We start from the raw sequence: 48,063 nt of genomic DNA on the forward strand, positions 1-48,063 counted from the left end.
CGGCGTCGAGGTCGTGGGTGTCCTCGATGCCGCCGGGCACGAGGCCCACCTGGTCGCCGTCGGGGTCGGTGTCGTTCACCAGCGCCGCGACCGAGACCGTACGACCGGGCCGCACGGTGACCTCGTCGTCCACCGCGACCGGCGGCTGGTTCGTCTCGCCCGGTCGCGAGATCCCCACGCGCACCGTGCCGTTCGCCGTCGCGCCGCGCGCGTCCAGGACCGTGTACGTGAACGTGTCGAGCCCCGTCGCGTTCTTCGACGCGGTGTACTCGATCATCCCGTCGACGACCTGAGGCGTGCCCTTCGAGGCGGGCGACGCGATCCCGGTCACCTGGACCGAGTCGCCGTCGGGGTCGATCCCGTCCAGCGGCACGTCCACGCGGACCGTCGCGCCGGACAGGACGCGGGCCTCGATCTCGCGGGGCTGCGGGGGCGCGTTGTCCTCGCCGTCGCGGATGCGGATCGTGACCTGGGCGGAGTCCTCCTGCCCGTTGACGTCGCGCACCCGGTAGATCGCGTAGGCCGTGCCGGCCTCGGGGCCGGCCTTGAACCGCAGCGTGTCCTTCGAGACGAACGCCTCCCCGAGCGCGGGGTCGACGTCCTGCTCCAGCTCGGTCTGCAGGAACAGCTCGAGCCCGTCGGGGTGGGTGTCGTTCCGCAGCACCGGGATCGTCACCACGTCCCCGGCGTGCACGGTCACCTCGTCCGCCGCCGCGTTCGGCGGCTGCAGGCGCGTGGGCGCCGGCACCGGGATGACCCGCACCTCACCCGTCGCCGTCTCCGTGCCGTTGGACACCGTGTAGCCGATGCTCACGGGGCCGTCGAGCCGGCGCAGCTCCGTGATGCGGAGCATCTGGTGCGCGAGCACGGCGACGGACACCCCGGCGTCGTCCGGCACCGTGACCGACTGGACGACGAGGACGCCGCCCGCGGGGTCGGTGTCGTTGGCCAGGACGTCCACGAGGGTCTTGCCGCCTGCGGGCAGCAGCGCGGTGTCGGTCACCACGATCGGCGCGCCCTCGGCCGCCGACGGCGGCAGCACGTCCACGCGCACCAGACCCGTCGTCGCGTCCGGGCCGTCGGTCACCTGGTACGTCAGGTCGTACGAGCGCGGCTCCATCGACACGAACGTGAACGTGCCCGCGTCGTAGTTCGGCGTGATCTCGGCCGGTGCCGACTCCGACACCGACGCCAGGCGCAGCTCGTCGCCGTTCGGGTCCGTGTCGTTGCGCAACGGCTCGACCGTCACCGGCTGCCCCGCGGGCACCACCACGTGGTCGCTCACCGCGATCGGCGGCTGCGGACCCGGCACCACGTCGATCAGCAGCTTGCCCTCGCTCAGGCCGCCCTGACCGTCCGCCACGGCGAGGGTCACGATCTTGCGCCCGGTGGAGCCGCCACCGTCGCGGAAGTCCACGGTCCCGTCGGGGCGCGAGCGCACGTCGTCGCCCGCGACCGTCGCCTCGGCCGAGGCGAGGTAGAGGTCGTCGCCGTCGGGGTCCTTGAAGTACGGCAGGACCTTGATGGTCGCCGTGCCGCCCTGCGCGACGCGCAGCACCGGGTCACCCGTCTGCTCCGGCGGCGCGTTCTCGCCCCACGGCGAGACCTTGAGCGAGACGGACGCGTCGGCGGTCCCGCCCCGACCGTCGGACACCGAGTACCGGAACGAGCCCGTCCCCGTCGCGTCCTCGGGCACGACGGCCTGCAGCGCGGCGCCGCCCATGATCGCCTGCACCGTCGCGTTCGACGGCGAGTCCCCCGCGAGCGACGCCGTCATCACGTCCCCGTCCGGGTCCACGTCGTTGCCCAGCACCGGCAGGATCGTCGTGCGCCCCGGACGCACCCCGAAGCTGTCGTCCTTCGGCTGCGGCGGCCGGTTCGGCTGCGACCGGTCCGCGATGAACTGGTCCACCTGCTCCGGGTTCGTCAGCTCCGCGTCCGACTCCTCGCCCTCGGCCTCCTCCGGGATCTGCACGTCCCAGTCGTCGACCTTCTGGTACTCGTCCGCCGCCATCCACAACGTCCCCGCCGACAGGTCGTTGAGCACGATCACCTGACGGTTCACGCGGTACTCGAGCTGCGCCTGGGGGTCGATGCCCTCCAGGGTCGTGTCCAGGTCACGGCCCGTACCGTCGCAGTCGCGCACGACCTGCCCCGTGGAGCCCCACGCGCCGTACGTGCACGACCCGAGCTGCACCGGCGCGGCCGGGCGACCCTGCGCCGCCCGCCGCAGCGCGTCGCCGCCGCCCAGCGGCTGCGTGACGAGCCCGGACGCGGTCGCGACCACCACGTCGCTCGACGCCCGCGACGGCTGCTGCAGCCGTGCCTGGTCGCCGCCCTCGAGCGCGACGGTCTTCCCGCCCGGCAGCACGAGCTGGGACGCCGACCGGTCCAGCACCACCGGCTTCTCGCCGACCGCCGTCACCTCGACCTCCGCGCCCTTGCCCACGGGCAACGTCGACGACGACGGCTCGCCGTCGACGACGCCGCGCGAGGACGTCTTCACGGTCCACAGCGTCCCGGTCGAGGGCACGGCGACGAACACGGTCCCGTCCTGGGAGACGGCGACGGCCCCGGCGCCCTCGACCTCGGCGGTGGGCTCGAGCTCCTCGGCGTCGAACGACGTCGCCCCCTCGAACGGCAGGACCCACAACAGCCCCTCCTCGCCGTCCAGGACCGCCGTCGTCGCACCCCCCGAGGCCACCTGCGCACCCGCCGGCAACCGCACCTGACCCGACAGCTTCAGGTGCGCCACGTCCACCGGCGACGCCGACCCCGTGCCCGCGTCGTCCAGCAGCACCCGACCCGCGTCCTGCTGCACGTCGAACGACGCACTACCCGCGTTCAGGGTCCCGTCCAACGCCTGCGACTCGTAGTTGAACCGTCCCAGCAGGCCGGCCGACGTCTTCGTCACCCACACACCCGAGTCGTTCAGGTCGACGTCCGCCGTCGCCTCACCCTCGTAGAAGAGAGCCAGCCCCACCAGCGCCGTCGAGAACACCGACACGGTGCTCACCGACGCCACGGTACGACGGTGCTCGCGCAGGCGCGCCAGGAAACCCACTAGACCTCCGAGGAGCCGGTTCGGGGGAGACGATCGGTCCCTCGTCCGGCCCCCTCGATCTCGCACTGGTTCAGGCGGCCCCACCGATCGCGCACTCGAGGATAGCCGGAGAGCGGGTGAGATCCGACACCCGCGCGATGGGGAGAACTCCCCGGGCGAGGCCGGCCGCGCCTACCCGGGCCCTGCGCGGCGCGCGCCGAGGCGGACGTCCAGGCAGGTCACCTCGGTGTCCGAGGCAACGAATCTCGCCGCGCCCGGGCGCGCGCACCGCGCGCCGGGCGCGGGAAGTTCACCCCGCGGAGGCGGCTCAGGCGGCGCGGTCCGCGAGCGCCTCGGCGAACGAGCGCAGGGCGTCGGTCACCGGGCCCCCGGGGAGCGTGTCGAGCTCGGTCACGGCCGACCTCGCCCACCCGACCGCGAGCGCACGCGTCTCCGCGAGCACCTCGTGGCGCCGCAGCGCCGCGACGGCCTCGGCGAGCGCGTCGTCGTCGGTGAGGTCGGCGTCGAGGAGCTCGACGAGCGCGACGTCGTCCGGCGTCGCCGTCCCCTTCGCGATGCGCGCGCGCAGCAGGAGGACCGGCATGGTCGGCACCTTCTCGCGCAGGTCCGTGCCGGGCGTCTTGCCCGACTCGTCGCCCGTGGACGCGAGGTCGAGGACGTCGTCGGCGAGCTGGAACGCGACGCCGAGCTTCTCGCCGTAGGCCGCGACCGTCTCGACGACCTCGGCCGGGCACCCGGCGAACATCGCGCCGAGCCGGGCGGACGTCGACAGGAGCGACGCCGTCTTGTCGGCCAGCACCTCGAGGTAGTGCTCGACGGGGTCGGCGCCCTCCCCCGGCCCCGTCGTCTCGTGCAGCTGGCCCAGGCAGAGCCGCTCGAACGTGCGCGCCTGGATGAGCACAGCCTCGGGGCCGAGCGCCGCGACCGTCGAGGCGGCGCGCGCGAAGAGCAGGTCGCCGACCATGATCGCGACCGAGTTGCCCCACACCGCGTGCGCGGAGGGGGCGCCGCGGCGCACCGGCGCGGAGTCCATGACGTCGTCGTGGTAGAGCGACGCGAGGTGCGTGAGCTCGACGACGACCGCCGCCTCCTCGATCTCCGGGCGCGTCGCGTCGCCGAGCTCGGCGGCGAGGAGCGTCAGCAGCGGGCGCAGCCGCTTGCCCCCCGCGTTGACGAGGTGCCGGGACGCCGAGTCCGCGAGCGGGTCGGCGTGCGCGACGGCGGCCCGCAGCCGGGTCTCGACGCCCGCGAGCCGCTCGGTGAGGGCGGCCGCGAGCTCGGGGTCCGAGATCGGGATCGCGGTGGTCGTCACGGGCGCGGTCCGGTCGCGCGGGCCGCGCTGCCCGGCAGGCGCGGGGGGCACGGGAGGCACAGAGGTCACGGGACGAACTTAACCGCCTCGGCCGCCAGATCGAGAACCGGGGACGGGAACACACCGAGCAGGAGCACCCCGAGCGCGCACACGGCGATCGCCACGGTCGTCGGGCCGGCCGAGCGCACGACCGTCACGCCCGCCCCCTCGGAGGCTCCCGCGCCCTCGCCGGACCCCTCGTCCGCGCCGCCCGCGGGGGCCGTGAAGAACATCAGCACGATGATGCGGACGTAGAAGAACACGGCCACGGCCGAGGCGAGCACGCCGACCACGGCGAGGACCCACGTCGAGCCGCCGCCCTGGCCGTCCGGGCCCGCGATGGCCGCGCCGAACGCGGTGAACTTCGCGACGAAGCCCGCCGTGAGCGGGATGCCCGCCATCGAGAGCAGGAACAGCGAGAACGTGCCCGCGAGCCAGGGGCTGCGGCGTCCGAGACCCGCCCACTGGGCGAGGTGCGTGGCCTCGCCGAGCACCGCCACCGGCTGCTCGCCCGAGTCGTCGGAGGGGTTGTCCGGCGCCCCCGCCTCGCCCGCGCCCGCGCCCACGGTCGCGGGCACGCGCTCGCGCACCGGCGCCGTCTCCCGCACGAGCGTGACGACGGCGAACGCGCCGACGGTCGCGAGGCCGTACACGAGGAGGTAGAACACGGTCGCGCGCAGCGACAGCTGCGAGAACCCGACGACGCCGACGAGGATGAAGCCCGCGTGCGCGATCGACGAGTACGCGAGGAGCCGCTTGACGTCGGTCTGCACCGCGCCGACGACGGTGCCCACGACCATCGTGAGCAGCGTGACCACCCACAGCGCGACGAACAGGTCCTCGCGCGTGGCCGGGGACGACTGCGCGAGGCCGAGGCTCACGACGTACAGGACGCGCAGGAGCGCGCCGAACGCGGCGGCCTTGGTGCACGCGGCCATGAAGCCCGTGATCGGCGTCGGGGCGCCCTGGTACACGTCGGGCGTCCACGCGTGGAACGGCGCGGCGCCGATCTTGAAGAGCAGGCCCGCCAGGACGAGCAGGGCGCCCACGACGACCAGGCCCGGCATCGACGCGAGCGGGCCGCCCGGCGTCGCGAGCGACCGGTAGACCTCGACGAGGTCGACCGAGCCGGCGAACCCGTAGACGAGCGCGACGCCGAACACGAACAGCGCGGACGCGAACGCGCCGAGGAGGAAGTACTTGAACGACGCCTCCTGCGACAGCAGGCGACGGCGGCGCGCCATCGCGGAGAGCACGTACAGCGGGAGGGAGAGCACCTCGAGCGCGACGAACATCACGAGGAGGTTGCCCGTCGCGGGGAAGATCATCATGCCGCCGACGGCGAAGAGCACGAGCGGGTAGACCTCGGTCTGCTCCAGGCCCTTGCGCCGCGTGAGGTCCTCGTACGGCGAGCCGGGGACCGCGGCCGCCGACGGCGCGAACGCGTCCTGGCCGGTCGACGTCCGGTCGGCGATCACGAGGATCGCGAGGAACGCGAGCAGCACGACGATCCCCTGGACCGCGAGCCCGAACGGGTCGATCACCATCGACCCGCCGAGCACGCGCACGCCGTAGGGGGCGACGTCGCTCCCCTGGACGGCGGGGTCGCGCCACAGCACGACGACGAGCGCGAACGCCGCGGCGGTCGCGAGCAGGGCCAGGACCACCTGGACCGTGCGCCGGACGCGCGCGGGCACGAACGCCTCGATGAGCACGCCGACGACGCCGGCGCCGAGCACGACGAGGATCGGGGCGAGGTAGAGCCAGTCGACCGCGGGGGCCACGAAGGAGTCGTTCACGACTCGCTCCCTTCGTCGGTGCTACGGGTGACGTGCGACGCCTGGCCCTCGACGAGCGTGCCGTCGGCGTCCGCGAACGGGTCGGAGCGCGGCGGGTCCTCGACGCCCGCGACCGCGAGGTCGGACAGCGTGACCTCGGCGGGCTCGCGCACGAGGTCGAGCGCGGGCGCCGGGTACAGGCCGAGGACGAGGAGGATGACGACCAGCGGCGCGACGACCCACTTCTCGCGCGCGCCGAGGTCCGGGAGCTCGTCGAGGCCCTCGCGCGTGCCGCCCGTGAAGATCCGCTGGTAGGTGAGGAGCACGTAGAGCGCGGCGAGCACGACGCCGAGCACCGCGACGAGCGCGGCCCAGGGGCTGCGCGCGAACGTGCCGACGAGCACCATGATCTCGCTGACGAACGTCGACAGGCCCGGCAGCGACAGCGCCGAGAGGCCCGCCACGAGGAACGTCCCGGCGAGCACGGGGACCACCTTCTGGAGGCCGCCGTAGTCCGCGATGCGCTGCGAGCGCTCCGGGTGCCGGGCGATGAGGAAGCCCGCCAGGAGGAACAGCGCCCCGGTCGAGATGCCGTGGTTGACCATGTACAGCGACGAGCCCGAGACGCTGAGCGACGTGAACGCGAAGATGCCGAGCACGATGAACCCGAAGTGCGACACCGAGGTGTAGGCGATGAGTCGCATGAGGTCGCTCTGCCCGATCGCCATGAGCGCGCCGTACAGGATCGACACCACGGCGAGCACGACGACGACCGGTGCGGCCCACGTGCTCGCGTGCGGGAAGAGCGGAAGGCACAGCGTGAGCATCCCGAACGTGCCGACCTTGTCCAGCACGCCCACGAGGAGCGTGGAGGTGCCCGCGGGCGCGTGCTGCGCGGCGTCGGGCAGCCACGTGTGGACCGGGAAGAGCGGCGCCTTGATGGCGAACGCGAGGAAGAACCCGAGGAACAGCAGCCGCTCGGTCGTGACCGGCATCGGGTTCTCGGCGAAGTACCCCACGAGGTTCGACGTGAGGAACGCGTCCTCGGGCCGCGCGCCCGTCGCCGGGTCGATCGGCACCTGCACGTAGAGGGCGATGACCGCCGCGAGCATGATGAGCCCGCCCGCGAGCGAGAACAGCAGGAACTTCACGGCCGCGTACCGCCGCCGCGCCCCGACGCCGAACCCGCCGATCATGAAGTAGACCGGGACGAGCATCGCCTCGAACAGCACGTAGAAGAGGAACACGTCGCGCGCGACGAACACCGCGACCATGAACGCCTCGAGCAGGAGCACGAGCGCGAGGTAGTGGCGCAGGCGGCGCACGTCGCCGTCCTGCTCCTTCCACGCCGCGAGCACGACGAGCGGGACCAGCACGACGGACAGCGCGACGAGCGCGAGCGCGACGCCGTCGGCGCCGACCGCGTAGCTCGCGCCGATCTGCGGGATCCACGGGTACGTCTCGGTGAGCTGGTGCGTGCCGGCGGCGGACGTGTCGAACGCCGTGAACGCCGCGACGAGCAGAGCGACCTCGACGAGCGCCGCCGCGAGCGCGACGCCGCGCACGGCCCGCAGGGCGCCGGCGCCGACGCCGCGCGTGCGGGCGGCGGCCGTGAGCCACACCGCCGCGGCGCCGACGAGCGGCCACGCGACGAGCAGGGACAGCCAGGGGACGGAGGTGGTCACGGGTGTCTCCCTCTCAGCTCGCGGAGCCGGTGGTCAGGGCGAGGACGACGGCGGCGATGACCACGAGGCCGCCGAGCATCGTCGCGCCGTACGAGCGCACGTAGCCGTTCTGCCACCCGCGCAGCCACTCCCCCACGCGGCCGACCAGGCCGGCGAGGCCCATCCAGCCGCCGTCGACCATCTCCTTGTCGGCGTAGACGAGCGAGCGCGTGAGGTACTGGCCGGGGCGCATGAACACGGCCTCGTTGACGTCGTCCTGGTACAGGTCGCGGCGGGCGGCCCGCGTGAGCGCGGAGCCGCGCGGCGCACGGACCGGGACGCTCGCCATCGCGTACTCGCGCCACGCGAGCGCCGCACCGGCGAGCACGAGCACGAGCGTCAGCGTCATGAGCGCCCACACCGGCAGCACCGGCTCGGCGTGCTCGGCGTGGCCCGTCACGGGCTCGAGCCACGTGACGAAGCGCGAGCCCGCGGCGAGGAGGCCGCCGAGCGCGATCGACCCGACCGCGAGCACGATCATGGGCCACGTCATGAGGCGCGGGGACTCGTGCGGGTGGCGCACCGGGCCGTCCTGCGATCCGAGGCCGTCGAGGCTGCCGCTGCCGTCGTTCCAGCGACGGCGGCCCGAGAACGTCATGAAGAACAGGCGCGACATGTAGAACGCGGTGATCCCGGCTCCGAGCAGTGCCACGCCGCCGAACACCCAGGCGCGCCAGGGCTCGCCGTCCACGGGCACGAACGCGGCCTCGATGATCTTGTCCTTGCTCCAGAAGCCGGAGAAGGGCGGGATCCCGAGGATCGCGAGCCAGCCCGCCATGAACGTGATCCACGTGACCTTCATGTACCGGGCGAGCCCGCCGAACCGGCGCATGTCCACCTGGTCGTCCATGCCGTGCATGACCGAGCCCGCCCCGAGGAACATCCCGGCCTTGAAGAAGCCGTGCGTCACGAGGTGGAAGATCGCGAACGCGTACCCGATCGGGCCGAGGCCGGCGGCGAGGATCATGTACCCGATCTGGGACATGGTCGACGCGGCGAGCGCCTTCTTGATGTCGTCCTTCGCGCAGCCGACGATCGCCCCGAAGAGCAGCGTCACCGCGCCGACGACCACCACGACGAGCTGCGCGGTGGGCGCGCCCTCGAAGATCGGCGCGGACCGCACGACGAGGTAGACGCCCGCCGTGACCATGGTCGCCGCGTGGATGAGGGCCGAGACGGGCGTCGGGCCGGCCATCGCGTCCCCGAGCCACGCCTGCAGCGGGAACTGGGCCGACTTGCCGCACGCCGCGAGCAGGAGCGCGAGGCTCGTCGCGGTGAGCAGCGCCGTCGACGCCGCGGGAGCCTCGGCGAACACGGTCGTGAAGTCGACCGCGCCGAACGTCGCGAACATGAGCATGAGCGCGACGATGAGCCCGATGTCGCCCACGCGGTTCATGACGAACGCCTTCTTCGCCGCGACCGCGTAGGCCCGGTGGTGGTTCCAGAACCCGATGAGCAGGTACGACGCGAGGCCCACGCCCTCCCAGCCGACGAACAGCAGGAGGTAGGAGTCGGCCAGGACGAGCACGAGCATCGCCGCGACGAACAGGTTGAGGTAGGCGAAGAACCGGCGCCGGTCGCGGTCGTGCGCCATGTAGGCGACCGCGTACACGTGGATGAGCGTGCCGACGAACGTCACGAGGAGCACGAACGTCAGCGACAGCGGGTCGATCCGCAGCCCGACGGCGAGGTCGAGACCGCCCGCGACGATCCAGTCGAAGAGGTGGTGGTCGACCACGCGCTCGTCGACGGGCAGGCCCAGCATCCCGAGGAACAGGACCAGCCCCACGACGAACGCGGCGCCGGACATGAGGACGCCGAACCACGCGCCCCAGCGGTCGCTGCGGCGCCCGGCCAGCAGGAGGACGGCCGCGCCGAGGAGCGGGAGCAGCACGAGGAACGGCGCCGCGCGGAACACGTCGGGCACGGTCTCGGACACGGCCACGACGTCGGTCGCGGCCGGGAGCCCGCTCGCGGCGGGCAGGGCGGGAAGGAGCATCGTCATCGGTGCCGGCCCCTCAGCTCTTGAGCAGGTTGACGTCGTCGACCGAGGCGGACCGACGGGTGCGGAAGATGGACACGATGATCGCGAGGCCGACGACGACCTCCGCCGCCGCGACGACCATGACGAAGAACGCGAGCACCTGCCCGGTCACGTCGCCGTGCATGCGGGCGAACGTGACGAACGCGAGGTTGGTCGCGTTGAGCATGAGCTCGACGCCCATGAACACGATGATCGCGTTGCGTCGCAGCAGCACGGTCGCGGCCCCGATCGCGAAGAGGATCGCCGCGAGCACGAGGTAGTGGGTGAGCTCCATCAGTCCTCTCCTGCCTCGGTCGCCGCCGGCGTCCCGCCCGGGACGCGGGACCGACCCGGGTCGTCGGGCCCGGCGACGTCGCCGGCGGGCGCCTCGCCCGCGGGGCGCTCGGCGGTCGCCGCCTGCACGGTGCGCTCGTTCGCGTCCTGCGCCCGCAGGGCGGGCAGCGCGCGCTGCGGCTCGTGCTCGACGAGCACGTCGCGCTCGGCCGCGAGGATCGTGCCCGCGGAGCGCTCCTGGCCGCGGATCCGCAGGACGCGCGAGACCGACTCCTCGATGGGCCGGCCGTGCGCGTCGAGCGCCGGGGTGTCCATCGCGTTGTTCTGCGCGTACACGCCGGGCGCGGCGAGCGGCGTGAGCCGGCCGCCCGAGGGCAGCGCCGCGACCTTGGCCTCGGCCTGCTCGCGCTGGCCCACCTTCGGCGTGAGCCGCCGGCGGTGCGTGAGCACGAGCGCGGACACCGCCGCGGTGATGAGCAGGACGCCCACGACCTCCATCGCGAACACGTAGTCCGCGAAGAGCACGCGCGCGAGCGCCGTCGGGTTCGTGGCCGCGTTCGCGAGCTCGAGGCCGACCGCCGGCGGGAACGCCGCCTGCGAGACGACGCCGACCAGCACGACCCCGAGCCCCAGCCCGAGCAGCACGCCGATCCACCGCTGGCCGCGGATCGTCTCGACGAGCGAGTCGGACGCGTCGACGCCCACGAGCATGAGCACGAAGAGGAACAGCATCATCACGGCGCCCGTGTAGACGACGACCTGGACGACGCCGAGGAACGACGCCTCCTGCGCGATGTAGAGGATCGCGAGGTCGACCATGACGAACATGACCGCGATGGCGGCGTGCACCGCCTTGCGCGCGAAGAGCAGCGAGAGCGCCGCGAGCACCATGAGGGGGGCGAGGACCCAGAAGAGGACCGCCTCGCCGCCGCCCCCGGTCACCGCGCGCCCTTCCGGGCCGACGGACGGGCGGACCGCCCGGACGGCTGCGTGACGCGCCGGACCTCCGGCTGCGGGCCCGCGGGCTCGGGCGGCAGCGTCGGGTCGTCCGGGCGGTGCTCGCGCACCCACTCCACCTGCTCGGCCACCGGGCCGGTCACCTCCCCGCGGTAGTACTCGGTGTCCGACGTCCCGGGCACCATCGGGTGCGGCGCGGCGAGCATGCCCTCGCGCAGCGGCGCGAGCAGGTCCTGCTTCTCCCAGATCATGCCCTCGCGCGTCGGCCCGGCGAGCTCGTACTCGTTCGTCATCGTCAGCGCGCGCGTGGGGCACGCCTCGATGCACAGGCCGCAGAAGATGCAGCGCAGGTAGTTGATCTGGTAGACGCGGCCGTACCGCTCGCCCGGCGACATGTGGCCGCCGTCGGGCAGGTCGGCATTGTCCGCGCCCTCGACGTAGATCGCGTCCGCCGGGCACGCCCACGCGCACAGCTCGCACCCGATGCACTTCTCCAGCCCGTCCGGGTACCGGTTGAGCTGGTGCCGCCCGTGGTAGCGCGGCTTCGTCGGCACCTTCTGGCGCGGGTACTGCTCCGTGACCGTCGGCCGGAACATCGAGGAGAACGTCACGCCGAACCCTGCGACGGGTGCGAGCGCCTCGCGCAGGCCCTTGGCCTGCGGCCGCCGCTGCGTGTACTCGCCCGGCGCCGACGGCCCCGGGCGGGGCTCGTGCTTCTGGTCGTCAGCCACGGTCGACCTCCTTGTCGTGGGGGGTGCCAGGTGACCCGGCGGCCCCGGGCGTGCCGGCGTCGTCGGGCACGAGCGCCCGGCGGCGCGGGGACGGCGGGAGCGACTGGCCCGGCAGCGGCGGGACGGGGAACCCGCCCGCGAACGCGTCGAACGGCTCGGGCGCGGCGCCCGCTGCGCGCGGGGTGGTGCCGGGCGGCGCCTTCTTCTCGGGCCAGAACCAGACGACGACCACGACCACGAGGGCGAGGGCGACGGCCACGCCGACGAACACGCGCAGGTCGACGTCGAGGAACTGGCGCACCGCCTGCGCGACCGCGAGCAGCACGAGCCACGCGAGCGCGAACGGGATGAGGACCTTCCAGCCGAACCGCATGAACTGGTCGTAGCGCAGGCGCAGCAGCGTGCCGCGCACCCACACGAAGAAGAACATGACGGCCCAGACCTTGACGAGGAACCAGAGGATGGGCCACCAGCCCTCGTTGAGCATCCCGTCGTTGATCGCCGAGAGCGGCCACGGGGCGCGCCACCCGCCGAGGAACAGCGTCGTCGCGACGGCGGAGACGTTGAGCATGTTGATGTACTCCGCGAGGAAGAACCACGCGAACTTCATCGACGAGTACTCCGTCATGTACCCGGACACGAGCTCGCCCTCGGCCTCGGGGAGGTCGAACGGGAGCCGGTTCGTCTCGCCGACCATCGAGATGACGTAGATGACGAACGCCGGCAGGAGCGGCAGGAACCACCACAGCTGCGTCTGCGAGTCGACGATGCGCGACGTCGACATCGACCCCGCCATGATGAAGACGGAGACGAGGGACAGGCCCATCGCGAGCTCGTAGCTGATGACCTGCGCCGTCGAGCGGACCGAGCCGAGCAGCGGGTACGTCGAGCCGGACGACCAGCCGCCGAGCACGATGCCGTACACGCCGAGCGACGCGCACGCCAGGATGTAGAGCGTCGCGACCGGGAAGTCGGTGAGCTGCGCGGGCGTCACGTAGTCCGTGAACGGGATCTGCACCTCGGGCCCGAACGGGACGACCGCGAACACGAGGAGCGCGCAGAACACGGAGATCATCGGCGCGAGCAGGTAGACGAACTTGTCCGCCGCCTTGACGGTGATGTCCTCCTTGAGCAGGAGCTTCATCGCGTCGGCGAGCGACTGGAGCAGGCCGAACGGCCCGTGCCAGTTCGGTCCCGGGCGCACCTGCATGCGCGCCACGACCTTGCGCTCGAACCAGATCGCGAACAGCACGCTCGTCAGCAGGAACACGAGGATGAGCACGGCCTTGACGAGGTACGTCCAGCCGTTGTCCTGCGAGAAGTCCGCCGTGATGCCGGGCACGGCCGGCGTCTCGGCCGCCAGCGCGTGGAACGCGTGGACGCCGCTCATGCGCCCTCCCCTCCGTCGGTGCTCCCGGGCTCGAGCCGGACGACGTCGCCCGGCACCGCGCCGAGCGTCGCGTGCACGGACGACCCCGGGGAGCGCATCGGCAGCCAGACCACGTGGTCGACCATGTCCGTCACGACGACCGGGAGCGTGACGGCCCCGCGGTCGGTCGAGACGCGCACGAGCTCGCCGTCGAAGACGTCGACCGCGGCGGCCGTCGCGGCGGACAGCCGCGCGACCGGGCGCTTGGCCGTCCCGGCGAGGTAGCGCTCGCCGTCCTGGCCGCGCGCGTCGTCGAGCAGGAGCCGCCAGCTCGCGAGGACCGCCGTGCCCGGCGCGACGGCCGGGGGCTCCGCGGTCTCCACGGCCGGCGCGGGGACGCGCTCGCCGTCCCACGCGCCCGCGTCGAGGAGCTGGTCCAGCTCGGCGCGCACGGCCTCGACCGTCGCGAGCCCGAGCGGCACGCCCGCGGCGTCCGCGAGCGCGTCGAGCACGCGGTGGTCGGGCATCGCGGTCGACGCGAGCGCGGCGGGGAAGCGGCGCACGCGCCCCTCCCAGCTGACGAAGGCGCCCTCGCGCTCGACGGGCGGCGCGACGGGGAGCACGACGTCGGCGAGCTCGGTCACCGCGGAGCGGCGCACCTCGAGCGAGACGACGACGTCCGCCGCCTCGAGCGCGCGGCGCGCGTGCGCCGGGTCGGGCAGGTCGTCGAGCTCGAGCCCGCCGAGGAGGACGCCCGAGAGCTGGCCGACCGACAGCGCGTCGAGCATCTCGCCCGCGTCGCGCCCGACCGTCGTCGGCAGCCCGGCGTGCGGGTCGTCGGCCGCGCCCACGCCCCACACCGTCGCGACGTCCACGCGTGCCGCGGGGTCGGCGACGGGGCGCCCGCCCGGCAGCAGGTTCGGCAGCGTGCCCGCCTCGACGCCGCCGCGCTCGCCCGCGCGGCGCGGCACCCACGCGAGGCGCGCGCCCGTCGCGGCGGCGGCGCGCAGCAGCGCGGTGTACCCGCCGCGCGTCGCGGCGAGCCGCTCGCCCACGAGGATCACCGCGCCCGGCCGGCGCAGCGCGTCGCTCACGTCCGCGAGCACGTCCTCGGGCCCGCTCGCCTCGTCGAGCGTCCGCACGCGGTCGCCCGCGGCGATGCCGTCGAGCCACTCCCCCTCGGTGCCCGGCGCGGCGGGGAGCAGCGTCCCGTGCAGGCGCTGCAGACCGCGCGACGCGTACGGCGCGACGGAGAACACGCGCACGCCGTGCCGCAGCGCGCCCTTGCGCAGGCGCAGGAACGTCACGCCCGCCTCCTCCTCGGCCTCCAGGCCGACGAGGAGCACGGCGGGGGCCTTCTCGAGGTCGGAGAACGTCACGCCGAGCCCGCTGCCCGCGACGGCGTGGGCGAGGAAGTCCGCCTCCTCCGCGCTGTGGGCGCGGGCGCGGTGGTCCACGTCGTTCGTGCGCAGCCACGTGCGCGCGAGCTTCGCGTACGCGTACGCGTCCTCGACGGTGAGCCGCCCGCCCGGGAGCACGCCGACGCCGGCGGCGTCGCGCGCCCGGGTGAGCGCGTCCGCCGCGACCTCGAGCGCCTCGGCCCAGGACGCCGGGCGCAGCTCGCCGCGGGTCACCGTGCCGTCCGGCGCGACCTCGCGGTCGCGCACGAGCGGGTGCGTGAGGCGGTCCGGCGCGGACTGCCACGTGAACGCGAAGCGGTCGCGGTCGGTGATCCACTCCTCGTTGACGAGCGGGTCCTCGCCCGCGAGGCGGCGCAGCACGACGCCGCGCCGGTGGTCGACGCGGATCGCGGAGCCCGACGAGTCGTGCTCGGCCACCGACGGCGTCGAGACCAGGTCGAACGGGCGCGACCGGAACCGGTACGCGGCGCCCGTGAGCGCGCCCACGGGGCAGATCTGCACGGTGTTGCCCGAGAAGTACGACGCGAACGGGAGCCCCGACTCGTCCTCCAGGGCCAGTCCCACCGGGCGGTCGCCGGGCGTCTCGCCCGCGGGCGGCGCGAAGTCGAGCACGGCCTCGTCGAAGCGCCCGATCTGCTGCGCGGCGCCGCGCTTCTGCAGGTCGATGAACGCGTCGCCCGCGATCTCCTGCGAGAACCGCGTGCAGCGCTGGCACAGGACGCACCGCTCGCGGTCGAGCAGGATCGTCGTCGAGACCGCGATCGGCTTGGGGAACGTGCGCTTGACGTCCACGAACCGGCTCGTCGCGCGGCCGTTGCTCATCGCCTGGTTCTGCAGCGGGCACTCGCCGCCCTTGTCGCACACCGGGCAGTCGAGCGGGTGGTTGATGAGCAGGAGCTCCATGATGCCGTGCTGCGCCTTGTCGGCGACGGCGCTCGTGCGCTGCGTGCGCACGACCATCCCGGGCGTCGCCTCGAGCGTGCACGACGCCTGCGGCTTCGGCATGGGCCGCACGTTGCCCTCGCGGTCCGGCGTCGCGACCTCGACGAGGCACTGCCGGCACGCGCCCGCGGGCTCGAGCAGCGGGTGGTCGCAGAACCGCGGGATCTGGATCCCGATCTGCTCGGCGGCGCGGATCACGAGCGTGCCCTTCGGCACCGACATCTCGATGTCGTCGATCGTGAACGTCACCTGGTCCGCCGGGGCGGGGGGCGTGGCCGCGCCGCCCGAGGGCGCGACGGCCGAGGAGCCGGTGCCCGGGGCGGGGGTCGTGGTCGTCATCAGTGCACTCCTGCCGTCAGGACGCGGGCCGGGCGGGGCGTGTGGTCGAAGAGCGCTGAGGCCGCCGGGTCGAACGGGCAGCGGTGCTCCGTGATGTGCGCCTCGTACTCGTCGCGGAACAGCTCGATGCTGCTCGTCACGGGAGACGTGGCACCGTCGCCCAGCGCGCAGAACGCGCGCCCCAGGATGTTGTCGCACGTGTCGAGGAGCAGGTCGAGGTCCGCCTCGGTGCCCTGGCCCGCCTCGATGCGCGCCAGCACCTGCTTCATCCAGTACGTGCCCTCGCGGCACGGCGTGCACTTGCCGCACGACTCGTGCGCGTAGAAGTCCGTCCACCGGCTCACCGCGCGCACGACGCACGTCGTCTCATCGAAGAGCTGCAGCGCGCGCGTGCCGAGCATCGAGCCCGCCGCGGCGACCGACTCGTAGTCGAGCGGGGTGTCGAGGTGGGCGTCGGTGAACAGCGGCGTCGACGACCCGCCCGGCGTCCAGAACTTCAGCGCCTTGCCGCCGCGCATCCCGCCCGCGAGGTCGAGCAGCTCGCGCAGCGTCGTGCCGAGCGGCGCCTCGTACTGGCCGGGCCGCGTCACGTGGCCCGAGAGCGAGAACAGGCCGAACCCGGCCGAGCGCTCCGTGCCCATCGACGTGAACCAGTCCGCGCCGCGCGCCACGATCGACGGCACGCTCGCGATCGACTCCACGTTGTTGACGACCGTCGGGCGCGCGTACAGGCCCGCGACCGCCGGGAACGGCGGCTTGAGCCGCGGCTGCCCGCGGCGCCCCTCGAGCGAGTCGAGCAGCGCCGTCTCCTCGCCGCAGATGTACGCGCCGGCCCCGGCGTGGACCGTGACGTCGAGGTCGAAGCCCGACCCGAGCACGTCCGTGCCGAGGTACCCCGCCTCGTACGCCTCCTCGACCGCGCGCAGCAGGCGGCGGTACACGTGCAGCACCTCGCCGCGCACGTAGATGAACGCGTGGTGGCACCCGATCGCGTACGACGTGATCGCGACGCCCTCGACGAGCGCCTGCGGGCTCGCGAGCATGAGCGGGATGTCCTTGCACGTGCCCGGCTCGGACTCGTCCGCGTTGACGACGAGGTAGCGCGGGCCGCCGTCGGGCGCGGGCAGGAAGCCCCACTTCATGCCCGTCGGGAACCCCGCGCCGCCACGGCCGCGCAGGCCGGACGCCTTGACGGTCGCCACGACGTCGGCCGGGTCCTGGCCGAGCGCCGCGCGCAGGCCGGCGTAGCCGCCGCGGTCCAGGTACGACGCCAGGGTCCAGGACCGGTCCGCGTCCCACGTGTCCGACAGGACGGGGGTCAGCGGGTCGGGTGCCGGTCGGGCGGTCTGCTGCTCGCTCATGCGTCCGCTCCCTTCGACGGGTCGGGCTTCGTGCCGGGCGACTCGGCCTTGCCTCCCGGGTCGACGTCGGCCTCGGTGGTCGGCTTCCGGTCGGCGCTCGACTGCTCCGCGCCGGTGACCGGCTTCTCCGGTGCGCCCTCGGTGCCGCCGGTGGACGCGGCGTCGGCGGCCGACGGCGCGTCTCCCGCCTCGGCGGCCGTCTCGCCGGCGGGGGCGGTCCAGCCGTGCTCGCGCGCGAGGCGCAGGCCGGCGAGCGTGGGCTCACCCGCCCCGACGCCCTCGTCGGCGCGGCCGTCGGTGAAGCCCGCGAGGACGCGGCTCATCTGCTTGAAGGTGCACACGCTCGCGGCGCCGCGCGTCGGGGCGACGGGCTCGCCCGCGCGGAGACGGTCGACGACGTCGGTCGCGCTGGCCGGGGTCTGGTTGTCGAAGAACTCCCAGTTGACCATCATGACCGGCGCGTAGTCGCAGGCCGCGTTGCACTCGACGCGCTCGAGCGTGATCGCGCCGTCCTCGGTCGTCTCGTCGTGCCCGACGCCGAGGTGCTCCGACAGCTCGTCGAAGATCGCGTCGCCGCCCATGATCGCGCACAGCGTGTTCGTGCAGACGCCCACGGTGTAGGTGCCGTTCGGGTGCCGCTTGTACTGCGTGTAGAACGTCGCGACGGCGGACACCTCGGCCGCGGTGAGGCCGAGCTGCTCGGCGCAGAACAGGATCCCGTCGCGCGAGACGTAGCCGTCCTCGGACTGCACGAGGTGCAGCATCGGCAGCAGCGCCGAGCGCGGGTGCGGGTAGCGCGCGACGATCTGCGCCGCGTCGGCGGCGAGCCGCGCGGCCGTCTCGGCGTCGTACCCGGGGCGCTGGCGCGGCGCGCCCGCAGGCGTGCCGTTCGTCGCAGGTCCGGCGTCGATGGTCATCGGTCCACCCCTCCCAGCACGGGGTCCAGCGACGCGACGGCGACCACGACGTCGGCCACCTGGCCGCCCTCGCACATCGCCGCCACGGCCTGGAGGTTGTTGAAGGACGGGTCGCGGAAGTGCGCCCGGTAGGGGCGGGTGCCGCCGTCGGACACGAGGTGCACGCCGAGCTCGCCGCGCGGGTGCTCGACGGTCTGCCACGCCTGCCCCACCGGGACCCGGAAGCCCTCCGTGACGAGCTTGAAGTGGTGGATCAGGGCCTCCATGGAGGTGCCCATGATCTCCTTGATGTGCTCGAGCGAGTTGCCCTGGCCGTCGCTCCCGATCGCGAGCTGCGCGGGCCACGCGATCTTGCGGTCGCCCACCATGACGGGCTGGCCCGCGGTCGCCTCGAGGCGCTCGAGGCACTGCTCGACGATGTGCAGCGACTGGTAGCACTCCTCGAGCCGCAGCACGACGCGGTCGTAGCAGTCCGCACCGGTCGCGGTCGGGACGTCGAAGTCGTACGTCTCGTAGCCGCAGTACGGGTCGGCCTTGCGCACGTCGTACGGGTGGCCGGTCGAGCGCAGCACCGGCCCGGTCACCCCGAGCGCCATGCAGCCCGCGAGGTTGAGGTGCCCGACCCCGACGAGGCGACCCTTGAAGATGGGGTTCGCGAGCATGAGGTCGCCGAGCTGGCCGAGGTAGCGGCGCACGAGCGGGTCCGCCTTGCGGACCTGCTCCACGAGGTCCGGCGGCACGTCCTGCGCGACGCCGCCGGGGCGCACGTACGCGTGGTTCATGCGCAGACCCGTCACGGCCTCGAAGATCCGCAGGATCTCCTCGCGCGCGGTGAACGCGACGGTCATGACGGTCGTCGCGCCCATCTCGTTGCCGCCCGTGCCCAGGCACACGAGGTGGGACGCGATGCGGTTGAGCTCCATCATGAGCACGCGGATCACGCTCGCGCGCTCGGGCACGTCGTCCGTGATGCCGAGCAGCTTCTCGACCGCGAGGCAGTACGCCGTCTCCTGGAACAGCGGCGCAAGGTAGTCCATGCGCGTGCAGAACGTGACGCCCTGCGTCCACGTCCGGTACTCCATGTTCTTCTCGATGCCGGTGTGCAGGTAGCCGATGCCGCACCGCGCCTCGGTGACGGTCTCGCCGTCGATCTCGAGCATGAGGCGCAGCACGCCGTGCGTGGACGGGTGCTGCGGACCCATGTTGACGACGATGCGCTCCTCGCCGAGCGCGGCCGCGGCGACGGCGCTCTCCGCGACGTCGGCCCAGTCGCCGCCCGACGCCTCGAAGCTCGGGATGCCCGGCTCGAAGTCGCCGACGGGCGGGCGCGTGGCGTGCGGTGCGGCGCCGGGGGCGCCGGTGGTGTGCGTGCTCACGAGTACGACCTCCTCGTGTCCGGCGGGGGCACGGTCGCGCCCTTGTACTCGACGGGGATGCCGCCGAGGGGGTAGTCCTTGCGCTGCGGGTGGCCCGGCCAGTCGTCGGGCATCTCGATCCGCGCGAGGGACGGGTGGCCGTCGAAGACGATCCCGAAGAAGTCCCACGTCTCGCGCTCGTGCCAGTCGTTCGTCGGGTAGACGGACGTCGTGGTCGGCACGTGCGGGTCGGCCTCGGGCACCGACACCTCGAGTCGCAGGCGGCGGCCGTGCGTGATCGACGTCAGGTGGTAGACCGCGTGCAGCTCGCGCCCCACGTCGTGCGGGAAGTGCACGCCGCTCACGCCCAGGCTCAGCTCGAACCGCAGGTCCTGGTCGTCGCGCAGCGCGCGGCACACGTCGACCAGGTGGTCGCGGTGCACGTGCAGCGTGAGCTCGGCGTGCGCGCCGGGCGGGTCCACGACGACGCGCTCGACCGCCGCGTCGAACGGGACGCCCGACGCGGCGAGCACCTCCGCGAGCACGTCGACGACCTCGTCGAACCAGCCGCCGTAGGGCCGCGGGCTCGCGCCGGGCATCGCCACGGGCTGCACGAGCCCGCCGTAGCCCGACGTGTCGCCCGAGCCGCGGACGCCGAACATGCCCTCGCGCACCTCGACGACCTCGAGCGTCCGTGGCGCGCCCGAGCCGCTCACGAGGTCGGACGACCGCGGGCCCTGCACCTCCTCGGGCTGGGGCACGGGCGTGCCCGCCCCCGACTTCTCGTCCGTCACCGCAGCAGCCCCTTCATCTGGAACGTCGGCGTGGCCTCGAGCGCCGCGGCCTCGGCGGCGCGCGCCGCCTCCTTGCGGTTCACCCCGAGCGGCTCGTGCTGGATCTGCTCGTGCAGCGCGAGGATCGCGTTGATGAGCATCTCCGGCCGCGGCGGGCAGCCGGGCAGGTAGATGTCGACGGGCACGACGTGGTCGACGCCCTGCACGATCGCGTAGTTGTTGAACATCCCGCCGCTCGACGCGCACACGCCCATGGACAGGACCCACTTCGGCTCGCTCATCTGGTCGTAGACCTGGCGGACGACCGGCGCCATCTTCTGGCTCACGCGCCCGGCGACGATCATGAGGTCCGCCTGGCGCGGCGACGCGCGGAAGACCTCCATGCCGAACCGGGACAGGTCGAACCGCGACGCGCCGGCGGCCATCATCTCGATGGCGCAGCACGCGAGGCCGAACGTCACGGGCCACAGCGACGCCTTGCGCAGGTACCCCGCGAGGTCCTCGATCGTGGTGAGCAAGAAGCCCGAGGGAGCTTCCTCGATCCCCATGGTGTCTCTCCTAGTTCTCTCGCCGGTGCCCGCCGGGGCCCCCGCTGGGTGCCACCGTCAGTCCCACTCCAGGCCGCCGCGGCGCCACTCGTAGACGAACGGCACGGTGATGAGCGCGAGGAACGCGAGCATCGCCACGAGACCGAACGTCGCGAGCGTCGCGAAGTCGACGGCCCACGGGTAGAGGAAGACGACCTCGATGTCGAAGACGATGAACGTCATGGCGACGAGGTAGTACTTGATCGGGAAGCGCCCGCCGCCGACGGCGTGGGGCGTGGGCTCGATGCCGCACTCGTACGCGTCGAGCTTGGCGCGGTTGTAGCGCTTGGGTCCGATGACCGCGCTCGCGGCGACACCGCCGAGGGCCAGCACGGCGGCCACGCCCATGAGGACGAGCAGCGGGACGTACGGGTTGGTCATCGTCGACTCCTCAAGTGGGGGCTCGGGACGGGTTCTCCCGGACGACGTCGTCCGGGGTCACGGGAAGGTGGTGCGAGCGCCGGCCCCTCGTCCTGGCAGGGTGCCGGCCCACCTCGGTGGCTCATGACGACGGCACCACCCTCGTCAGCCCTGCGATCACGCGGTCGACCCAGTCGCCGCCGCGGGGCTCGTAGCAGTCGGACAGGAGCTTGAGCACGAACCGCATGACGACCGGGCGCGGGAGCCCGTAGCGCGTGCAGACCCGCATGATCTCGGGGTGCTCGATGAGCTTCACGAAGTACCGGCCGAGCGTGTAGTAGCCGCCCAGCTCGCGGCGCATGATCCGCGGGTAGGTCTGCAGCGCGCGCTCGCGCCCCGGGTCGGTGAGGCGTGCGCGCGACTGCGCGACGACGTCGGCCGCCGTCCGACCGGCCTGCATCGCGTACGCGATGCCCTCGCCGTTGAACGGGCTGACCATGCCTCCGGAGTCGCCCACGAGGAGCACGCCCCGCGTGTACAGCGGCGTGCGGTTGAACCCCATGGGCAGCGCGGCGCCGCGCACCGGGCCGAGGCGGTTCTCCTCGGTGAGCTCCCACTCGGCGGGCGCGTTGCGCATCCACGCCGCGAACAGGTCCTTGTAGTCGACGTTCGCCGCGGACTGCCGCGCGGGCGTCGAGCTCACCGAGCCGAGGCCGACGTTCGCCGTGCCGTCGCCGAGGGAGAAGATCCAGCCGTAGCCCGGCAGGAGGTTCGACTCGCGGGGCGCGCCGTCCCACAGCTCGAGGTGGGACTCCATCCACGGGTCGTCGTGCCGGGGCGTCCGGAAGTAGGTGCGGACGGCGACGCCGATCGGGCGGTCCTCGCGGCGTGCGAGGCCGAGGGCGAGCGCGAAGCGCGACGAGACGCCGTCGGCCGCGACGACGACGGGCGCGCGGTAGGTGACCTCGTCGCCCGCGCGTCGGCCCTTGTCGTCCACGGGACGCGCCGTCACGCCGACGACGCGGCCGGTGCGCTCGTCGAGGACGGGACCGGTCACGGCGGTGCGCTCGAGCAGCTTGGCCCCGGTGCGCTGCGCGTGCTCGGCGAGCGTGCGGTCGAACGAGTGGCGCGCGCGGGCCATGCCGTAGCTGGGGTACGACGCGAGGTCGGGCCAGGCGAGCTCCCAGGACCGCCCGCTCGCGACGACGCGCAGGCCGCGGTTGCGGATCCACCCGTCGTCCTCGCGCGTGGGGACGCCCATGCGCACGAGCTCGGCGACCGCGCGCGGGGTGAGTCCGTCGCCGCAGATCTTGTCGCGCGGGAACGAGGACTTCTCCAGGAGCAGCACGCTGAGGCCGGCGGCGGCGCAGTAGTGCGCGGCCGCGGAGCCGGCCGGACCGGCGCCCACGACGATCACGTCGGCGTCGTCGAGCCTCGCGCCCACCGTGCTCACCCCTCCCCGTCCGGTCGTCGGGACATCTCGCGCCTCCACCGTGGCCGGGGTCCGGGCACGGTGCACCCACAGTCCTTGTGAAGTCGGTCACAATGGACGTCGCCACTCTAGTCACTCCCGGTGGGAGATGTGTAGCAAGGCGACCCTTCCTTGGGAGATCCTGTGACGAAGGTCCTCCCCGGCGACGACCACGGGCCCTGGGAGTCGGGACTCGCGGGCAACGGGGCCGGCGCGGCGATGGCCTAGCCTCCCGGGGCCGGGGCGCGCCCACGGGACGCGTCGACGCAGGTCAGGCCGACGGGCCGGACTCCGGCCGCGCGTCCTGCACCCGGTCCCGCGGGGCACGGCCCGCCGACCCCGCACGCGCGAGCAGGACGCCCGCCCCCGCCGCGAGCGCCGCGACGGCGAGGACCGCCCACGCGTCCGCGCCCGTGCGCGGCAGGCTGCCCCGGCCGCCGCCCGGAGGCGCCGCCCCGTCCGCGACGGCGACGAGGTGCACGCTCTCGAGCACGCCCGCGACCGAGCGCCGCGTCGAGGACGGCGCGTCGGCGGACATCGCGACCCGCACCTCGACGCGCGTCGCCTCACCCGGGTCGAGGACCGGCCCGCGCCACGTGGCGCCGTCGGGCCTCGTGCCGTCGAGCGCGACGTCGAGCCACGCGCCGAGGCCGGTGCGCGCCTGCGCCGGGTCGACGTCGGGAGCGAGGTCGACGAGGACGCGCGCCGCGCCCGGGCCGTCGTTGCGGACCCACAGGTCGCGCACGACGGTCGCGCCGGGGACGACGAGCGCGTCCGCCCCGAAGAGGGACGTCGTGAGGTCCGCCGCCCACGCGGACCCGTCGGTGCTCAGTCGTACGGCGTCCTCGCCGCCCGCGGACGCGCGTGCGGGCCCGCCGAGCGCGACGGCGGCGACGAGCGCGAGCGCGACCGCGAGGAGCGCGCGCGGCCGTCCGCGCCGCCGGGCACGCACCGGGTCGCGCCGGAGCGGCCCGCGCCGGTGCGCCCGCGGGCTCACGGGACGGGCTCCGGGGCCGGTCGGGCACGCGTGCGCCCGCGCGACCGGGCCCGCTCGCGCAGACCCGCCACGACCTGCCAGGCGCCCCACCCGAGGAGGCCGGCCGCCGCGACCACCGCGACGGTGCGGCGCGTGTCCCCCGAGACCGCGGTGCTGACCCAGCCGAGCACGGGGACCGCGTAGACGACGGTCCCGCGCAGCTGGACGGGACGCACGGGCTCCGGGTCGGGCGAGGAGTTGGCGTCGCCGCGCGTCGTCAGGGTGCGCTCGCCGTCCGCCCCGACGCCGACGGCGACGACGCGGTGCGTCACGACCTCGGGCCGCCCCGAGGCGATCTGGTACGTCACCACGTCCCCCGGGGAGATGCGTGCCGCGTCGACGGGCCGCACGACGACCATCGTCCCCGGCGCGTAGGTGGGGCGCATCGACCCGGTGAGGACGGTGTACGGCGTCGCCCCGAGCACGAGCGGCACGACGACGCCCACGAGGGCCAGCCCGACGGCGGCCGCCAGCGCGACGGCGCCCAGCACCCGGGCGAGCGGCCCGTGGCGGCGTGTCCCGCGGTGCCGTGCGGGCAGCCGGCGCTCAGCCACAGGACACCCCGGCGAGGCCGGTGCCCGCGAGGAGCGCGCCGCGCACCGGCACGGCGTTGCTCGGGGCGGACGTCCAGCCGGAGGCGTGGACGGACTGGACGCTCACCTGGAGCGTCGTGCCGCCGAGCAGCAGGTCGAGGATCGACCCGAGCAGCCCGCCGAGCAGGCTCTCGGTGACGACGAGCTGGGTGGCGGTGGTCTCGGTCGTGGTGGACTGCCCGCCGCCCGCGATCGTCACGCGGTAGCGCGCGGGCGCGGGCGTGGGCGCGGCCCAGCTGACGGTCGCGCTGCGCAGCACGACCGAGCCGGTCGTCGTGCACGTCGTCGCGGTCGGCGGCGGGACCGTCCCGGCGGAGACGGTCGTCCACAGCGAGCCGTTCGCCGTCCACCACGCCGCGGCCGGCACGCCGACGAGCGCGAGCAGCACCGCGAGCACCGCGGCGACCCGGACCCGGACCGCGCGCGTCACGACGGCCTGCTCTCGAGCGTGACGGTGACCGCGACCTGCGCGCTCTGCCCCTGCCACGCGTTCGGGCTCCCCGCGGGGAGCGTGTAGCGCACGCACACCTGGGTGGTCGCGCCGCGCGCGTACGTCTGCGGGCTGAGCGCCCCGGCGGCGAGCGGCGTCCCGGTGCACGTCGGCCCCGGGTAGAACGTCACGGTGGGCTGCACGGGGCCGTCGTACGCGACGGACAGCCGGTACCGCCACGTGCCGTCACCCGTGTGCGTGAGCGACGCGACGCCGTCGCGCGACTCGCCGGGCATCATGCCCGCGAGGTCGGGGAACGTCTGCCACGACGTCTCGACGCCGAAGGTCCCCGAGCGCACGTCCGCGGTGCTCACGGCCTGCGAGGCCGACCACGTGGCCCACGCGGCGCCCGCCGAGAGCGGGAGCGCCGCGAGGACGAGCACGGCGACGGCGCGCGCGGCGCCCCGGCGGGCGCGCGCCGTGCGGAGCGCGCCCGGGCCGGGTGGCCGTGCGCGGCGGGAGCTCTCGACGCCCACCGCGGACCTCTCAGAGGTGCTGCTCGAGCGTGAAGGTCAGGCTCGACAGGTTGACGACGGCGTTCGTCGCGACCTGGTCGGGCGTCGCCTCGTCGAACGTGAGCGTCACGTCGGCGTCGACGGGCGCGTACGCGGCCGTCGACGGCGCGACCTCGAACGTGCCGTCCCCGTTGTCCGTGGCCCACGACGGCGGGCCGTCGAGCTCGAACGTCACGTCGAGCGCGTCGAGCAGCGCCGCGTCGCCCGTGAGGGCGTCGGTGCCCGCGACGGAGAGCGTGGACTGCAGCGTGTCGCCGATCGCGGTCACGGTGACCGGCTGGGTCAGGGCGAGCACGTCGCCCGGGACGATGCGGACCGCCGTGACGTCCGCCACGGGAGTCCCGTTGAGCGTCCAGACGGGAGTGCCCATCGCGAGGTCCAGGTCGCCCGAGGTGATGTCGCCCGCCTCGGCGACGGCCTGCGAGTCGGACCACAGCGCGTACGTCCCGGCGCCTCCCAGGAGGAGCAACGCTCCCGCCCCGATCGCCAGCGCGCCCTTCGTCAGCCGTTCCATGTCGTGCCCCTGTCGTACCGGCGCCCACCCCTGCGGCGGCGCTCGTGCCCCGACGGTAGGTCGTGCCCCGGGCAACGGCATGCGCAGGAGCCTGCTCCGCCGGGTGAATTCCGCTGCGCGGACGCGGCGGGGGGGGTGCGGCGGTCGGACGTCAGGGGTGCGTCACGCGGGACGCGTCGCGCGGTGCAGCGCGACGATCCCGCCGGAGAGGTTGCGGTACGCGACCTTCTCCCAGCCCGTGCGCAGGAGCAGACGGCCGAGCCCGACCTGGTCCGGCCACGCCGCGATGGACTCGGCGAGGTACTGGTAGGAGCCGCCCTCGCGCGTCACGGCGGCCGCGATGCGCGGGAGCGCCTGGACGAGGTACTCCTGGTAGACGACGCGGAACGGCGCCCACGTCGGGGTCGAGAACTCGCAGATCACGACGCGCCCGCCCGGCCGCACGACGCGCAGCATCTCGCGCAGCGCGCCCTCGGTGTCGACGACGTTGCGCAGCCCGAACGAGATCGACACCGCGTCGAACGTCTCGTCGGCGAACGGGAGCCGCGTCGCGTCGCCCGCGACGAACGGGAGGTCCGGGCGCCGCTCCTTGCCGACCTGCAGCATCCCGAGCGAGAAGTCGCACGGGACGACGCGCACGCCGTCGTCGGCGAACGGCTCGGACGACGTGCCGGTCCCGGCGGCGAGGTCGAGGACCTTCTCCCCCGGCAGCGCGCCGACCGCGCGCACCGCCGCGCGGCGCCACGACCGGTCCTGCCCGAGCGAGAGGATGTCGTTCGTCAGGTCGTACCGCGAGGCGATCCCGTCGAACATCGACGCGACCTCGGTGGGCTTCTTGTCCAGGGTGGCGCGGGGCATGCCCCCATGCTTCCACGTCCGCGCGCCGCCGGGCGCGCCCCGGGGGCGACGGCGGGCGGGGCGGACCGGGCCCGGCGGGCGCACCGCCGCGCGCGGCTTACGCTGGACGCGATGACTGCAGAACCGTCGGCCACGGCCGGACAGCCGCAACCCCGGCCGAGCATCGTCGTGCGGACCACCCCGATCCCCGACCTGCCCGGCGGTCTCGACGCCCTCGTGGACCTCCTGCCCGACGCGCGCCCGCACGCGTGGGTGCGCCGCGGCGACGGGATCGTGGGCTGGGGCGAGGCGCTGCGCCTCGAGACGTGGGGCCCGGGCCGGTTCGCCGACGCCGAGGCGGCGTGGCACGAGACGCTCGGGCGCGCCGTGGTGCGCGACGAGGTCGGGCTGCCCGGCACCGGACCGGTCGCGTTCGGCTCGTTCGCGTTCGACGACTCGGCGCCGGGCGACGACGCGCACGACCCCGTCCGCGCGGGCGGCGTGCTCGTCGTACCGCGCGTCGTCGTGGGCCGTCGCGACGGGCGCGCGTGGCTCACGACGGTCGACACGGCCGGCTCGCTCTCCTCCTCCCCGGCCGACGCGCTCGCGCGCACCCCGCGCACTCCCGTCACGGCCCCCGGCGCGGTCGCGTGGCACGACGGCGCGCTGCGCGCCGACGACTGGGCGACCGTCGTCGCGGAGGGCGTCGAGCGGATCCGCTCGGGCGCGCTCGAGAAGGTCGTGCTCGCGCGCGACGTCGTCGCGCACACCGCCGAGCCCGTGGACCCGCGCTGGCTCCTCGCGCGCCTGGTCGCGGCGTACGAGGCGTGCTGGACCTTCTCCGTCGACGGCCTCGTCGGGGCGACCCCCGAGCTGCTGGTCCGCAGCGAGAAGGGCCTCGTGACCTCGCGCGTGCTCGCCGGCACGATCCGCCGCGGCGGGCTCTCCGACGACGAGGCGCTGCTGCGCGCGGCCCAGCTCGCGCGGTCGTCGAAGGACCTCGAGGAGCACGAGTACGCGGTGCGGTCGGTCGCGCAGGCGCTCGCGCCCTTCTGCTCGTCGATGAACGTGCCCGACGCGCCGTTCGTGCTGCACCTGCCGAACGTCATGCACCTCGCGTCCGACGTGACGGCGGTCCTCGCGCGCGGCGCCGGCGCGCCCGGGGCGGCGGCCGGCCCGACGAGCCTCGCGCTCGCCGCGGCGCTGCACCCCTCGGCCGCGGTGTGCGGGACGCCGACGAGCGTCGCGCGCGAGGTCATCCGCGAGATCGAGGGCATGGACCGGGGCCGGTACGCGGGCCCGGTCGGGTGGCTCGGGGCCGACGGCGACGGCGAGTGGGGCATCGCGCTGCGGTCCGCCGAGCTCTCGGCGACCGACCCGCGGTCCGTCCGTCTGTTCGCCGGGTGCGGCATCGTCGCCGCGTCGGACCCTGCGGCGGAGGTCGCGGAGTCGGAGGCGAAGCTCGAGCCGATGCGCTTCGCGCTCGGCGGCGGCTGACCGGCGGAGACGTCACCGTCGCGGCCTCGCGACCGGGGTCCGGACGGCCCGGTCCCGCCGGGGTCGCCGCTGCTACGTTCGCGGCGTGCCCGATTCCTCCCTGTCTCCCGCCGCCCGCCCGTCCGCCCCGTCCGGCGTCCTGGTCCGCCGCGCGACCGTGGCCGACCGCGACGACGTGTGGCCGCTCGTCCGCGAGCTGCCGCGCCACGACCCCGAGCGCGAGGCGTTCGAGCGGTCGTTCGGCCCGCTCCTCGCAGCGCTCGACACGTACTTCGCGGTGGCCGAGCTCCCGGACGACGGCGTGGTCGGCTACCTGCTCGCCAACCGCCACCTGACGTTCGCCTCGAACGGCGTCGTGTGCCGCGTCGAGGAGGTCGCCGTGCGGCCGTCGCACCGCCGCCAGGGGATCGGCCGCGTCCTGCTCGAGGCCGCGGAGGCGTGGGCCGCGGAGGTGGGCGCGCGGCGCGTCGGTCTCGCCACGGGCCTGTCCAAGGAGTTCTACGTCTCGGGCGGGTACGTCGAGACGGCCGGCTTCTTCACCAAGCACGTCGACGCGCCCGCCGCCGCGGCCGACGAGGAGCCGGGCGCCACGTGGGAGCCGTCGGGGCCCGCCGCCGGCTGACCGGGGACGACGGACGGCCGGCACGGGCGCTCCGTGCCGGCCGTCCGGTGTGCGGCGACCGCCCCGCGCGGGGACTCGCGGGCCGCTCGCCCGCCCGCCGCGGCAGGGGACGCGACGGGAGCTCGGTGTGCGGGAGCGGGCCGCGCGTGCCGGCGCGTCGGCCCGCCCCCGGTGCCCCGGGACGCCCGGCGGGCGTCCCGAGGGGTCAGCCCCGCCCGCCGAAGAACCAGTCGAACGGGTTCGGGACGTTGCCCGGGTCGGACGGGTCGGAGTCCTGCCCGCCGCCCTGGCCCTCGCCCTGGTCGCCCTGGCCCGGGGCGCGGCCCTGGTCGGGCGCCTGATCCTGCCCGTCGGTCCCGTCGTCGGCGGGGCGCGTCGCGAGCGTCACGTCGAGCTCGATCGTCTTCCCGTCGCGCACGACCGTCAGCGCGGACGTCTCGCCCGCGGCCCGCTCGCGCACGAACGCGGTGAGCGACTCGGCGCCGCCCACGGCGTGGCCGTCGATCGCGACGACGACGTCCCCGGAGCGGACCCCCGCCTCGGCGGCGGGCGACCCGTCGGTGATCTCCTGGACCTCCGCGCCGCGGCGCGTGACGCCGTCGGCGGTCGCGGTCGCGTCGGCGAGCGTCACGCCGAGGAACGCGTGCTCGGCGGTCCCGTCCTCGATGAGCTGCTCCCCGATCGACCTCGCGAGGTTCACGGGGATCGCGAACCCGAGGCCGATCGACCCCGACTGCCCGCCGCCGCTCGAGAGCGACGCGATCGACGACGTGATGCCGATGACGCGGCCCTGCGCGTCGAACAGCGGGCCGCCCGAGTTGCCGGGGTTGACCGCGGCGTCGATCTGGATCGCGTTGGTGACGACGGACGTGCCGCCGCCCTCGCCCGACGCGGAGACCGGACGGTCCACGGCCGACACGATGCCCGTCGTCGCCGTGTTCGCGAGACCGAGCGGGTTGCCGACCGCGAGCACGGCCTCGCCGACGCTCACGTCGTCCGAGTCGCCGAGCGTCGCGGGCCGGAGGTCGTCGGGCGCGTCGACGAGCTGCACGACCGCGAGGTCGGTCGCCGGGTCGAGCCCGACGATCTTCGCCTCGAACAGGCGGCCGTCGCTCAGCGTCACCTGGACGGTGTCGTCGACCGCGCCGGACACGACGTGGTTGTTCGTCAGGACGTGGCCCTGCTGGTCGATGACGACGCCCGACCCCTCGGCACCGCCCTGCGGGGTCTGCACCTGGATCGCGACGACCGACGGCGCGACCGCCTGGGTCACGGCCTCCCAGTCCGGGTTCTGCGACGACGAGTCGGACACGGGCGCCGTGGTGCTCTGCTGGCGGCCGACGTCCGCGAGCGACGCCGGCGCCTGGTCGGGCGTCAGCGCCACGGTGAGGCCCGCGGTGCCGACGCTCGCGAGGACGGCTGCCGCGGCGGCCGCGCCGACGACGGGGACCCAGGTGCGGCGGCGGCGGGCGCCGCCGTCCTCACCCTGGCCGGCCGGGACCGGCGGTGCGGGCGGCGGGCCGAACGACCCGCCGGGCGCGTGCGGCGACGGCTGGGCGGGCCGCGCGTACGGGTTGGGCAGCGGCGCGGCGCTCGCGTGGCCCGTCGGGGCGGGCTGCGGCGGCGCGAGGTGCTGGACGTGCTGCGGTGCGGGGATCGGCTGCGTCGCGCCGACCGGGGCCAGGGGCTCGGTCCGCGCCTCGACGGGCGCGGGTGCCGGCGTCTCGACGGAGACCGTCGCGGCGCGCTCGGCGGCGGCGGGCGTCGTCTCGGCGGGAGCGGCAGGGGCGTCGGTGGCCGGGGTGGTGGGGGTGGTGGGCTCGGTGCCCGGGGTGCTGGTCATGGTGGCCTCCTCGTTGCTGCCCACCACTTCACACCGCCGCGCTTGAACGACGCTTGAACGCTCCTGGGAGTTCGCTGCGAGTTCAGAGCGCCGCGCGCACGGCGGCGCGCACGTCCTCGGCGAGGCTCAGCGCGTCGCGCCGGCGCTCCGTACGCCCGACGCGCACCTCGAGCACCTGGACGCCGTGGCTCGGCGCGCCGAGCGCGTGCCGCAGGGACGGCACGTCCGGCACGAGCTGGTGGTCCACGCCGTAGCCCGCGCAGAGCTGCGCGAGGTTGGCCCCGTGCGGCGTCGCGAACACGCGCTCGAACGTGCGGCCCGACGCCTCGGACGTCTCGCCGAGCGCGCCGGGCTCGAGCCCCGCGAAGATCGAGCCGCCGTCGTCGTTCACGACGACGAGCTGGAGGTCCGCGTGCGGCTCCGACGGGCCGCGGAGCAGCCCGCCGACGTCGTGGAGGAACGTGAGGTCGCCGAGCAGCGCGCGCGTGCGCCGGTGCGCCCGGCCCGTCGCGACGGCGGCGCCCAGCGCCGTGGAGACCGTGCCGTCGATCCCCGCGAGGCCGCGGTTCGCGAGCACGCGCGGCGCGGCGGCGTCGATCCCGAGCACGAGGCCGAGGTCGCGCACGGGGTTGGAGGAGCCGACGACGAGGAGGTCGTCGCCGCCGCACGCGCTCACGACGGCGCGCGCGACGCTCGGCCCGTCGGTCCGCGCGCCGTCCGTCGCCGCCGCCACGACGCGCGCCGCGGCGGCCGAGGCGGCGCGCCACCGCGCGAGCCACGCCGGGTCGGCGCCGCCCGGCCCGGGCGCGACGCCGTCCGGGTCGAGCCACGCGGTCGGGACCGCGGGCAGGACGGACGCGGCGTTGCGCGCGGCGTCGGGCCACGGCCCGGCACCGTCCGCGACGACGCGCACGTCGACGCCCGCGCGGCCGAGCAGCCTCTGCACGGGCCGCGACAGGGTCGGGCGGCCCAGCACCACGACGTGCTCCACGGCGTCGACGAGCTCGTCGACGCCGAGCACGAGCGGGTGCGCGACGACGAGGTGCGCGCCGCCCAGGGCGCCGGACGACGGCTCCGCGAGCAGGGGCCAGCCGCGCGCCTCGGCGAGCTCGCGCGCGACCGGGCCCGCACCGTCGCCCGCGACGACGACCGTCCGCGCACCCGGTGCCGGCTGGTCCGCGGCGAGGACGGCGCGCGCGGGAACGACCGTCGTCGAGGGCGCGTCGGCCGCGGTCGCACGTGCGGCGCCGGGAGCGGGCGCCGGTGCAGCCGCGGGCGCGGCGCCGCCGACGCTGCCGAGCGGGACCAGGGGCTCGCGGTACGCGAGGTCGAGGTGCACGGGGCCGGGGTGACCCGAGCGCGCGCCGAGCGCCTCGCCGAGCGCCCGGCCCGCGAGCGCGAGCAGGTCGCGCACCTCGCCCGGCCGGCCGTCGGGCGCGGGGACGTCGGCCGCGAACCGCACGGCGGGGCCGAAGATCCCCGCCTGGTGCGTCGTCTGGTTCGCCCCCGTGCCGCGCAGCTCGTGCGGCCGGTCGGCGGTGAGCAGCACGAGCGGGACGCCCGTGTGGTGCGCCTCCAGCACCGCGGGGTGCAGGTTCGCGACGGCCGTGCCCGACGTCGTGACGACGGCGACCGGGCGCGGCAGCGCCACCCCGGCATGGTCGAGCGGGCCCGCGCCGCGCGAGAGCCCGACGGCGAGGAACCCGGCCGAGCGCTCGTCGACGCGCACGTGCAGCGTCAGGAGCCTGTGGTCGGACGCCGCCGCGAGCGCGTACGCGAGCGGCGCGCTGCGCGACCCCGGGGCGAGCACGACGTCGGCGACGCCGCCGAGCACGAGGCGGTGCACGAGCACGAACGCGCCGCGCACCGCGGGGGGCTGGGCGTCGAGGCCGTCGAGCAGCACGTCGCTCACCGGGCACCCCCCACCGACGCGAGGAGGCCCGCGACGCGGTCGAGTCGCTCGCGCCAGCGCCGGTCCGTCCCGGCGTCGGGCGCGGTCACGGCGAGCGCGGCGGCGGACGGGGCGGGGCGGGTCACGGGCAGGGTGCCGCCGGTGGGGACGAGCGGGGCGTCCGTGACGTCCGCCGCGAAGAGGTTGACGGTCGCGAGCCCGCACGCGTACGGCAGCTCGGGCAGGGCCGCGGCGAGCGCGACGCCCGCGGCGATGCCGACGGACGACTCCAGCGCGGACGACACGACGACGGGCAGCCGCACCTGCTCGGCGAGGTCGAGGCACGCGCGCACGCCGCCGAGCGGCTGGACCTTGAGCACGACGACGTCCGCGGCGTCGGCGCGCACGACGGCGAGGGGGTCCTCGGCGCGCCGGATCGACTCGTCCGCGGCGACGGGCACGGCGGTGTCGCCGCGCTGGCCGCGCCGGACGGCCGCGAGCCCCGCGACGTCCGGGCACGGCTGCTCGACGTACTCGAGCCCGCCCGCGGCGCGGTCGAGGTGCGGCAGGCGCCGCAGCGCCTCGTCGGGGTCCCACGCGCCGTTCGCGTCCACGCGCACCCGGCCGTCCGGTCCGAGCGCGTCGCGCACGGCCTCGAGCCGCGCGACCTCGGCGTCGAGCGGTTCGAGCGCGCCGTCGGGACCCCGCTGCGCGACCTTGACCTTCGCGGTCCGGCAGCCGCCGGACGCCGCGACGAGCTCGCGCGCGCGGTCGGGCCCGACGGCGGGCACGGTGACGTTGACGGGCACGCGGTCGCGGACGGCGTCGGGCCACCCGTGGTGCGCGGCCTCGTGCGCCGCGCGCAGCCACGCCGCGGACTCGGCGTCGTCGTAGTCCCAGAACGGGGAGAACTCGCCCCACCCGGCGTCGCCGCGCAGCAGCACGCCGTCGCGCGCGTCGAGGCCGCGGAAGCGCGTGGTGAGCCGGGTGCGGTAGACGACGGTGCGGGAGTCGGGCACGCCTCCAGGCTATGTCACCACCGGCGGCAGCACGCCGCGCCGCCGCCCGGGCGCCGCGCTCAGGAGCTGACGAGCACGACGACGACGAGGGCGACGATGACCGCGTTGAACGCGAACGCGACGACGGCGTGCGTCGTGACCATGCGGCGCGTGGCGGTGTCGAGCACCGTGACGTCGGCGGTGGAGAACGTCGTGCTCACGCCCGCCGCGAGGTACACGTAGTCGGCGAAGGCCCGTGGGCCGTCACCGGGGAACCCGAACCCGCCCGCGCCGCCGGCGGCGACGTCGCGGCGTGCGTAGTGCACCGTGTAGGAGACGAGGACCGTCACCCACGACGCGACGATCACCGCGACGCCGAGCACCGTCATCCCGGGGACGGTGGCCCACGCGGAACCCTGGGCGAGCGCGACCCCGACGAGCAGCGCCATGACGGCGAACTGGACCGACCACGCGGCCGACCCGCCCCCGAGGAGCAGCCTGCGGACACGCCCGCGCCCGTCCGGGTGGGCGTCGAGGAGCGCCCGCTCGAGCGCGCGCCCGCGGCGTCCCGCGAACGCGACGCACGTGAGCGTGCAGTAGAGCCCGGAGAGCACGGCCCACGCCAGGAGCCCGGCGGCCACGGGCACGCCGTCCGGGTCGAGGCCGAGCGGGCCCGCCGTGAGCACGACGACGAGCGGGGCGACGACGAGCGCGACGACGGTCGACGTGACGGCCCGCACGCTCTCCGGGACCAGGCGGTCGCGCACGGAGGGCCGGGGGGCTAGTGGTCGGCGGCTCATGGCCCGCGAGGCTACCGGGCGGTCGGGGCCGGTCGCGCACGCCACCCGCCGGGGTCAGCTCGCGGTGTCTCGCCCGACGAGGTCGGCGACGAGCTGGACGGCGAGCGCGCGCACGTCGTGCCCCTCGCTCAGCGCGCTCACCGCGGCGCCGTCGACGACGGCCACGACGAGCGCGGGCGGGACGCTGCCGAGGCCGCGGACGGCGAGGAGCTGCGCGATCGCGTCGTCGAGGCCCTGGCGACCCTCGCCGTAGGCGCGTGCGAGCGCCGGGTAGCGCCCGGCCCCGACGAGGTGCTCGTAGAAGCCCCGCACCTCGGTCTCGCCGCCCGGCGGCAGCACCGCGTCGACGAGCACGTGGGCGTCGAGGCGCGCGCGGTCGCCGCCGCGGGCCGCGCGCTCGGCGGCCCCGCGGGCGTGCTCGGCCCAGCCCGCGACGATGACCTCGCCGGCCGCGCCGATGAGGTCGTCGAGGCCCGTGAAGTAGTAGGTCGTCGCGGCGAGCGGGACGTCGGCGCGGGCCGCGACGGCGCGGTGCGTCACCGCGGCGGGGCCCTCGCGGAGGATGAGGTCGGCGGCGGCGCGCACGATCGCCTCGCGGCGTGCGACGCCGCGGGCCTGGCGGCGCGGCACGGGCCGCGACGGGGCGGTCTCGGTCGGCATCGGTGTCAGTGCCCTCCCCCGGAGAGGTTGAGCCCGACGACCCCGGCGACGATCAGCACGAGGGAGATCACCTTGAGGACGGTCACGGGCTCGTCGAACAGGACGACGGCGAGGACCGCCGTCAGCGCGGCGCCGATCCCCACCCAGACACCGTAGGCCACGCCCACGGGCAGCGACTTCAGGGCGATGCTCAGTCCGACCATGCTCAGCACGAGCATGACGACGAACCCGACGCTGGGCCACAGGCGCGTGAAGCCGTGCGAGGCCTTGAGGCTCAGCGCCCAGCCGGCCTCGAGCATGCCGGACGCGACGAGGACGATCCATGCCATGGGGGTGCTCCCTGGGATCGGCGCACCGGGTGGCAGGGCCCGCCGTCGTGCGCAGAACTGGTACTAACGTACCAGTTCCTCACCCGGCGTCAAGCACGCGGTCCGGAGCACCTGCACGACGCCCGGCACGTCGCCCTCCCGGACGCGTGCCGTGCCCACGACCACGCCGTGCCCGGCCAGGCTGGAGGACGTGCCCCCGAGAGGCTCCGCCGGCACGCCCGCGGCGCGCAGCCCCGCGACCGCGGCAGCCTCCGCGGCCGCGCCCGGGACGGGGACGACGAGGTGCAGCCCCGCCGCGACGCCGCCCACGCGGACGCCGGGCAGGGCGGTCGCGAGCGCGTCGAGCAGCGCGCGCCGCCGCCGCAGGTACACGAGCCGCGCGCGCCGCAGGTGCCGCTGGTACGCGCCCGAGCCGAGCAGCGCCGCGAGCGCCGCCTGCTCCGGCACGGACGTGCCGAGGTCCGCGCGGCGCTTCGCCTCCACGAGCGGGCCCACGACGCGCGGCGGCGCGACGACCCAGCCGAGGCGCAGCGCCGGGGACAGGAGCTTGGAGACCGAGCCGAGCAGCACGACACGCTCCGGGTCGAGCGCCTGCACCGACGCCACGGGCCGGCGGTCGTAGCGCAGCTCGGCGTCGTAGTCGTCCTCGAGGACGAGGCGGTCCCCCGCCGCTGCCCACGCGAGCAGGGCGCGGCGCCGCGCGGGCGCGAGCACGACCCCGAGCGGGAACTGGTGCGCCGGCGTCACGAGCGCGGCGCGCGCGTCGTCCGGCAGCAGGTCGGCCCGCAGCCCGTCCGCGTCGACCGGCACCCCGGCCGTGCGCAGGCCCGCGTCGTGCAGCAGGTCGAGCGCCCCGCGCGACGACGGGTCCTCCACCGCCACGCGCACCGGCTCCCCCGGCGCGGGGCCCCCGCGCGTGCCCGGGCTCGGGGCGACCCGGCCGGTCGCGAGGAGGCGCGCGAGCAGCGCGAGCCCCTGCGCCACGCCGCTGACCACGACGACGTCGGACGCCGTCACGCGAGCGCCGCGCGCACGGCGCAGGTGGACCGCGAGCGCCTCGCGCAGCGCGGGCAGACCCTGCGGGTCCGGGTAGCCGAGCTCGGCGTCGGCGAGACCGCGGACGCCGTCGCGCACCGCGCGCGCCCACGCCGCGCGCGGGAACAGCGCCGGGTCGGGCGTGCCCACGCTCACCCCGCGCGGGGCGGCAGCGCCGCCCGGGGCCGCCCGGGTCACCGCTCGCGCCGTGCGGTCGGGCGCGGGCAGCGACGCCACGACGACGCCCGAGCGCGGGCGCGACACGAGCAGCCCCTCGCCCACGAGCACGTCGACGGCGGCCATGACCGTCCCGCGCGAGACGCCGAGCGCCGCCGCGGCGTCCCGCCCCGAGGGCAGCACGGTCCCGGCCTCGAGCCGACCGTCCACGACCGCGGCGCGCAGCCCGTCGCCCAGCCACCGACCGACGTCCCGGCCGGGGCGCGGGCCGAGGACGAGCAGCAGCGCGTCGGGCTCGAGGCGCGTCGTCATCTGGCCCAGTGAACCAGGCACGACCTGGCCCTGCACGGTGGCCCAGCGCGCTCCTACGGTCGACGGGTGACCACCGCCCCCGCCCCCTCCCTCCCCACCGGGACGCTCGCCACCCGGACCGGCGACCTGCGCTGCGCGGCCGCCATGGCGATCGTCGGCGCCTCGTTCGTCGCGTCGGCCGCGCTCGCCGGCTTCCCCGTGCTCGGCGGTCAGGCCGTGCGCTACGCCGTCGCCGCGCTCGTCCTGCTCGCCGTCCTCGCCGTGCGGCGCGCGCCCTGGGTCGTGCCGTCGCCGCGCGCGCTGCTGCGGCTCGCCGCCCTCGCGGCGACGGGCCTCGTCGGCTTCAGCGTCCTCGTCGTCGAGAGCGCCGCGCGCGCCGACCCGTCGCTCGTCGGGGCCGTCGTCGGGGCCTCGCCCGTCGTGCTCGCCGCGTCCGCCGCGCTGCGCGCCCGGCGCGTCGCCGCGCGCACGCTCGCGGCGGCGGTCGTCGTGACCGCCGGCGTCGTGGTCGTCGAGGGCGGCGGCCCGGGCGACGCCCTCGGCGTCGTGCTCGCGCTCGGCGCGCTCGCGTGCGAGGTGTGCTTCTCGCTCCTCGCGGTGCCGCTCCTGCCGACGCTCGGCGCGCTGCGCGTCTCCGCGTACGCGTGCGTGCTCGCCGTCCCCCAGCTCGCGGTGCTCGGCCTGGCCGCGCAGCACCTCGCCGGACGCCCCTTCCTCGCGGTGCCGGACGCCGGGGAGCTCGCCGCGCTCGGCTTCCTCGCCGTCATCGTCACGGCCGTCGCGTTCCTCCTGTGGTACTCCGGGCTCGCGGAGATCGGCCCCGCGCGGGCGGGCCTCCTCGCGGGCCTCCTGCCCGTCGCCGCGCTCGCCGCGTCCGTCGTGCTGGGGTTCGAGGAGCCGGGCGTGCGGCCCCTCGTGGGGACGCTCGTCGTGGCGGCGGGCCTCGTCCTCGGCCTCACGACGCCGCGCGCACGCCGCCCGGCCGCGCACCGGCTACCGTGGCGGGCGTGAGCAGCACCGACGACTCCCCCGCCCTCCCCCGCCAGGTCTCCGAGACGTTCGACCCCCGCGCGTGGCGCGACGTCGACGGGTTCGAGGGGCTCACCGACATCACCTACCACCGCGGCGTGGAGCGCGACCCGGACGGTGGCGTCGTGCGCGACCTGCCGGTCGTGCGCGTCGCGTTCGACCGGCCCGAGGTGCGCAACGCCTTCCGGCCCCACACCGTCGACGAGCTCTACCGCGTGCTCGACCACGCGCGCATGACGTCCGACGTCGGGACCGTGCTCCTCACGGGCAACGGTCCCTCGCCCAAGGACGGCGGCTGGGCGTTCTGCTCGGGCGGCGACCAGCGCATCCGCGGCCGCTCCGGGTACCAGTACACGACCGCGCCCGACGGCGGGGGCGACGTGCACACGCGCGACGCCGTGGACCCGGGCCGCGCGGGGCGCCTGCACATCCTCGAGGTGCAGCGGCTCATCCGGACGATGCCCAAGGTCGTCGTCGCGGTCGTCAACGGGTGGGCGGCCGGGGGCGGGCACTCGCTGCACGTCGTCGCGGACCTGTCGATCGCGAGCCGCGAGCACGCGCGGTTCAAGCAGACCGACGCGAACGTCGGGTCGTTCGACGGCGGCTACGGGTCGGCGTACCTGGCGCGGCAGGTGGGGCAGAAGCGCGCGCGGGAGATCTTCTTCCTCGCGCGCGAGTACTCGGCGCAGGACGCCTACGAGTGGGGCGCGGTGAACGAGGTCGCGGACCACGCGGACCTGGAGGCGCTCGCGATCGAGTACGCACGTGTGATCGCGACGAAGTCGCCGCAGGCGATCCGGATGCTCAAGTTCGCGTTCAACCTCGCGGACGACGGGCTCATGGGCCAGCAGGTCTTCGCGGGCGAGGCGACGCGCCTGGCGTACATGACGGACGAGGCCGTCGAGGGGCGCGACGCGTTCCTCGAGCGGCGCGACCCGGACTGGGGCCGGTTCGGCTACGCGTTCTGAGCCGCCGCGGGGCGGTTGCGAGCGGCGGGCGACCGGTCGGGTCAGGAGCCGCCGACGAGGCTCGTGAGCATCTCGATGAGGCCGCGGCCGACGAACGCCGCCGCGACGGCGAGGCCGAAGAGCAGGCCCACGGAGACGGCGACGGGGGCCGCCGAGCGCGCGACGCCCGGCTCGTCGTCGCGCGCGGCGCGCGGCGCGTACGACGGCGGGAGCGGGGTCGGCGAGGCGCCCTCGCGCGGGGCGTCGGGCTGGGACGGGTGGACGGGGTGCGGGACGACGGTTGCCATGACTCCACGGTGCCGTCCCCGGCCCCTCCGCCGCGTCGGCCCCGCGGCTCGACCTGCGCGCCGGCCGGTCCTCCTCGGGACGGAGCGGTCGTCCGCCCGCGGGATGAGCGCCGCACGAGCGGGCGCCCGCGCGTCAGCCGATCTCCCAGCTCCCCGAGCCGAGCGGGACGAGCTCGAGCCACGTCGTCCCCGGCTCGAGCTCGACGGGCGCCCCGTCCGTGCCCGTGAGCACGAGGGGTGCGTCGACGGCTTCCTTGGACCACGTCACGGGCACCTGCCGGCCGCCGCTCGCGACCACGCCGTCCCCCGTGCCGACGAGCAGCGTCTCGGGCACGGGCACCCCGGCGGGGTCCTTGAACCGGGTGTTCTGCAGGGGCGCCGCGAGGAGCACGACGTTGGTCGCCGCGAGCCGCACCTCGTCGGACGACACGGCCGGGGCGTCGCCCTCGCTGCGCACCCAGCGCCCCTCGCCGCCGTCCCACTCCCACACCGCGCGACTCGCGAACGTGAGCCGCACGTCGAGGCGCGCCGCCTCGGTACCCGTCGCGGTCGCGGTGCCCGTCCCCGGCTCGCGCGCGAAGACGAGCTGGGCGGGCGGCGGCGCGGCCCGTCCGTCGTCGGCCTGCGCCCACAGCTCCTCGGGGCTCGCGTAGACGTTGTGGGGCGCGCGCCGGGTCCGCGTCGTGACGAAGCCGTCGTCGCCCTCGTCCATGACCACGGACTGCGTGCCGGCCGCCTCGACCGCGTCGACGAACGGCTCCTGGCCGCCCGTGTACGCGAGGACGCCGTGCAACGGCGCGACGATCGCCGGGTCCATCGGGCGCACCGACCGGACGGGGCCCACGAGCTCGGGGACCTGCGAGTGGTAGACCGCGACGAACCGCGTGATGCCGCCCTCCACGACCTCCTCCCACACGACGTCGGCCTGCTCGAGGCCCGTCTGCGGGCGCGCCTGCTGGGCGTTCTCGATCTTCACCGCGAGCGCCGGCCGGTCCGCGACCTCCTCGGCCGCGACGCCGGTGAGCGGCCAGACGAGCGGGACCTCCGGCGTCGGGGGCGTGCCCTTGTCCGCGGCGACCTCCGCGTCGACCGTCTCGGTCACCGGCGCCGCGGGCTCCTCGGCGCCGCAGGCCGTGAGCGCGAGCAGCGCAGCCACGAGCACGACCGCCCGCACGGGGCCGGGCGCGGCCCCTCGTCCCGTTCTCGTCACCCTCGACCCTCCCGTCGGCCCAGGGCCCGAGCCCCGTGACAGCCCCTCGACGGACGTGCGTCCGGGGTCACCCTACGGCCCGGCCTACGCTGATCCGGTGACCCGCGCCGTCGTCCCCGCCGATCTCGACGACCTCGTCCGGTCCGTGGGCGCCGCGCTCGACGGCGCGGGGCCGGCCGTCGCGCCCGTGCCCCTGCTCCCGTTCCGCGGTGCCGGACGGCCGGGTGCCGTGGACCTGCCGCCCGGGACCGCGCTCGTCCTGCGCACGTCGGGGTCGACCGGCGACCCGCGCGAGGTGCTGCTGGCCGCGGCGGCCGTGCGCGCCTCGGGCGCCGCGACGCACGAGCGTCTCGGCGGGCCCGGGCACTGGCTCCTCACGCTACCCGCCACCCACGTCGCGGGCGTGCAGGTCGTCGCGCGCGCGCACGCGGCAGGCCGCGGGCTCACCGCGGCCCCGGCTGGGGAGCCGTTCACCCCGCGCGGCTTCGCCGACCTCGTGGCGCGCTCCCCGCGCGGCGGGCGTCGCTACGTCTCGCTCGTGCCCACGCAGCTGCACCGGCTCGTCACGGCCGCGGACGCCGGCGACGACGACGGCGCCGCGGGTCTCGACGCGCTGTGCGCCCTCGACGCCGTGCTGCTCGGCGGCGCGGCGACGCCCCCGGTGCTGCTGCGCCGCGCGCGCGAGGCCGGCGCGCGCGTCGTGACCACGTACGGCATGACGGAGACCTCCGGCGGGTGCGTCTACGACGGCGTCCCGCTCCCCGGCGCGCGCGTCCGGCTCGTCGGGTCCACGGCGCAGGACGGCGCGGGAGTCGTCGAGCTCGCCGGACCGTTCCTCGCGACCGGCTACCGCGGAGCCCCGGACGCGACCGCCGCCGCCTTCCGCACCGACGACGACGGCACGCGCTGGTTCCGCACGAGCGACCTCGGCCGGCTCGACGGACCGCCCGGCGGCCCCGTGCTCGCGGTGCTGGGGCGCGCGGACGACGTCGTCGTCACGGGCGGCGTCAACGTCGCGCCGGCGGCGGTCGAGGACGTCGTCGCGGAGGTCGACGGCGTGGGCGAGGCGTGCGTCGTCGGGGTCCCGCACGCCGAGTGGGGCCAGGAGGTCGTCGCCGTCGTCACGCTGCGGGACGCGGCGCGCGGCGACGACGTCCCGGACGGTGCCGCACCGGTCGCGGACGCCCCCGCCGACCTCGTCGCCGCCGTGCGGGCCCGCGTCGCGGATAGGCTGGAGCGGCCGGCCGCGCCCCGCCGCGTGCTCGTCGTCCCGGGACTCCCGAGGCGCGGGCCCGGCAAGGTGGACCGCGCCGCGGTCGCCCGGCTCGCCGCCGCGCACGTCGCGGCCCCGGGCGGCTGAGCCGCGACCCGCACCCCGCACGAGCCGCACGACCGAGACGGAGCACCATGGCCAGCACCACCGAGTGGATCGCGGGCGCCCGCCCGCGGACCCTGCCCGCCGCCGCGACCCCCGTCCTCGTCGGGTCGGGCGCCGCGGCCCAGGTGGGCGGCTTCGCGCTCGGACCCGCGCTCCTCGCGCTCGGCGTGGCGCTCGCGCTCCAGGTGGGCGTCAACTACGCCAACGACTACTCCGACGGCGTGCGCGGCACGGACCTCGACCGCGTCGGGCCGATGCGCCTCACCGCGACCGGGGCGGCCCGCCCCGGCCAGGTGCGCGCCGCCGCGTTCGGCGCGTTCGGCGTCGCGGCGGTGCTCGGGCTCGTGCTCTGCGCGGTCACCGGCCACTGGTGGCTGATCGCCGTGGGCGCGCTCGCGATCCTCGCCGCCTGGTACTACACGGGCGGACGCAACCCGTACGGCTACCGCGGCCTCGGCGAGGTCGGCGTGTTCGTGTTCTTCGGGCTCGTGGCCACGCTCGGCACCACGTACACCCAGTCGGGCGTCGTCACGTGGCCGTCGGCCGTCGGCGCCGTCGCCGTGGGCCTGCTCGCGTGCGCGATCCTCATGGTCAACAACGTCCGCGACATCCCCACGGACGTCGTCGCGGGCAAGCGCACGCTCGCCGTGCGGCTCGGCGACTTCCGGGCGCGCCGCGCGTACGTCGCGATGATCTGGCTCCCGCTGCTGCTGGCGGTCGTGTGCGCGTTCGCGTCGCCGTGGGCGCTCGCGACGCTCCTGCTCCTGCTGCCCGCGGCGCTGCTCAGCGTCCCCGTGATCGCGGGCGCGCGAGGCCCGCTGCTCGTCCCGGTGCTCGCCGGGACCGGCCTGTACGAGCTCGCCTACGGCGTGCTGCTGGGGGTCGGCCTCGCCCTGTGACCCCGGCCCCCGGCGAGGGCCGAACTCTCGACGAGGGCCGGGCTCCCGACGAGGGCCGCGGCTCCCGGTGAGGGAGTCCGCTCAGCGCGCGGGCGCAGCCCCGTCGCCGGCCGGCGCGTCGCCCGACTGCGCGTCGAGAGCGGCGTCCTCCGCGGCGGCGTCGTCCTCGATCTCGCGCGAGAACCGCTCCCCCGTGCGCGCGCGGTGCTCGGCGCGCGCCGCGAGGTAGCGCGAGGCCGCCTCGCGCGGCCCGCGCAGGGTCAGGTAGGAGAGCATGAGCGCGACGACCGCGGCGACGAGCACGAGGAGCCAGTCCCGCAGGCCGGCGAACCAGAGGACTCCCAGCGCGACCGCGAAGAGCAGCAGGCGCAGGACGGAGTAGACGACGACAGGCACGACTCCAGGGTACGGCCCGTAGGCTGGAGCCATGCTTCGCGTGCTGCTCCCTCTCCTCGCCGTCGGCCTCGCGGTCTACGCGCTCGTCGACCTCGCCTCGAGCGACGAGGAGGAACGCGGCGGGATCCCGAAGGGGCTGTGGGTGGTCCTCATCATCCTGCTGCCGTTCCTCGGGCCGATCGCGTGGATCCTCGTCAAGCGCGCGGGCCGCTCCGGCTCGCGCTACGCGGGCGGCCGACCGGGCACGCCGCCGGCGCCCGGTGCGCGGCGGCGGCGCAACGCGCCCGTGGCGCCCGACGACGACCCGGACTTCCTCTGGCGGCTCGAGCAGGAGCGCCGTCGTCAGGCGCGCGGCACGAGCCCCGGCACGGCGGACGGCCCGCCCACCCGCCCGGAGGACGACGGCGACGTCCCGCGCCCCGGCGCGAGCAACGGCTCGGACGACGGGGACGACTCCGTCCGCTGACCGCGGCCCGGCGGCGGGGCGCGGCGGCGCCGAGCATGCGGACGGCGCCGTGGCACGGGTGTGCGGCGGCGCCGTCCGCGTGGTGCCTCTCCTCCGTGGTGAGGCCCGGATAGCCGGTGCCGCTACTCCGTGGTGAGGCCCGAGTAGGAGTGCTTGCCGTTGAACAGCAGGTTCACGCCCGTGAAGTTGAACAGCACGCACGCGTAGCCGACGAGCACGAAGTACGCGGCCCGGCGCCCGGACCACCCGCGGGTCGTGCGCGCGTGGAGGTAGGCCGCGTAGACGATCCAGACGACGAAGCTCCAGACCTCCTTGGGGTCCCAGCCCCAGTAGCGGCCCCACGCGTGCTCGGCCCAGATGGCGCCGCCGATGATCGTGAAGGTCCACAGCACGAACGCGACCGCGTTGAGGCGGAAGCTCAGCGCCTCGAGCTGCACCGGCCCGGGCGTCGTGTCGAGCCAGCGCCAGCCGCGCGCGCCGAGCACCGCGTTGCCGCCGTCCCGCGAGTCACGCAGGAGCTGCAGCGCCGACGTGACGAACGCGACGGTGAAGATGCCCGTGGCGATGATCGCGACGCCCACGTGGATGACGAGCCAGTAGGACTGCAGCGCGGGCTGGACGCCCGTCGCGACGACGAAGAAGGCGTTCTGGGCGAGGCCGAGGAAGAGCACCGACAGGCCCGTGACGAACGAGCCGAGGAAGCGCACGTCGCGCGTGACGGACACGCCCAGGAACACCGCGAGCGCGACGAACGCGCCGACGAGCGTGAACTCGTACATGTTGGCCCAGGGCGCGCGCCCGGCGGCGATGCCGCGCGTGACGATCGCGACGAGCAGCAGCGCGGTGCCGAGCCACGTGACCGAGATCCCGATGTTCGCGGCCTTGCGCGACGGCGCGGGGGCCGCGGCCGGTGCCGCAGGGGCCACCGCACCGGGGCCGTAGGGCGAGGCGGGGGTCGTCCCGCCCGCGGCGGCGGTCGCGAGCACCTCGGTGCGCTCGGCGCCCTCGTCGTGCGCGTCCGCCTCGGCCTCGGGACGGCCCGCGAGCCGCGTGAGGTCGATCGCGAACGCGACGAGCGCCACGGTCAGCGCGGTCGCCGCGGCCCAGACGAGGTCCTGGCTCAGCTCGGCTACGGTCATCGGTCAGCCTTTCGTGCGCGGTCGCGCGCGGTCGGGTCCTGGGCGGGGGCCGCAGGCGTGGAGGTGCGGTCGTCCGGCGTGGGCCCCGCCGGGTCGGTGAGGTCGCCCTCACCCGATGGTGCCACGCCCGGGAGCGCGGCGAGAAGCGCGTCGACCTCGCCCTGCAGGCCGGCGTCGTCCCCGCGGGCCAGCCCGGCCACGGCGACGACCGTGCGCTCGCGCGGTGCGCCGTCGTCGTCCGGCCCGGGCACGTCCTCGCGCCACGCGCGCACCCACACGCGGCGGCGCGGCGTGAACAGCGAGACGGCGAGCCCGGTGAGCGCCCCGAGCGCGAACACGAGGACCCACGTGAGCGAGGGGTCGTGGCGCAGGTCGAGCGCGACGTACCGGGGCAGCGAGTCGAACGAGATCGTGCCGAGGCCGTCCGGGAGGTCCACGGTCTCGCCCGGGGCGACGAGGAGGCGCACGCGCTGGCCGTCGGCGTCGACCGACGGCGTGAGATCGTCCGTGTCGAGACGGTAGACGTTCTGCGGCAGCCCCTCGTCGAGGCCGAGGTCGCCGCGGTACACCTCGAGCACGAGCAGCGGGTTGATCGGCTGCGGGTACACGGACGTCGCCGTCGCGCCGTCCTCGCTGAGCTCCGCCGTCGGCAGGAAGTACCCGACGAGGCCGATCTGGTCGAGACCGGGCGAGACGTCCGGCACCTTGATGACGCCGCGCGACGTGTACATCGTGTCCTCGGGGAGGAACGGCACGCGGCCGGAGAACGCGACCTCGCCGTCGGCGTCGCGCACCGTCACCTCGGGCGCGAAGCCGTTGCCCTGGAGGTAGATCTTGGCGCCGCCCGCGGTGAGCGGGTGGTTGACCTTGATCGTCTCCTCGTGCGTCTCGCCGTCGGGGTCGCGCACCGTCACCGTCGCGGTGAAGTCGCGCGACTGCGCGAACGCGACGGAGTCGGCCGCGAACTCGGACTCGAAGGCGTCGAGCGTCATCGAGAACGGGACGAGCGACGACGGACGGAACCAGGCGCCGTTCTCGAACGTGTCGTAGTCCACGACGGCGTTCGCGAACCCGCGGCCCTCCGTGACGATCGCCTGCCCGCGGTAGTGCAGGAGCTGGCCCGTCGCGACGGCGACCAGGAGGCCGACGAGGGACAGGTGGAACAGCAGGTTGCCCGTCTCGCGCACGTACCCGCGCTCGGCCGACACCGTGCGCGCGGCGGGACGCGCCGCGGAGCGGCCGCGCGCGGGGGCCGCGTCCTCGGTCCCGGTGTCGACGCGGAAGGTCGGGAGCCAGGACAGCCGCCCGCGCAGGTGGGTGCTCGCCGCCGCGACGACCTCGTCGGGCGTCGCGTCCGTGACGGCGCGGGCCTGCGCGGGGAAGCGGTCGAACCGGCGCGGCGTGCGCGGGGGGCGCGTGCGCAGGGCCTGCCAGTGCGCCTTCGTGCGCGGCAGGATGCAGCCCACGAGCGAGACGAACAGCAGGAGGTAGATCGCCGAGAACCACACCGAGGCGTAGACGTCGAAGAAGCCGAGGCGGTCGAGCCACTCCCCCGTCGTCGGGTTCTCCTGGAGGTAGCGCAGCACCGCGGCCGGGTCCTGCGGGCGCTGCGGCAGGACGGAGCCCGGCACCGCCGCGACCGCGAGCAGCATGAGGAGCATGAGCGCGACGCGCATGCTCGTGAGCTGACGCCACGTCCAGCGCAGGGTGCCGCGCCAGCCGAGGCTCGGGAGCGCGGGCGTCGTGCCCCCGCCGCCACCGGCGGCGAACGCGTCGTCGATGCCCTCGGGGCGGTACCCCGCCGCCTGCTCGCCCGACCTCTCGGCCTGACCGGTCCGTTCGGTCATCTCACACCACCGTCACGTAGCCGCCGATCCAGCCCTGCAGCGACGTCGTCCACGTCGTCCACAGGCCCGTGACCAGCGCGAGGCCGATGAGCACCAGGAGTCCGCCGCCGATCCGCATGATGGCGAGGCGGTGCCGGCGCAGGAAGCCGAGCATGCGCTGCGAGCTCTGGAGCCCGAGCGCGATGAGCAGGAACGGCACGCCGAGGCCGACGCAGTACGCGACCCCGAGGAGCGCGCCGCGACCCGCCGAGGCCTCGCTCAGCGAGAGCGCCTGCACGGCGACGAGCGTCGGGCCGAGGCACGGCGTCCAGCCGAGGCCGAACACGACGCCCAGCAGCGGCGCCCCCCACAGCCCGGCCCGCGGGCTCAGGTGCAGGCGCCGCTCGCGCTGCAGGAACGGGACCGCGCCCATGAATGCGAGCCCCATGAGGACGACGACCACGCCGAGGACGCGCTGGATGACGTCCTCCCAGCGGACCAGGTGCACGCCGACCGCACCCGCCGCGAACATGAGCGCGACGAACACGAGGGTGAACCCGGCGACGAACAGCCCGACGCCTGCGAGGACGCGCCCGCGGCTCGGCGCCGCGACGCGCGTGGCCGTCGTCGTGCCGCCGGACCCGACACGGCCGCCCCCGGCGCTCGCCGCGGCCATCCCCGAGACGTACCCGACGTACCCGGGCACGAGGGGCAGCACGCACGGCGACGCGAAGGACACGAGCCCGGCGAGGATCGCGACCGGGACCGCGAGGAGCATCGACCCGCTGAAGACCGTCGTGGCGAACGTGTCGCCCACGCTCGTCGCGGCGGCCGCGGGGAGCACGGCCGGGGCGGTGGCGGCGAGGGGCGCGAGGGAGACCACGGTCAGCCGTCCGCCTCGTCCTCGGCCAGGACGTCGTCGACGAGCGCGGTGAGCGTCGAGCCCTCGGCGAGCCCGATGACCCGCGCGGCGACGCGGCCCTCGCGGTCGAGCACGACGGTCGACGGCACGGCCTGGAGCGGCACGGTGCCCGAGAGCGCGGCGACGACCTCGCCGCTGCGGTCGTCGATCGACGGGTAGGGCACCTCGAAGCGGCGCTGGAACGCCTGCGCGGCGCCGGCCTCGTCGGTCGTGTTGATGCCGAGCACCCGCACGCCGTCGTCGGCGCGGTCGTTCGCGAGGGCCACGAGGTCGGGCGCCTCGGCCCGGCACGGCGCGCACGCCGCGTACCAGGTGTTGAGCACGACGACGTCGCCGACCCACGCGCTCGTGTCGACGGGCTCGCCCTCGTAGTCCGTGCCGGTGAGCGTCACGACGTCGCCCCGCTCGCCGGCGTCCCACGTGCGGACCGAGCCGTCGCCCGAGACGTAGCCCTGGCCCACGACGTCGGTCGTCGCGCCGGAGTCCTGGGCGCACGCGGCGAGGCCGAGCGTCGCGGCGAGCGCGACCCCGGCCGCGAGCGCGCGGCGGCCGGCGC

General features: G+C 75.6%; 44 protein-coding genes. 7 read left to right on the plus strand and 37 right to left on the minus strand.

What is annotated here, in order from left to right:
• The 23 genes from GYH36_RS10605 to GYH36_RS10715 form a co-directional block, all read right to left on the minus strand.
• On the minus strand, positions 1-3,016 hold a 3,016-nt coding region (locus GYH36_RS10605; RefSeq protein ID WP_312028592.1), incomplete at its 3' end, for an Ig-like domain-containing protein.
• Between the two features lie 355 nt (positions 3,017-3,371).
• A complete protein-coding gene (locus GYH36_RS10610) occupies positions 3,372-4,376 on the minus strand; it encodes a polyprenyl synthetase family protein (protein WP_115942034.1) in 1,005 nt (334 codons plus the stop codon).
• 65 nt (positions 4,377-4,441) lie between these two features.
• Positions 4,442-6,214 (minus strand): NADH-quinone oxidoreductase subunit NuoN, encoded by a 1,773-nt coding sequence (gene nuoN / locus GYH36_RS10615; RefSeq protein ID WP_162289833.1) that lies wholly within the window; start codon positions 6,212-6,214, stop codon positions 4,442-4,444.
• Entirely contained in the window at positions 6,211-7,878 is a 1,668-nt protein-coding gene (locus GYH36_RS10620) for an NADH-quinone oxidoreductase subunit M (protein ID WP_162289834.1), read from the minus strand. The genes nuoN and GYH36_RS10620 overlap by 4 nt, the downstream gene beginning before the upstream one ends.
• A 13-nt stretch (positions 7,879-7,891) precedes the next feature.
• The gene (gene nuoL / locus GYH36_RS10625; RefSeq protein ID WP_162289835.1) at positions 7,892-9,922 is read right to left on the minus strand and encodes an NADH-quinone oxidoreductase subunit L; all 2,031 of its coding nucleotides are present in this window, start codon (positions 9,920-9,922) and stop codon (positions 7,892-7,894) included.
• 13 nt (positions 9,923-9,935) lie between these two features.
• A complete protein-coding gene (gene nuoK, locus GYH36_RS10630) occupies positions 9,936-10,235 on the minus strand; it encodes an NADH-quinone oxidoreductase subunit NuoK (RefSeq protein WP_024841838.1) in 300 nt (99 codons plus the stop codon).
• Positions 10,235-11,176 carry an NADH-quinone oxidoreductase subunit J gene (locus GYH36_RS10635; RefSeq protein ID WP_115942030.1) on the minus strand — a complete coding sequence of 314 codons (942 nt, stop codon included), beginning with the start codon at positions 11,174-11,176 and terminating at the stop codon, positions 10,235-10,237. Before GYH36_RS10635 ends, nuoK begins: the two co-directional genes overlap by 1 nt.
• Complete coding sequence (gene nuoI, locus GYH36_RS10640) at positions 11,173-11,922, minus strand: NADH-quinone oxidoreductase subunit NuoI (protein WP_024841836.1); 750 nt, start codon at positions 11,920-11,922, stop codon at positions 11,173-11,175. Before nuoI ends, GYH36_RS10635 begins: the two co-directional genes overlap by 4 nt.
• Positions 11,915-13,312, minus strand: coding sequence for an NADH-quinone oxidoreductase subunit NuoH (gene nuoH / locus GYH36_RS10645; protein WP_115942029.1), 1,398 nt, complete (start codon positions 13,310-13,312; stop codon positions 11,915-11,917). The genes nuoI and nuoH overlap by 8 nt, the downstream gene beginning before the upstream one ends.
• On the minus strand, positions 13,309-15,993 hold the full coding sequence (locus GYH36_RS10650; RefSeq protein ID WP_162289836.1) for an NADH-quinone oxidoreductase subunit G: 2,685 nt from the start codon (positions 15,991-15,993) through the stop codon (positions 13,309-13,311). Before GYH36_RS10650 ends, nuoH begins: the two co-directional genes overlap by 4 nt.
• On the minus strand, positions 15,993-17,354 hold the full coding sequence (gene nuoF / locus GYH36_RS10655; protein WP_024841833.1) for an NADH-quinone oxidoreductase subunit NuoF: 1,362 nt from the start codon (positions 17,352-17,354) through the stop codon (positions 15,993-15,995). The genes GYH36_RS10650 and nuoF overlap by 1 nt, the downstream gene beginning before the upstream one ends.
• On the minus strand, positions 17,351-18,271 hold the full coding sequence (gene nuoE, locus GYH36_RS10660; RefSeq protein ID WP_024841832.1) for an NADH-quinone oxidoreductase subunit NuoE: 921 nt from the start codon (positions 18,269-18,271) through the stop codon (positions 17,351-17,353). Before nuoE ends, nuoF begins: the two co-directional genes overlap by 4 nt.
• Positions 18,268-19,647 (minus strand): NADH-quinone oxidoreductase subunit D, encoded by a 1,380-nt coding sequence (locus GYH36_RS10665; RefSeq protein WP_162289837.1) that lies wholly within the window; start codon positions 19,645-19,647, stop codon positions 18,268-18,270. The genes nuoE and GYH36_RS10665 overlap by 4 nt, the downstream gene beginning before the upstream one ends.
• Positions 19,644-20,420: an NADH-quinone oxidoreductase subunit C gene (locus GYH36_RS10670; RefSeq protein ID WP_024841830.1), complete on the minus strand. Its 777-nt coding sequence runs from the start codon at positions 20,418-20,420 to the stop codon at positions 19,644-19,646. The genes GYH36_RS10665 and GYH36_RS10670 overlap by 4 nt, the downstream gene beginning before the upstream one ends.
• Complete coding sequence (locus GYH36_RS10675; protein ID WP_024841829.1) at positions 20,417-20,968, minus strand: NuoB/complex I 20 kDa subunit family protein; 552 nt, start codon at positions 20,966-20,968, stop codon at positions 20,417-20,419. The genes GYH36_RS10670 and GYH36_RS10675 overlap by 4 nt, the downstream gene beginning before the upstream one ends.
• 57 nt (positions 20,969-21,025) lie before the next feature.
• The gene (locus GYH36_RS10680) at positions 21,026-21,388 is read right to left on the minus strand and encodes an NADH-quinone oxidoreductase subunit A (protein ID WP_021481795.1); all 363 of its coding nucleotides are present in this window, start codon (positions 21,386-21,388) and stop codon (positions 21,026-21,028) included.
• A 121-nt stretch (positions 21,389-21,509) separates the two neighbouring features.
• Positions 21,510-22,820 carry a geranylgeranyl reductase family protein gene (locus tag GYH36_RS10685; protein WP_312028593.1) on the minus strand — a complete coding sequence of 437 codons (1,311 nt, stop codon included), beginning with the start codon at positions 22,818-22,820 and terminating at the stop codon, positions 21,510-21,512.
• A gap of 289 nt (positions 22,821-23,109) precedes the next feature.
• Entirely contained in the window at positions 23,110-23,835 is a 726-nt protein-coding gene (locus GYH36_RS10690; RefSeq protein WP_162289838.1) for a hypothetical protein, read from the minus strand.
• The gene (locus GYH36_RS10695; RefSeq protein WP_024841826.1) at positions 23,832-24,365 is read right to left on the minus strand and encodes a signal peptidase I; all 534 of its coding nucleotides are present in this window, start codon (positions 24,363-24,365) and stop codon (positions 23,832-23,834) included. The genes GYH36_RS10690 and GYH36_RS10695 overlap by 4 nt, the downstream gene beginning before the upstream one ends.
• A gap of 55 nt (positions 24,366-24,420) precedes the next feature.
• Complete coding sequence (locus GYH36_RS10700; protein WP_162289839.1) at positions 24,421-24,897, minus strand: hypothetical protein; 477 nt, start codon at positions 24,895-24,897, stop codon at positions 24,421-24,423.
• A complete protein-coding gene (locus GYH36_RS10705) occupies positions 24,894-25,433 on the minus strand; it encodes a hypothetical protein (RefSeq protein WP_162289840.1) in 540 nt (179 codons plus the stop codon). Before GYH36_RS10705 ends, GYH36_RS10700 begins: the two co-directional genes overlap by 4 nt.
• Before the next feature lie 10 nt (positions 25,434-25,443).
• A complete protein-coding gene (locus tag GYH36_RS10710; protein ID WP_024841823.1) occupies positions 25,444-25,986 on the minus strand; it encodes an alternate-type signal peptide domain-containing protein in 543 nt (180 codons plus the stop codon).
• Between the two features lie 162 nt (positions 25,987-26,148).
• The gene (locus GYH36_RS10715; protein WP_162289841.1) at positions 26,149-26,844 is read right to left on the minus strand and encodes a demethylmenaquinone methyltransferase; all 696 of its coding nucleotides are present in this window, start codon (positions 26,842-26,844) and stop codon (positions 26,149-26,151) included.
• Between the two features lie 111 nt (positions 26,845-26,955).
• Here GYH36_RS10715 and GYH36_RS10720 point away from each other — a divergent pair, with 111 nt between their 5' ends.
• Both GYH36_RS10720 and GYH36_RS10725 read left to right on the plus strand, forming a co-directional pair.
• Positions 26,956-28,320: an isochorismate synthase gene (locus GYH36_RS10720; protein ID WP_024841821.1), complete on the plus strand. Its 1,365-nt coding sequence runs from the start codon at positions 26,956-26,958 to the stop codon at positions 28,318-28,320.
• A gap of 85 nt (positions 28,321-28,405) precedes the next feature.
• Positions 28,406-28,942 carry a GNAT family N-acetyltransferase gene (locus tag GYH36_RS10725; protein ID WP_162289842.1) on the plus strand — a complete coding sequence of 179 codons (537 nt, stop codon included), beginning with the start codon at positions 28,406-28,408 and terminating at the stop codon, positions 28,940-28,942.
• Between the two features lie 205 nt (positions 28,943-29,147).
• On the opposite strand, the gene GYH36_RS10730 is transcribed toward GYH36_RS10725, so the two are convergent.
• The 7 genes from GYH36_RS10730 to pdxR all read right to left on the minus strand — a co-directional run bounded on the left by GYH36_RS10730 (position 29,148) and on the right by pdxR (position 36,987).
• Entirely contained in the window at positions 29,148-30,785 is a 1,638-nt protein-coding gene (locus GYH36_RS10730) for a S1C family serine protease (RefSeq protein WP_115943543.1), read from the minus strand.
• Positions 30,786-30,867: 82 nt separating this feature from the next.
• Positions 30,868-32,697 carry a 2-succinyl-5-enolpyruvyl-6-hydroxy-3-cyclohexene-1-carboxylic-acid synthase gene (menD, locus tag GYH36_RS10735; RefSeq protein WP_312028594.1) on the minus strand — a complete coding sequence of 610 codons (1,830 nt, stop codon included), beginning with the start codon at positions 32,695-32,697 and terminating at the stop codon, positions 30,868-30,870.
• Positions 32,694-33,695, minus strand: a complete 1,002-nt coding sequence (locus GYH36_RS10740; protein WP_024841817.1) for an o-succinylbenzoate synthase — start codon at positions 33,693-33,695, stop codon at positions 32,694-32,696. Before GYH36_RS10740 ends, menD begins: the two co-directional genes overlap by 4 nt.
• Positions 33,696-33,754: 59 nt before the next feature.
• The gene (locus tag GYH36_RS10745) at positions 33,755-34,474 is read right to left on the minus strand and encodes a DUF1345 domain-containing protein (protein WP_162289843.1); all 720 of its coding nucleotides are present in this window, start codon (positions 34,472-34,474) and stop codon (positions 33,755-33,757) included.
• Between the two features lie 54 nt (positions 34,475-34,528).
• Positions 34,529-35,134: a TetR/AcrR family transcriptional regulator gene (locus GYH36_RS10750; protein WP_024841815.1), complete on the minus strand. Its 606-nt coding sequence runs from the start codon at positions 35,132-35,134 to the stop codon at positions 34,529-34,531.
• A 5-nt stretch (positions 35,135-35,139) separates the two neighbouring features.
• On the minus strand, positions 35,140-35,463 hold the full coding sequence (locus tag GYH36_RS10755; RefSeq protein WP_024841814.1) for a DMT family transporter: 324 nt from the start codon (positions 35,461-35,463) through the stop codon (positions 35,140-35,142).
• A gap of 63 nt (positions 35,464-35,526) precedes the next feature.
• The gene (gene pdxR, locus GYH36_RS10760) at positions 35,527-36,987 is read right to left on the minus strand and encodes a MocR-like pyridoxine biosynthesis transcription factor PdxR (RefSeq protein WP_162289844.1); all 1,461 of its coding nucleotides are present in this window, start codon (positions 36,985-36,987) and stop codon (positions 35,527-35,529) included.
• A gap of 66 nt (positions 36,988-37,053) precedes the next feature.
• On the opposite strand from pdxR, the gene GYH36_RS10765 reads away from it, so the two are divergent.
• A complete protein-coding gene (locus GYH36_RS10765) occupies positions 37,054-37,998 on the plus strand; it encodes an EamA family transporter (RefSeq protein ID WP_203231763.1) in 945 nt (314 codons plus the stop codon).
• Positions 37,995-38,984 (plus strand): 1,4-dihydroxy-2-naphthoyl-CoA synthase, encoded by a 990-nt coding sequence (locus GYH36_RS10770; RefSeq protein WP_162289845.1) that lies wholly within the window; start codon positions 37,995-37,997, stop codon positions 38,982-38,984. Before GYH36_RS10765 ends, GYH36_RS10770 begins: the two co-directional genes overlap by 4 nt.
• Before the next feature lie 41 nt (positions 38,985-39,025).
• Here GYH36_RS10770 and GYH36_RS10775 read toward each other — a convergent pair whose 3' ends face one another.
• Together GYH36_RS10775 and GYH36_RS10780 are read right to left on the minus strand one after the other, a co-directional pair.
• Positions 39,026-39,271 carry a hypothetical protein gene (locus GYH36_RS10775; RefSeq protein WP_024841810.1) on the minus strand — a complete coding sequence of 82 codons (246 nt, stop codon included), beginning with the start codon at positions 39,269-39,271 and terminating at the stop codon, positions 39,026-39,028.
• Between the two features lie 133 nt (positions 39,272-39,404).
• On the minus strand, positions 39,405-40,481 hold the full coding sequence (locus GYH36_RS10780; protein ID WP_312028595.1) for a DUF3048 domain-containing protein: 1,077 nt from the start codon (positions 40,479-40,481) through the stop codon (positions 39,405-39,407).
• Positions 40,482-40,578: 97 nt separating this feature from the next.
• On the opposite strand from GYH36_RS10780, the gene GYH36_RS10785 reads away from it, so the two are divergent.
• Together GYH36_RS10785 and GYH36_RS10790 are read left to right on the plus strand one after the other, a co-directional pair.
• Entirely contained in the window at positions 40,579-41,841 is a 1,263-nt protein-coding gene (locus GYH36_RS10785) for an AMP-binding protein (protein WP_162289846.1), read from the plus strand.
• Between the two features lie 47 nt (positions 41,842-41,888).
• Positions 41,889-42,758 carry a 1,4-dihydroxy-2-naphthoate polyprenyltransferase gene (locus GYH36_RS10790; RefSeq protein WP_024841807.1) on the plus strand — a complete coding sequence of 290 codons (870 nt, stop codon included), beginning with the start codon at positions 41,889-41,891 and terminating at the stop codon, positions 42,756-42,758.
• 81 nt (positions 42,759-42,839) lie between these two features.
• On the opposite strand, the gene GYH36_RS10795 is transcribed toward GYH36_RS10790, so the two are convergent.
• Positions 42,840-43,154, minus strand: coding sequence for a DUF4229 domain-containing protein (locus GYH36_RS10795; RefSeq protein ID WP_024841806.1), 315 nt, complete (start codon positions 43,152-43,154; stop codon positions 42,840-42,842).
• A 31-nt stretch (positions 43,155-43,185) separates the two neighbouring features.
• Between GYH36_RS10795 and GYH36_RS10800 the strand changes: the two genes are divergently transcribed.
• Complete coding sequence (locus GYH36_RS10800; protein WP_162289847.1) at positions 43,186-43,620, plus strand: PLD nuclease N-terminal domain-containing protein; 435 nt, start codon at positions 43,186-43,188, stop codon at positions 43,618-43,620.
• 122 nt (positions 43,621-43,742) lie between these two features.
• Here the strand turns inward: GYH36_RS10800 and ccsB are convergent, their stop codons facing one another.
• The 4 genes from ccsB to GYH36_RS10820 form a co-directional block, all read right to left on the minus strand.
• On the minus strand, positions 43,743-44,759 hold the full coding sequence (ccsB, locus tag GYH36_RS10805) for a c-type cytochrome biogenesis protein CcsB (protein WP_155098044.1): 1,017 nt from the start codon (positions 44,757-44,759) through the stop codon (positions 43,743-43,745).
• Positions 44,756-46,606: a cytochrome c biogenesis protein ResB gene (gene resB / locus GYH36_RS10810; protein ID WP_162289848.1), complete on the minus strand. Its 1,851-nt coding sequence runs from the start codon at positions 46,604-46,606 to the stop codon at positions 44,756-44,758. The genes ccsB and resB overlap by 4 nt, the downstream gene beginning before the upstream one ends.
• A gap of 1 nt (position 46,607) precedes the next feature.
• A complete protein-coding gene (locus tag GYH36_RS10815) occupies positions 46,608-47,402 on the minus strand; it encodes a cytochrome c biogenesis CcdA family protein (protein ID WP_162289854.1) in 795 nt (264 codons plus the stop codon).
• A 68-nt stretch (positions 47,403-47,470) separates the two neighbouring features.
• Positions 47,471-48,063: TlpA family protein disulfide reductase (locus GYH36_RS10820; protein WP_203231766.1), on the minus strand; the 593-nt coding region annotated here is incomplete at its 5' end.

Source organism: Cellulosimicrobium composti (assembly GCF_010287905.1).
Classification (GTDB): Bacteria; Actinomycetota; Actinomycetes; order Actinomycetales; family Cellulomonadaceae; genus Cellulosimicrobium; species Cellulosimicrobium composti.

Bases quoted from the DNA above. Each gene is read 5' to 3' on its own strand.
- resB (WP_162289848.1), bottom strand. From the start codon at position 46,606: ATGACCGAACGGACCGGTCAGGCCGAGAGGTCGGGCGAGCAGGCGGCG.
- nuoK (WP_024841838.1), bottom strand. From the start codon at position 10,235: ATGGAGCTCACCCACTACCTCGTGCTCGCGGCGATCCTCTTCGCGATC.
- GYH36_RS10750 (WP_024841815.1), bottom strand. From the start codon at position 35,134: ATGCCGACCGAGACCGCCCCGTCGCGGCCCGTGCCGCGCCGCCAGGCC.
- GYH36_RS10675 (WP_024841829.1), bottom strand. From the start codon at position 20,968: ATGGGGATCGAGGAAGCTCCCTCGGGCTTCTTGCTCACCACGATCGAG.
- GYH36_RS10680 (WP_021481795.1), bottom strand. From the start codon at position 21,388: ATGACCAACCCGTACGTCCCGCTGCTCGTCCTCATGGGCGTGGCCGCC.
- pdxR (WP_162289844.1), bottom strand. From the start codon at position 36,987: ATGACGACGCGCCTCGAGCCCGACGCGCTGCTGCTCGTCCTCGGCCCG.
- GYH36_RS10650 (WP_162289836.1), bottom strand. From the start codon at position 15,993: ATGACGACCACGACCCCCGCCCCGGGCACCGGCTCCTCGGCCGTCGCG.
- GYH36_RS10755 (WP_024841814.1), bottom strand. From the start codon at position 35,463: ATGGCATGGATCGTCCTCGTCGCGTCCGGCATGCTCGAGGCCGGCTGG.
- GYH36_RS10745 (WP_162289843.1), bottom strand. From the start codon at position 34,474: ATGAGCCGCCGACCACTAGCCCCCCGGCCCTCCGTGCGCGACCGCCTG.
- ccsB (WP_155098044.1), bottom strand. From the start codon at position 44,759: ATGACCGTAGCCGAGCTGAGCCAGGACCTCGTCTGGGCCGCGGCGACC.
- GYH36_RS10710 (WP_024841823.1), bottom strand. From the start codon at position 25,986: ATGGAACGGCTGACGAAGGGCGCGCTGGCGATCGGGGCGGGAGCGTTG.
- GYH36_RS10720 (WP_024841821.1), top strand. From the start codon at position 26,956: ATGACTGCAGAACCGTCGGCCACGGCCGGACAGCCGCAACCCCGGCCG.
- nuoF (WP_024841833.1), bottom strand. From the start codon at position 17,354: ATGAGCGAGCAGCAGACCGCCCGACCGGCACCCGACCCGCTGACCCCC.
- nuoE (WP_024841832.1), bottom strand. From the start codon at position 18,271: ATGACCATCGACGCCGGACCTGCGACGAACGGCACGCCTGCGGGCGCG.
- nuoH (WP_115942029.1), bottom strand. From the start codon at position 13,312: ATGAGCGGCGTCCACGCGTTCCACGCGCTGGCGGCCGAGACGCCGGCC.
- GYH36_RS10775 (WP_024841810.1), bottom strand. From the start codon at position 39,271: ATGGCAACCGTCGTCCCGCACCCCGTCCACCCGTCCCAGCCCGACGCC.
- GYH36_RS10730 (WP_115943543.1), bottom strand. From the start codon at position 30,785: ATGACCAGCACCCCGGGCACCGAGCCCACCACCCCCACCACCCCGGCC.
- GYH36_RS10790 (WP_024841807.1), top strand. From the start codon at position 41,889: ATGGCCAGCACCACCGAGTGGATCGCGGGCGCCCGCCCGCGGACCCTG.
- GYH36_RS10800 (WP_162289847.1), top strand. From the start codon at position 43,186: ATGCTTCGCGTGCTGCTCCCTCTCCTCGCCGTCGGCCTCGCGGTCTAC.
- nuoL (WP_162289835.1), bottom strand. From the start codon at position 9,922: ATGACGATGCTCCTTCCCGCCCTGCCCGCCGCGAGCGGGCTCCCGGCC.
- GYH36_RS10715 (WP_162289841.1), bottom strand. From the start codon at position 26,844: ATGCCCCGCGCCACCCTGGACAAGAAGCCCACCGAGGTCGCGTCGATG.